General features: G+C 64.0%; 54 protein-coding genes, 1 tRNA gene and 1 pseudogene (1 of these 56 only partly in view). 22 read left to right on the top strand and 34 right to left on the bottom strand.

What is annotated here, in order from left to right; translation table 11 throughout:
* Positions 1-118: the 3' portion of an FMN-binding negative transcriptional regulator gene (locus FJ943_RS29260; protein ID WP_140727134.1), read on the top strand. It extends 503 nt beyond the left edge of the window; the window shows 118 of its 621 coding nt (coding positions 504-621); its start codon lies off the left edge, out of view; its stop codon occupies positions 116-118.
* Between the two features lie 12 nt (positions 119-130).
* Here FJ943_RS29260 and FJ943_RS29255 read toward each other — a convergent pair whose 3' ends face one another.
* Entirely contained in the window at positions 131-1,027 is an 897-nt protein-coding gene (locus FJ943_RS29255; protein WP_140727131.1) for a sigma-70 family RNA polymerase sigma factor, read from the bottom strand.
* Positions 1,024-1,783, bottom strand: a pseudogene (locus FJ943_RS29250) (SDR family oxidoreductase). The gene FJ943_RS29255 and the pseudogene FJ943_RS29250 overlap by 4 nt, the downstream one beginning before the upstream one ends.
* 208 nt (positions 1,784-1,991) lie before the next feature.
* Here FJ943_RS29250 and FJ943_RS29245 point away from each other — a divergent pair.
* Positions 1,992-3,047: an aminopeptidase gene (locus FJ943_RS29245; protein ID WP_140727128.1), complete on the top strand. Its 1,056-nt coding sequence runs from the start codon at positions 1,992-1,994 to the stop codon at positions 3,045-3,047.
* A 60-nt stretch (positions 3,048-3,107) separates the two neighbouring features.
* Here FJ943_RS29245 and FJ943_RS29240 read toward each other — a convergent pair whose 3' ends face one another.
* The gene (locus FJ943_RS29240) at positions 3,108-3,647 is read right to left on the bottom strand and encodes a GNAT family N-acetyltransferase (RefSeq protein ID WP_246671956.1); all 540 of its coding nucleotides are present in this window, start codon (positions 3,645-3,647) and stop codon (positions 3,108-3,110) included.
* 398 nt (positions 3,648-4,045) lie between these two features.
* Positions 4,046-5,104: an alpha-hydroxy acid oxidase gene (locus tag FJ943_RS29235; protein WP_140665969.1), complete on the bottom strand. Its 1,059-nt coding sequence runs from the start codon at positions 5,102-5,104 to the stop codon at positions 4,046-4,048.
* A gap of 897 nt (positions 5,105-6,001) precedes the next feature.
* On the opposite strand from FJ943_RS29235, the gene FJ943_RS29230 reads away from it, so the two are divergent.
* Both FJ943_RS29230 and FJ943_RS29225 read left to right on the top strand, forming a co-directional pair.
* Positions 6,002-8,116 (top strand): alpha/beta fold hydrolase, encoded by a 2,115-nt coding sequence (locus FJ943_RS29230; RefSeq protein WP_140727126.1) that lies wholly within the window; start codon positions 6,002-6,004, stop codon positions 8,114-8,116.
* A 435-nt stretch (positions 8,117-8,551) separates the two neighbouring features.
* Entirely contained in the window at positions 8,552-9,778 is a 1,227-nt protein-coding gene (locus tag FJ943_RS29225) for an alpha-D-ribose 1-methylphosphonate 5-triphosphate diphosphatase (protein WP_140727172.1), read from the top strand.
* Positions 9,779-9,819: 41 nt separating this feature from the next.
* Here FJ943_RS29225 and FJ943_RS29220 read toward each other — a convergent pair whose 3' ends face one another.
* Together FJ943_RS29220 and FJ943_RS29215 are read right to left on the bottom strand one after the other, a co-directional pair.
* Entirely contained in the window at positions 9,820-10,020 is a 201-nt protein-coding gene (locus FJ943_RS29220) for a hypothetical protein (RefSeq protein WP_140727123.1), read from the bottom strand.
* Positions 10,021-10,098: 78 nt separating this feature from the next.
* On the bottom strand, positions 10,099-10,329 hold the full coding sequence (locus FJ943_RS29215; protein ID WP_140727120.1) for a hypothetical protein: 231 nt from the start codon (positions 10,327-10,329) through the stop codon (positions 10,099-10,101).
* Positions 10,330-10,487: 158 nt separating this feature from the next.
* Here FJ943_RS29215 and FJ943_RS29210 point away from each other — a divergent pair, with 158 nt between their 5' ends.
* Positions 10,488-12,515, top strand: a complete 2,028-nt coding sequence (locus FJ943_RS29210; RefSeq protein ID WP_140727117.1) for an amidase — start codon at positions 10,488-10,490, stop codon at positions 12,513-12,515.
* Positions 12,516-12,573: 58 nt separating this feature from the next.
* Complete coding sequence (locus tag FJ943_RS29205) at positions 12,574-12,993, top strand: VOC family protein (RefSeq protein ID WP_140727114.1); 420 nt, start codon at positions 12,574-12,576, stop codon at positions 12,991-12,993.
* Position 12,994: 1 nt separating this feature from the next.
* On the opposite strand, the gene FJ943_RS29200 is transcribed toward FJ943_RS29205, so the two are convergent.
* Together FJ943_RS29200 and FJ943_RS29195 are read right to left on the bottom strand one after the other, a co-directional pair.
* On the bottom strand, positions 12,995-13,642 hold the full coding sequence (locus tag FJ943_RS29200; RefSeq protein WP_140727111.1) for a ThuA domain-containing protein: 648 nt from the start codon (positions 13,640-13,642) through the stop codon (positions 12,995-12,997).
* 49 nt (positions 13,643-13,691) lie between these two features.
* Positions 13,692-14,714 (bottom strand): LLM class flavin-dependent oxidoreductase, encoded by a 1,023-nt coding sequence (locus FJ943_RS29195; RefSeq protein WP_140727108.1) that lies wholly within the window; start codon positions 14,712-14,714, stop codon positions 13,692-13,694.
* Positions 14,715-14,819: 105 nt separating this feature from the next.
* Between FJ943_RS29195 and FJ943_RS29190 the strand changes: the two genes are divergently transcribed.
* Both FJ943_RS29190 and FJ943_RS29185 read left to right on the top strand, forming a co-directional pair.
* Positions 14,820-15,902, top strand: coding sequence for a CaiB/BaiF CoA-transferase family protein (locus tag FJ943_RS29190; protein WP_140727105.1), 1,083 nt, complete (start codon positions 14,820-14,822; stop codon positions 15,900-15,902).
* Between the two features lie 10 nt (positions 15,903-15,912).
* Entirely contained in the window at positions 15,913-16,413 is a 501-nt protein-coding gene (locus FJ943_RS29185; protein WP_140727103.1) for a peptide deformylase, read from the top strand.
* A gap of 105 nt (positions 16,414-16,518) precedes the next feature.
* Here FJ943_RS29185 and FJ943_RS29180 read toward each other — a convergent pair whose 3' ends face one another.
* The 11 genes from FJ943_RS29180 to FJ943_RS29130 form a co-directional block, all read right to left on the bottom strand.
* Positions 16,519-16,794 (bottom strand): hypothetical protein, encoded by a 276-nt coding sequence (locus FJ943_RS29180; RefSeq protein ID WP_140727169.1) that lies wholly within the window; start codon positions 16,792-16,794, stop codon positions 16,519-16,521.
* A 150-nt stretch (positions 16,795-16,944) separates the two neighbouring features.
* On the bottom strand, positions 16,945-18,441 hold the full coding sequence (locus tag FJ943_RS29175) for an aldehyde dehydrogenase family protein (protein WP_140727100.1): 1,497 nt from the start codon (positions 18,439-18,441) through the stop codon (positions 16,945-16,947).
* A gap of 156 nt (positions 18,442-18,597) precedes the next feature.
* Positions 18,598-20,013, bottom strand: a complete 1,416-nt coding sequence (locus FJ943_RS29170) for an FAD-dependent oxidoreductase (RefSeq protein WP_140727097.1) — start codon at positions 20,011-20,013, stop codon at positions 18,598-18,600.
* Position 20,014: 1 nt separating this feature from the next.
* Positions 20,015-20,881: a PfkB family carbohydrate kinase gene (locus FJ943_RS29165; protein WP_140727094.1), complete on the bottom strand. Its 867-nt coding sequence runs from the start codon at positions 20,879-20,881 to the stop codon at positions 20,015-20,017.
* The gene (locus FJ943_RS29160) at positions 20,878-21,732 is read right to left on the bottom strand and encodes a sugar phosphate isomerase/epimerase family protein (RefSeq protein WP_140727092.1); all 855 of its coding nucleotides are present in this window, start codon (positions 21,730-21,732) and stop codon (positions 20,878-20,880) included. Before FJ943_RS29160 ends, FJ943_RS29165 begins: the two co-directional genes overlap by 4 nt.
* Before the next feature lie 18 nt (positions 21,733-21,750).
* The gene (locus tag FJ943_RS29155) at positions 21,751-22,602 is read right to left on the bottom strand and encodes a carbohydrate ABC transporter permease (RefSeq protein ID WP_140727167.1); all 852 of its coding nucleotides are present in this window, start codon (positions 22,600-22,602) and stop codon (positions 21,751-21,753) included.
* A gap of 5 nt (positions 22,603-22,607) precedes the next feature.
* Positions 22,608-23,567: a sugar ABC transporter permease gene (locus tag FJ943_RS29150; protein WP_224527425.1), complete on the bottom strand. Its 960-nt coding sequence runs from the start codon at positions 23,565-23,567 to the stop codon at positions 22,608-22,610.
* Positions 23,568-23,571: 4 nt separating this feature from the next.
* Entirely contained in the window at positions 23,572-24,894 is a 1,323-nt protein-coding gene (locus FJ943_RS29145; RefSeq protein ID WP_140727089.1) for an ABC transporter substrate-binding protein, read from the bottom strand.
* 37 nt (positions 24,895-24,931) lie between these two features.
* Entirely contained in the window at positions 24,932-25,945 is a 1,014-nt protein-coding gene (locus FJ943_RS29140; protein WP_140727087.1) for an SIS domain-containing protein, read from the bottom strand.
* Between the two features lie 187 nt (positions 25,946-26,132).
* Entirely contained in the window at positions 26,133-27,155 is a 1,023-nt protein-coding gene (locus FJ943_RS29135; protein WP_210161500.1) for a LacI family DNA-binding transcriptional regulator, read from the bottom strand.
* 85 nt (positions 27,156-27,240) lie between these two features.
* Positions 27,241-27,316 (bottom strand) — tRNA-Ile (locus tag FJ943_RS29130).
* 135 nt (positions 27,317-27,451) lie between these two features.
* Between FJ943_RS29130 and FJ943_RS29125 the strand changes: the two genes are divergently transcribed.
* Positions 27,452-28,162 (top strand): SIMPL domain-containing protein, encoded by a 711-nt coding sequence (locus FJ943_RS29125; RefSeq protein ID WP_140617816.1) that lies wholly within the window; start codon positions 27,452-27,454, stop codon positions 28,160-28,162.
* A 167-nt stretch (positions 28,163-28,329) separates the two neighbouring features.
* On the opposite strand, the gene FJ943_RS29120 is transcribed toward FJ943_RS29125, so the two are convergent.
* On the bottom strand, positions 28,330-28,686 hold the full coding sequence (locus FJ943_RS29120) for a hypothetical protein (RefSeq protein WP_015316248.1): 357 nt from the start codon (positions 28,684-28,686) through the stop codon (positions 28,330-28,332).
* 247 nt (positions 28,687-28,933) lie between these two features.
* Positions 28,934-29,380 (bottom strand): YcgN family cysteine cluster protein, encoded by a 447-nt coding sequence (locus FJ943_RS29115; protein WP_140727165.1) that lies wholly within the window; start codon positions 29,378-29,380, stop codon positions 28,934-28,936.
* 198 nt (positions 29,381-29,578) lie between these two features.
* Between FJ943_RS29115 and FJ943_RS29110 the strand changes: the two genes are divergently transcribed.
* Complete coding sequence (locus FJ943_RS29110) at positions 29,579-31,597, top strand: OmpA family protein (RefSeq protein WP_140727084.1); 2,019 nt, start codon at positions 29,579-29,581, stop codon at positions 31,595-31,597.
* A 316-nt stretch (positions 31,598-31,913) separates the two neighbouring features.
* Entirely contained in the window at positions 31,914-32,057 is a 144-nt protein-coding gene (locus tag FJ943_RS30210) for a type II toxin-antitoxin system ParD family antitoxin (RefSeq protein WP_140727081.1), read from the top strand.
* On the opposite strand, the gene FJ943_RS29100 is transcribed toward FJ943_RS30210, so the two are convergent.
* On the bottom strand, positions 32,051-32,917 hold the full coding sequence (locus FJ943_RS29100; protein ID WP_140665917.1) for an NAD(P)-dependent oxidoreductase: 867 nt from the start codon (positions 32,915-32,917) through the stop codon (positions 32,051-32,053). The genes FJ943_RS30210 and FJ943_RS29100 overlap by 7 nt on opposite strands.
* 179 nt (positions 32,918-33,096) lie before the next feature.
* Here FJ943_RS29100 and FJ943_RS29095 point away from each other — a divergent pair, with 179 nt between their 5' ends.
* The gene (locus FJ943_RS29095; protein ID WP_181174670.1) at positions 33,097-33,363 is read left to right on the top strand and encodes a type II toxin-antitoxin system VapB family antitoxin; all 267 of its coding nucleotides are present in this window, start codon (positions 33,097-33,099) and stop codon (positions 33,361-33,363) included.
* Between the two features lie 242 nt (positions 33,364-33,605).
* Here FJ943_RS29095 and FJ943_RS29085 read toward each other — a convergent pair whose 3' ends face one another.
* Complete coding sequence (locus FJ943_RS29085) at positions 33,606-34,292, bottom strand: helix-turn-helix transcriptional regulator (RefSeq protein WP_140727078.1); 687 nt, start codon at positions 34,290-34,292, stop codon at positions 33,606-33,608.
* An 8-nt stretch (positions 34,293-34,300) separates the two neighbouring features.
* Positions 34,301-35,173: a S1C family serine protease gene (locus FJ943_RS29080; RefSeq protein WP_140665908.1), complete on the bottom strand. Its 873-nt coding sequence runs from the start codon at positions 35,171-35,173 to the stop codon at positions 34,301-34,303.
* 166 nt (positions 35,174-35,339) lie between these two features.
* Between FJ943_RS29080 and FJ943_RS29075 the strand changes: the two genes are divergently transcribed.
* Complete coding sequence (locus tag FJ943_RS29075) at positions 35,340-36,290, top strand: trypsin-like peptidase domain-containing protein (RefSeq protein ID WP_140727075.1); 951 nt, start codon at positions 35,340-35,342, stop codon at positions 36,288-36,290.
* Positions 36,291-36,299: 9 nt separating this feature from the next.
* On the opposite strand, the gene FJ943_RS29070 is transcribed toward FJ943_RS29075, so the two are convergent.
* On the bottom strand, positions 36,300-36,725 hold the full coding sequence (locus FJ943_RS29070; protein WP_140727072.1) for a VOC family protein: 426 nt from the start codon (positions 36,723-36,725) through the stop codon (positions 36,300-36,302).
* A 66-nt stretch (positions 36,726-36,791) separates the two neighbouring features.
* On the opposite strand from FJ943_RS29070, the gene FJ943_RS29065 reads away from it, so the two are divergent.
* Positions 36,792-37,385 (top strand): TetR/AcrR family transcriptional regulator, encoded by a 594-nt coding sequence (locus FJ943_RS29065; protein ID WP_140727069.1) that lies wholly within the window; start codon positions 36,792-36,794, stop codon positions 37,383-37,385.
* Positions 37,386-37,507: 122 nt separating this feature from the next.
* Here the strand turns inward: FJ943_RS29065 and fabF are convergent, their stop codons facing one another.
* Complete coding sequence (gene fabF / locus FJ943_RS29060; RefSeq protein WP_140727066.1) at positions 37,508-38,776, bottom strand: beta-ketoacyl-ACP synthase II; 1,269 nt, start codon at positions 38,774-38,776, stop codon at positions 37,508-37,510.
* Positions 38,777-38,811: 35 nt separating this feature from the next.
* Entirely contained in the window at positions 38,812-39,390 is a 579-nt protein-coding gene (locus tag FJ943_RS29055; RefSeq protein WP_140727159.1) for a TetR/AcrR family transcriptional regulator, read from the bottom strand.
* Between the two features lie 85 nt (positions 39,391-39,475).
* Here FJ943_RS29055 and FJ943_RS29050 point away from each other — a divergent pair, with 85 nt between their 5' ends.
* The 3 genes from FJ943_RS29050 (at position 39,476) to FJ943_RS29040 (ending at position 44,453) form a co-directional block, all read left to right on the top strand.
* Entirely contained in the window at positions 39,476-40,588 is a 1,113-nt protein-coding gene (locus FJ943_RS29050; protein WP_140727063.1) for an efflux RND transporter periplasmic adaptor subunit, read from the top strand.
* Positions 40,588-43,698: an efflux RND transporter permease subunit gene (locus FJ943_RS29045; protein ID WP_140727060.1), complete on the top strand. Its 3,111-nt coding sequence runs from the start codon at positions 40,588-40,590 to the stop codon at positions 43,696-43,698. Before FJ943_RS29050 ends, FJ943_RS29045 begins: the two co-directional genes overlap by 1 nt.
* A 140-nt stretch (positions 43,699-43,838) precedes the next feature.
* Positions 43,839-44,453, top strand: a complete 615-nt coding sequence (locus FJ943_RS29040; RefSeq protein ID WP_140727057.1) for a TetR/AcrR family transcriptional regulator — start codon at positions 43,839-43,841, stop codon at positions 44,451-44,453.
* A 383-nt stretch (positions 44,454-44,836) separates the two neighbouring features.
* Here the strand turns inward: FJ943_RS29040 and FJ943_RS29035 are convergent, their stop codons facing one another.
* Positions 44,837-45,799, bottom strand: a complete 963-nt coding sequence (locus FJ943_RS29035) for a LysR family transcriptional regulator (RefSeq protein WP_015316232.1) — start codon at positions 45,797-45,799, stop codon at positions 44,837-44,839.
* Positions 45,800-45,906: 107 nt separating this feature from the next.
* Between FJ943_RS29035 and FJ943_RS29030 the strand changes: the two genes are divergently transcribed.
* Positions 45,907-46,542, top strand: coding sequence for an FMN-dependent NADH-azoreductase (locus FJ943_RS29030; protein ID WP_015316231.1), 636 nt, complete (start codon positions 45,907-45,909; stop codon positions 46,540-46,542).
* A gap of 54 nt (positions 46,543-46,596) precedes the next feature.
* Here FJ943_RS29030 and FJ943_RS29025 read toward each other — a convergent pair whose 3' ends face one another.
* Positions 46,597-46,896 (bottom strand): AzlD family protein, encoded by a 300-nt coding sequence (locus FJ943_RS29025; protein WP_015316230.1) that lies wholly within the window; start codon positions 46,894-46,896, stop codon positions 46,597-46,599.
* On the bottom strand, positions 46,893-47,627 hold the full coding sequence (locus tag FJ943_RS29020) for an AzlC family ABC transporter permease (protein ID WP_140727054.1): 735 nt from the start codon (positions 47,625-47,627) through the stop codon (positions 46,893-46,895). Before FJ943_RS29020 ends, FJ943_RS29025 begins: the two co-directional genes overlap by 4 nt.
* 170 nt (positions 47,628-47,797) lie before the next feature.
* Here FJ943_RS29020 and FJ943_RS29015 point away from each other — a divergent pair, with 170 nt between their 5' ends.
* Together FJ943_RS29015 and FJ943_RS29010 are read left to right on the top strand one after the other, a co-directional pair.
* Positions 47,798-48,256, top strand: a complete 459-nt coding sequence (locus FJ943_RS29015; RefSeq protein WP_140727156.1) for an Lrp/AsnC family transcriptional regulator — start codon at positions 47,798-47,800, stop codon at positions 48,254-48,256.
* A 175-nt stretch (positions 48,257-48,431) separates the two neighbouring features.
* Positions 48,432-49,634, top strand: coding sequence for an MFS transporter (locus tag FJ943_RS29010; protein ID WP_140727052.1), 1,203 nt, complete (start codon positions 48,432-48,434; stop codon positions 49,632-49,634).
* 80 nt (positions 49,635-49,714) lie between these two features.
* Here FJ943_RS29010 and FJ943_RS29005 read toward each other — a convergent pair whose 3' ends face one another.
* Positions 49,715-51,715, bottom strand: a complete 2,001-nt coding sequence (locus FJ943_RS29005; protein ID WP_140727049.1) for an EAL domain-containing protein — start codon at positions 51,713-51,715, stop codon at positions 49,715-49,717.
* A 285-nt stretch (positions 51,716-52,000) separates the two neighbouring features.
* Between FJ943_RS29005 and FJ943_RS29000 the strand changes: the two genes are divergently transcribed.
* Positions 52,001-53,035 (top strand): class I SAM-dependent methyltransferase, encoded by a 1,035-nt coding sequence (locus FJ943_RS29000; RefSeq protein ID WP_140727046.1) that lies wholly within the window; start codon positions 52,001-52,003, stop codon positions 53,033-53,035.
* A gap of 113 nt (positions 53,036-53,148) precedes the next feature.
* On the opposite strand, the gene FJ943_RS28995 is transcribed toward FJ943_RS29000, so the two are convergent.
* Positions 53,149-53,439, bottom strand: coding sequence for an HlyU family transcriptional regulator (locus FJ943_RS28995; RefSeq protein ID WP_140617800.1), 291 nt, complete (start codon positions 53,437-53,439; stop codon positions 53,149-53,151).
* Between the two features lie 44 nt (positions 53,440-53,483).
* Positions 53,484-54,125 (bottom strand): TetR/AcrR family transcriptional regulator, encoded by a 642-nt coding sequence (locus FJ943_RS28990; RefSeq protein WP_140727043.1) that lies wholly within the window; start codon positions 54,123-54,125, stop codon positions 53,484-53,486.
* Between the two features lie 142 nt (positions 54,126-54,267).
* Here FJ943_RS28990 and FJ943_RS29800 point away from each other — a divergent pair, with 142 nt between their 5' ends.
* On the top strand, positions 54,268-54,405 hold the full coding sequence (locus FJ943_RS29800) for a hypothetical protein (RefSeq protein ID WP_181174669.1): 138 nt from the start codon (positions 54,268-54,270) through the stop codon (positions 54,403-54,405).
* Positions 54,406-54,494: 89 nt separating this feature from the next.
* Here FJ943_RS29800 and FJ943_RS28985 read toward each other — a convergent pair.
* Positions 54,495-55,080 (bottom strand): PadR family transcriptional regulator (locus tag FJ943_RS28985; protein WP_140727040.1); only part of this gene is annotated, 586 nt, incomplete at its 5' end.

Raw genomic sequence — 55,080 nt, 5'->3', positions numbered from 1 at the left:
CGAAGGCAAGCGCAAGATGAGCCAGAACCGCAACGCCGCCGACCGCGCCGGCGTGGCCTCCGGGCTGGCCGCGAGCGAGCGTCCGTCCGACCGCGAGGTCGCCGCCCTCATCCCGTGAAGGCACGGCGCCTCACCTTGCCAGCACCAGGTCGGCGTCCTCGAGAACGTACCGGACATAACGGTAGTCGCGAATGAAGCTGATCCGGCCGTCGCGCCATTCCAGCCACATGAAATGACTGGGTTTCGCGTCGGCCCGGTCTTCGAACACCGCGATCACCTCGCGGCCCTCGACCCATGCCGGCCTGAGCCACAAGCCGCCGCTCCTGGCGTAGATGGTGAAGAACATGCCGACGTCGGCGGCCCCCGCGCGCGGCTTGTGCGTGGACTGATGGAGCCTCACATCGTCGGCCAGCAGCGCGCGCAAGCCGTCCCAGTCGCGTCGGTTGAACAGATTGACGTAGCGCAGGATGGCCGCCGATGCGATGCGCGCATCGGGGAGCGGATTGGCCTCGGCGTTGATCCGCCGAAGCCGGGCGCGGCCGCGCGCCAGATGCGCCTTCACCGCATCGACCGTGATGCCGAGCAGGGCGGCGATGTCGGCCAGCGGCTCGTCGAGCACATCCCTGAGGACGACCACGCTGCGTTGCGTCACCGGAAGCTCGGCGAAGCGCGACACGGCGGTTTGCACGGCTTGCCTGCGCATCAGCACCTCCACCGGGTCGGCTTCGTCGGCTATGTCGAGCGCCGCCTCGATCGGCTCCGAGGCGCGGATCGCGCGGCTGCGCAACAGGTCAAGCGCGCGATTGTGGGCGATCCGGAACAGCCAGGGCCTGAGCCGAGGCGCCTCACACAACTCCTCCAGGGCAACGACGACGCGCGCGAACGTGTCCTGCACGACATCCTCGCCCTCGATGACCGAGCCCATCAGGCGCGAACAATAGCGATGCAGCTCGGGCCGCAAGCCGGCGGCAAGGGCAAGCAGCCCTTCCTGCCGGTCGCGCTCCACCGCTGGCTTTCCGTCGCTCAAGGACCGGCGCCCTCCATGATCGTCACCCCGGCGTCGCCGCTAAGGCCAAAGACGACGCCCTCGCCATATTGCGGGTCTTCCAGCAGCGAGACCACCCTGTCGCCGAACGCCCGGGGCGGCATCGGCGCGCCGAAGCGGGTGACGAATTGTTCCGGCGTGATGCCCATCGAGCCGGCATAGGCGCCGGCGGCCGCGTCGCCGATCCCGGTGTCGAGGATCATCTGCCGCGGCACGATCGCCTGGAAGCGTATGCCGAGGCCTTTCTCCTGCGCCACGCCATTGGCGTATTTGGCCATGAACCAGAGCATCCGCTTGGCGCCGCCATAGCCGCCCGACATCTGCGACCCGGTGACGGCCGCACCGCTCGACCCGACCAGCACCCGGCTGCCCGGCCCGAGCGGCAGGTTCAGCGACGCCTGCAGCCAGTAGAGCCCCGGCCTTGACATCGGTTTCCCATGCGATGGAGAAGTCCTCCCACTTCAACTGGTCCAGCCGCCCCATCCGGGGCGTGGCGCCGGCGTTGAGCACCAGTATGTCAGGGCGGACCTCGCCAAGAATGCGATAGGCGGCGTCCTCGTCCGTGACATCGGCGGCGATGGTGGCGACCCCAAGCCGGGCACCGACCGCCTGCAGCGCCTCGGCGCCCCGCGCGACCACGGTCACGCCGGCGCCTTGCTCGACCAGCGCTTCGACCAATCCGAGGCCAAGCCCACGGCTGCCTCCGGTGACCACGATTTTCTTATCCCTGAGGCTCATTTGACCCTGCTCCAGTGTTTCACTGTAGCTAAGACGTTTGAGGATCCGGAAAAGAGTCAGCCGTGGGGGAGATTTGTCGTCAGCCAGAAGCCGGGTCGACAGTCCGCGCCGCTGCTCGCTATGGATCTTGACGAAAATTGGTGCGCCGGTTTGGACATTGGGGCGCAACATGTGCTCCATGGGCAGGTGACGAAGCGGTGGGGAAGAAGTGAAGCGCGTTTTTCGATTGTTTGCGGTGGCGGCCGTGGCGTCCGCACTGAGCGGCTGCACCACCGTTTCCTACTACGCGCAATCGCTGGAGGGCCATGTCCGGATCATGGCCGCGCGCCAAGACGTTGGAAAACTGATCGAGGCCCCTTCGACGCCGGAGGCATTGCGCGCCAAGCTGACGTCGGCGAGCGCCATAAGGCAGTTCGCGACGGATGAGCTGGCACTGCCCGACAACAGCAGCTATCACAGCTATGTCGACATCCACCGGGATGCCGTGACCTGGGCCGTTTTTGCCGCCCCGCAATTCTCGCTCACGCCCAAGACATGGTGCTTTCCGGTTTTCGGCTGCGTTCCCTACCGGGGATACTTCGATCGGAAATCCGCGACCGAAAGCGCCATGGCACTTCATCGACAGGGGCTGGACGTCTATGTCACCGGCATCACCGCCTATTCCACGCTGGGCTGGTCCAGTGACCCGCTGCTCTCGACCATGCTGCGTCAGGACGACACCTATCTGGCGAGCCTTGTCTTTCATGAACTGGCACATCAGCGCCTCTATGTGAACGGCGATTCCGCATTCAATGAGGCTTTCGCGGTCGCCGTCGAAACCACCGGCACGAGAAAATGGCTCCGCGCCGCCGGCGATCGCGCCGGATTGCGCCGCTACGAGGCCGATCGCAAGCGCAGCGCCGATTTTCTCGCACTGGTGTCGAAAACGCGCGACGAGTTGCGGCAGGTCTATGAAAGCTCCCGGCCCCCCGAGATGGCGGCGGCCAAGGCAGCCACGCTCGACAGGTTGCGGACGCGCTACCGGCAAATGCGCAACGGAAGCTGGGCCGGATACCGGGGATACGACGCCTGGTTCAATGCGCCGATCAACAACGCAAAGCTCGCAGCGACGTCTGTCTATGGCGAACAGGTTCCGGCGTTTATTCGCTTGTTCGATTTATGCTCCGGCGATTATCCAAGGTTCTACGCATCCGTTCGACGGATCGCTGATCTGCCGCAATTGTCCCGTGCCGAAGCGCTCAAGGCGGCGACCACGTGCGATTGACTTGCAGAGCACGGTGGCCTTTGGCGTGCTCCGATGACTCTAAGCCTGGTTCGCCAAGACCTACGGTCCTATGTGCGCGCCGAGCACAAAACGCTCGCAGTGCTCGCCGTCGGACTCATCGATGAAGCTGTCGACATGTTTGAAGCCGAGCTTCGCCAGTATCCGCAGCGACGCGACATTGCGCGCCGCCGCCTCGGCCGTCACCTGTTCGAGCGCCAGGGTCTCGAAGGCGTAGCGAACCACTTCGCGTGCCGCCTCGCTGGCCAGTCCTTGCCCCCAATGCGCACGTCCCAGCACAAATCCCAATGCGGCTGCCTTAGCCTCGTTCGCGCCGAAGGACAGGGTTATCGTCCCGATCGCGTCCGCCACGCCTGGCTGGTCTATCGACCATTTGACCGCCCGGCCGTCGGCGAACCGCTGACGCGCAAGGGCGAGCCATCGCTCGCCCGCGCCGATGTCGTCGGCAACGAGATCGCCGGCAAGGGAGGTGGATTCGACATCGCTCGCGCGCGCGAACCACGCCGGGATATCCCGCTCGCCCGGCGCCCGAAGCACGAGCCTTGGTGTGGTGAGCCTGGGAACTGCTTTCATGGAGAGCATTTTCGCCCCGGGGTAGCGCCAATGCAACGGCGCTGAGAGCCGCGGCGGCTGACCGCCAGGACAGATTCGACCGCAAGCTACGCCCCAACCGCCTTCAGCCCCAGCGCCATGCACTTCAATCACTCCGGGGCCACCCGGCTACCGCCGGCCAGCGAGTGGCGTGAGATTTGGTGATGGCACCAGCCCACCACAGGGTGGGACTATGACAACGCGCGTTGGCGATTCGCCATGAACATAAACGGCTGTTGTGGGGCCGACAGCAGACCATCGGCTTCTCTGTCCAAATTCTCAGAATCGGCGACAATGCGACAATATAGTGGGCGCTCGGCTGGACAAAAAGCGGGACGGAGTAAAGCGTAGATCTGCAATACTGAACATGCCGAGGAATAGTTGGGGCTTCACCAGATTGCCGACCGGTCGATCTCGTCGATGCGCGCCCGGCCGGTTAGCGCCATTGCCGCCTCGAAGTCTCTGCGGAGCAGGTGGACACAATAGGCTACGCCGTCGGCACCATCCGTTGCAAGTGCGTAGACATAGGGGCGACCAATCATGACGGCGCTTGCCCCTAGGGCAATCGCCTTCAAAACGTCTGTGCCACGCCTCACGCCGCCGTCGAGGATGATGGGAATCCGCCCGGCTACCCGCTCCGAGATGGCGGGCAGGGCGTCGATGGTCGCTGGCAGGGTGTCGAGGTTGCGCGAACCGTGGTTCGAGACGACGATGGCATCGGCACCGGTTCTGATTGCCTGCTCGGCATCGTCAGGATCGAGAATGCCCTTCAGGATAAGCGGTAGGGTTGTCAGCGAACGCAGCCAGGCAATATCCGCCCAGGTCGGCATCGCCCGCCGCTGCGCAGTGCCAACTTTGAGCACGCCGGTGTTACGGTCCTTGAAGTATGGCGTTGCGAGGCTGTCGGGAATTTTGAATCCTGCCCGGAACTGCCTGTGGCGATCGCCTGGCGTTGGCAAGTCGACAGTCACGCTGATTGCCTTCGCGCCCAGTGCCGCCATGCGCGATACGAGTTCGCCATTGAAACCGCGATCGCTTTGCCAATAGAGCAGGAACCAGACTGGAGACTGGCTCACCGCCACGCAATCCTCGATCGCCGCCGTCGCCGTGGTACCCAGAGTGAACACCGCTTCCGCCACTCCGGCGCCGCGCGCCGCTGCCACCTCGCCTTCCGGATGCACCAGCCGCTGATATGCTATTGGGGCCAGGATGATCGGATGCGGCAGACTTTGTCCGAAGAGCGTGATCCCGGTATCAAGTCTTGTCACATCGCGTAGCACGCGCGGCCTTAATCTGATGCGGTCGAATGCGGCTTCATTGTCACGCTTGGTGATTTCGTCGCCAGCACCCCCAGCAATGAACTCGTAAACTGCGTGCGGCAATACCTCTCGTGCCGCCGGTTCAAGATCCGCTAGGCAGAGAAACCGGGTCTCGATGTCGAGCGGCATGGCCCACTCCGGTCAACGTGTCAAAAAAGTCGGCTAAGTCCAAAGACAACATTCGCGCATTTGGCCGCTGGCCGCAAGACGGCGGCACAGCGCGCAGGGCAACGAACGTCGATGACCGGGCGGCGGAAACGCGGCCAGAGGCAGACCAGGAGCTTTGAGGCTTGGATCTTCAAAAATGACTTTCAGGGCTTGTCGCTCGCATCGACTTGATCGGCCCCGAAATTGCCGACCAACCGAGCCTGCCTGCTCCCGGTTGTGGGAGAAGGGGTCATGGCGGGGTTCGGCCCTGTGGGTCGGAAGGTCAGTCCGTGGATAGGGCAGTATGTCACCGGTCTCGGGTGCCGCGCACGATGGGCCCAGAGCCTTGCTGAATCCCGAGTGGGCCCTCGACATTCTCAAGTCAATGTCGTCGACCAACTCAAGCATTCTTCGCAGGGTCCCCGCTACGCTGCAACGGGCGCAATCGCTGGAGGAAAGCGCGTCCGACACGCGCGATCGTTACGCATGCGCGGCCCATGACGGCTGAGAGATCAAGCCGGCGAACCACTGATCCGCGGTGGGCCTTTTGCCTTTCGAGATAGTTGGCAAGCGCAATGTCGTGACACAGTGGTGCAACCGCGCCGCGCCACGCCGGATTGTGCCAAGACTCTTCATGCAAGGGATCGTCATGCCAGATGGGCCAGTCGATCGAGCTTGGGCGTTGCACGGCGTCCTCCTGAGACACGCGGAGTGAGAAACAAGGGGCTCAGTGCGGCAATCTCCTCGACAGCCGTGAGAAACGCGCAGCAACCAGCGTGATGGAATCGTGAAAAGCGCGATTCTGGCAGAATCACGGTTGAAATAAGGAGGGCGACACGAAAGGATCGCCGGTGCGTGGTGGCTGTTGTGGCGGATCCGATGACCGGGCCTCATCTCTATCTACTGGGTGGTTTCGACTTTGCCGGCGTTGGGGCTGCGGTCCCCGCCTTCAGCCGCAAGGCGCGGGCGATGATGGCTTACCTCGCGCTGCAATCGGGACATGCGCAGTCGCGCGAAAAGCTCGCCGCCCTTTTGTGGGGTGGCAACAGCGAGACCCAGGCGCGGATGAACCTGCGACAAGCGGTTTCGGTTGTCGGCAAGGCTATGCAAGCTTCTGGCAGTGCTCGCTTCCTCAGGGATAGCGACAATGTCGCCCTTCATCTCGATGGCCTTGATTTCGATGTCGCGCGGTTCGAGGCGCTGGCAGCCAGCTCGGAGCCTGATAACCTCGAACAGGCGCTTGTCGTCTATCGCGGCGACCTGCTTGACGGTTTCGGCCTGAAGCAGGAGCCTTTCGAGGACTGGCTGCGGATCGAGCGCGAGCGTCTGAGGGGAACGGCTGTCGCGGCGCTGGACAGGCTGGTCGCGCATTATAGTGCAACCAAGGATCCGGCCTCCTGCGTCCGCGCTGCTACGCGCCTGCTCGCCATGGAGCCGCTGCGGGAGGACATCCACCGCGCCCTGATGCACGTCTATGCGGCGCAGGGCCGGATCAATCTGGCGCTCAAGCAATATGACAATTGCCGCGATGCGCTGCAGCGGGAGCTGAGGCTGCAGCCCGAGCCGGAGACAAGACATTTGCACGATACGCTGCGGGCCCGCCGCACGACATCGCCGCGTCCGGCCTCGGCCTCCGAGCCGCCGCGCGCCGAGGCGGGCGGCGAACCCCTGCGCCCCTCCACCCACTATGTCAAATCCTCCGGGGTCAGCATCGCCTATCAGGTGACCGGCGACGGGCCGATCGACCTGATCTATGTGCCTGGATGGGTCTCCAATCTCGACCTTGCCTGGGCCTCGCCACGGCTTTCGCATGTGTTCCAGCGGCTCGGCAGCTTCTGCCGCTTGATCCGCATGGACAAGCACGGCACAGGGCTATCCGACCGCAATGTCGGTTTGCCGACCATGGAAGAGCGGATGGAGGACATGCGAGCCGTGCTGGATGCGGTCGGCTCGAAGCGCACGGTTGTGTTCGGCGGTTCCGAGGGCGGCCCCATGTGCATGCTATTCGCGGCGACCTACCCCGAGCGCACGGCGGCACTTGTGCTCAACGGAACCTATGCCAGGGGCAGATGGTCGAAGGATTACCCTTGGGCAAGGACGGCCGAGCAGGTGGAAGAAGACCTGGCCACCATTGAGAGACAGTGGGGAGAGCCGGCGGACATGGGCAATGCGGCCCCCAGCCTGATGAACGACACGTCCGAAAGAGAATGGTTCGCCGCTTACCTCAGGAATTCAGCCTCGCCCGCAGACGCGATCTCGCTCTGGCGCTGGGGAACCGAAATCGATGTTCGCGACATCCTGCCTGTCATTCATGTTCCGACACTGATCGTTCAGACGTCGGGCGACCGCTGGGTCAAACGGGAAGAAGGACGCTACCTGGCAACGCATATCGAAGGCGCCAGATATGTCGAGCTCACCGGCCGGGATCACGTGATCTGGGGCGAGAATTCCGATCGCCTCGTCGACGAGATCGAGGTTTTCGTCACCAACGCTCTCCAGGCGACACCGGGCGAACGGCTCCTGGTGTCGGTGCTGTCGCTGGAGATAAGCGACCCGCATTCTGACTCCGGCGCAGATCTGATTGAGCGACACGCAGACGAGATCAGAAGCCAATTACTTCTCGCCGAAGGCAGGCAGATCAGGCGCTCGCCAAGCCGAATGCTCGCGGTGTTCCAACGACCGACGCGGTCGATCCAGTGCGCGATCGCGATCCGCCATCGCCTGAGACAATCCGGTCTGGATGTCCGCTCCGCGGTCCACACCGGCGAATGCGAGGAGCGCGGCGATGACTTCACCGGCATCGCGATCGAGCTGTCATCGCGATTGCTCGACCATGCCCGGCCGGGCGAGATCATCGCGTCGCGGACGGTGCGCGATCTCGTGGTTGGCTCCGGCCTGACATTCGAAGATTATGGCGAGATGGAAGCGAGCGGGATGCCCGGCGTGCTCGCGTTCTTTTCCGTCAGTGGGGCGCCGTCCGGCGCTGGCGGGTGACCAGCCACGGATAGCCATTTCGGCCACGCGTTTGCACTTTGTGGTGGCTCAAAGCACGATGGGCACGGTGAGGAGTCTTGGCGCGGCCGCGACCTCCGCAGTCCTCCTTGCAATGTCTGCTATCAGGACTTGGCGAAGACAATTTATACGTCCGAAATGCGGCGCATTCCTGACGTAGGTAGCCAACGTGCGTCTCGTATCACATCTTGCGATTGCCCACCCGGTGGCAGCACGGCGGCCCAACCCGCCTGTCCTACACAAAGCTGTCACCAACTGAGCTTATCCGATCCTCGGGAATGAACCATCCACATGACACGCCTTGAAACCGCCGGCCGGAGGGCGATCGGGACATGTGGAATGCTGTTTTCGGAGACGACCATGCTTGAACGGACGGACAGGGCCGCACCCCATCGGGATCAGCCGAAGAAACACGATCTGTGGTTGAGCGAATTCGAGATTGTGCTGCGCGACCGTGTCATTGCCAATGGCGCGGTCAGGATCGAAGACGGCCGGATCGCGGAGATCCGCGACCGGCCTGTCGAGAATGCCGACTTCGTCGGCGGCGGCCGCCTGCTGCTGCCTGGTTTCATCGACATGCATGGCGACATGGTGGAACGGGAAGTGGAGCCGCGTAGCGGGGTCCACGTGCCGATGGAGATCGGCATCGCCGAGCTCGACAAGCGGCTGGCCTCCTGCGGCGTGACCACAGCCTATGCCGCGCTCTCCTTCATCGGCAACAGCGCCACGGCCGCCTTGCTGCGCTCGGAAGAACACACATCGTCCATCATCGAGACCATCACCGGGCTGAAAGACCACCTTCTGGTCGATCACCGCATCCATGCCCGCTTCGAGGTGACGTTCAGCGCGGCTGTCGGCGTGCTGGAAAGATTGATGGATGCCGGCAAGCTGCATTTGATTTCGTTGATGGATCACACGCCCGGCCAGGGACAATACCGCGACGTCGAACTGTATATCGCCCGCCTGGCCAAGGAGCGCGGCATGTCCATTGCCGACGTATCCGAGGTCGTCGGCAAGCGCATGGCCGATCGGAACGGGCATGGCGGTGTGCTCGGCACGCTGCAAGGCCTGTCGGCGTTTGCCCGCGCCCGCGGCATCGTGCTCGCCTCGCACGATGACGACACGCTGGAAAAGGTGGAATTCGTCCACGGCCTGGGAACCGTGCTCAGCGAATTTCCGGTGACGCTGGAGGCGGCGCGGGAAGCCCGCCGGCTGGGCATGTATACGGCCATGGGCGCACCCAATGCGCTGCGCGGAGAATCCTATTCCGGCAATCTTTCCGCTCGCCAGGCCTATGAGGCCGGGTTGCTCGACATGCTGGCCAGCGACTATCACCCGGCCTCGATCCTGCCGGCCGTCCTCGGCCTGGCGAAACTGAGCGACGGTGGCCTGGCGAAGGCGGCGGCGCTGACGAGCGCCAACCCGGCCGCCGCACTCGGGCTCACCGATCGCGGAGCCATCGAAGCTGGGCTCCTGGCCGATCTCGTCGTGGCCGACCGCCAGCCGGTGCCACGTGTGCGAGCCACCTTCCGCGCCGGCCGCATGATCTACGGCGACGGTACGCTTGAACCGGCGCGGAACAGGGCGATCGAGGGAGGCCGCGACCGGCCGCTGCCAGCCGACCGAGGGCAATCCCAGGACTAGCGGTGCTCTGGGAAAAGCGCGTGGCGCTTCACCAGTAGTTGCTAAAGATCGAGCGCCACCATCATCCCGCGCACCTCCGCCATTTCCAGCAGCAGATCCTGCAGGCTTTCGGTGGTCAGCGGCGCACCCGATATCGCCGGCAGTTCAGCGATACTCTCCCTCATCGAAATCACGGGGACCCCGGTTTTCTCAGAAAGCAGCCGCGCGATGGCTGCGCGGACAAGCGCAATCTGGTCAGGCATGATTCCCCTTTCATGCTACGATAACGGCACCATTTTCTTCATGCTGTATGCCTTGCCGCAACTTATGCGAGCATTCATTCACGCTTGCAAGTCGTCTCGTTGATGTTCGTACGATCGACAGCCGCCCAACGGGGAGAGCGACGGCATCCCGCTGTCGTCGTCTTCCATGGCGCGGAGCAGGGCAAGCGGCACTTCGTGCCGGCAGAGCCCGATCAAAATCCTGCCTTGCACCGTCACCGGCAATTCGGTGTATCTGTCGAAAATGGAATACGTGCCTGTCGGCTCATTCAAAATCTCGAAACGGTCCAATGCAAACCTCAACCTTTCCCGGAACGCAGTAACGCACGCGTCCATCGGAGGTTGCCTAAAAAAACGATTTTTTCGGGGAGGCGCGAAAGAGTTCCAATTGGCTCTTGCCGAAGCCGGCGGCCTCGCTCATCCATGGCGTACAGACACTGGGGCCAATGATGACCGAGACCAGCCTTCACCTCGTCGAAGCGTCGATCGACCAATTGCGCCTAGCGCTCGACAAAGGCGCCGTCACCAGCGTCGAACTGGTCGCAGCCTATGTCAGGCGGATCGCGTATTTCGACCGGCACGGCATCGCGCTGAACGCCGTGCCCGTGCTCAACCCTGAAATGTTCGAGGATGCCGCCGCTTCCGACGAGCGGCGCCGGCAAGGAAAGACGCTTGGCCCGCTCGACGGCATCCCCTACACCGCCAAGGACAGCTACAAGGTCAAAGGCCTGACGGTGGCTGCCGGCTCGCCCGCCTTCGAGCATCTCGTCGCCAACGAGGACGCCTTCACCATCGCCCGGCTGCGCGCCGGCGGCGCGGTGCTGATCGGCCTTACCAACATGCCGCCCATGGCCAATGGCGGCATGCAGCGCGGCGTCTATGGCCGCGCCGAAAGCCCCTACAATGGCGACTATCTGACCGCCGCCTTCGCGTCGGGCTCCTCCAATGGCTCGGGCACCGCGACGGCGGCCAGCTTCTGCGCCTTCGGGCTTGGCGAAGAGACGTGGTCGTCCGGCCGTGCGCCGGCCACCAACAACGCGCTGGTCGCCTACACGCCCTCGCGCGGCGTCATTTCGGTGCGCGGCAACTGGCCCTTGGTGCCGACCATGGATGTCGTGGTGCCGCACACGCGCAGCGTGCCCGACATGCTGGAACTGCTCGACATCATCGTCGCCGACGATCCGGAAACGCGAGGCGATTTCTGGCGCGCCCAGCCTTGGGTGGCGCTGCCGAAAAGCTCCGCGATGCGGCCACGACGTTATACCGACCTGACGCTTGCGGGTTCGCTGAAGGGCAAGCGGCTCGGCGTACCCAGAATGTATATCGGCCGCGACACGGAAATAGATCGCCCGATCGAAACCCGCGCCTCGGTACTTGATCTCTGGGAACAGGGGGCCGCGGATCTGCGGCGGCTCGGCGCCGAAGTGGTCGAGGTCGACTTTCCCGTCGTCTCCAACTATGAGCGCGACCGCCCAGGCGCGCGGACCATGGTCGAGCGTGGGCTGGTGCCCGGGGACTTCGCCGACCGCGAAATCTGGGATCTCTGCATCTGGGGCTGGGACGATTTCCTGCGGGCCAACGCCGACCCTGCTCTGCCCGATCTCGCCTCGGTCGACGGCCCAAAAATCTTCCCGCAGCCACCGGGCACGCTGCCCGACCGCTATGAAGGCGGCTTCGATCTGGCCGAGTATGTCGAGCGGGCAAAGCTCGGCGTCGCGCCCTTGACCCACATTCCCACGATCGCGGATGGCATCAAGGGACTCGAAGCAACAAGACGCATCGACTTCGAGGACTGGCTGGACGCACAAGGCCTCGATGCCGTGGTCCTGCCGGCCGCCGCCGATGTCGGCCCGGCCGACGCCGACGTCAACGAGGCGTCAGCCGATCTGGCCTGGCGCAACGGCACCTGGGTCGCCAACGGCAATCTGGTCTGGCGCCATTTCGGCATCCCGACCGTCAGCGTGCCGATGGGCACAATGGCCGATATCGGCATGCCGGTCGGCCTGACCTTCGCAGGCAAGGCCTATGACGATGAAAGGCTGCTTTGCATGGCCGGCGATTTCGAGCGTTCCACGCAGCGCCGCACCCAGCCGCCGCGCACGCCTGAATTGCCTGATGATGTCTTTTCGCGCCAGCGTACTCAAGCCGGCAATGGCAAGGGGCCGATTGTGGAAATCGCGCTAACAGCTGAAACGCGCGCGTCCGGTGATCACGACGAGATCACGGTCACAATCGACCTGGCTGTCGAGGCAAGCGAAGCGGAGCACGCCAGCCTCAAGGTGCATGTCAACGGCCAGGCGATTGACATGCACCAAGCCGGCCCGCGGCTCAGCGGGTGGACGCTCGTCCCTGCCGTCGAGCATCGACGCCTGCACAGCGTCTGGCGCGGCTCATACGGTTCGATCGTCACGGCGGTGGTGCGGCTACAGGATGGACGCAGCGCCGGCGCCTATGTGGTCACCGGCGGAATCGAGTGATGATGCGCCGTACGGGCCGCCTTACCATGCACAACGGGCCAAGCCACGGAACCCAGCCATGATCAAAGTCAAGCAACTCGCCCATGTCTGCATTTTCGCCAACGACCTGGAAGAAACACGGCGCTTCTACGAAAATGTCCTTGCCATGGACATCCAGTTCAATTTCCTGCGCGATGGCGCGGTTTTCGGTTTCTACCTCAATTGCGGCGGCCGCAGCCATGTCGAGGTCTTCCAGAAAGAGGGCGCGCGGTTCAGCGAGACGGATCAGATCAACCATTTCTGCCTGGAAGTCGAAGACATCGACGCCGCGATCGCGCACATCGCATCCATGGGCGTTGACGTCACCGCCAAGAAACACGCCTGCGACGACACGTACCAGGCCTGGCTGCGCGACCCCAACGGGGTGAAGATCGAACTCTTCGAATACACCGGCAAAAGCGCGCAATTCACCGGCGGCGACCGCGTCGCGGACTGGTAGGCTAGTCGCGCGCCGCCCACAGCAAACCGCGCTCCATGATTAGCGCCATTTCCGGCACCGCGAACTCATCCGCCGTATGGCCAAGGGAACTGTAAAAAACCTTGCCCGCGCCATAGCGGCGCTTCCAGACGACCGGCATGACGACGCCGTCGATGCCGGGAAAATGCGCGTCGGTAAAGGTGGTTGTCGCCAGCACCTCGTTGCCCGGGTCGACATGCATGTAATATTGCTCCGACCGGTAGGCGAAATCGCTGACGCCTTTCGTGACCGGATCGTCCGGCCGGGTGATGACGACATGGTAGTCGATGATGTTGCCGGGATGCGCGACCCACTGGCCGCCGGTCATGAACTGGTAGTCAGGCTCCGCGCGAAAACTGTCGCCCATCGTGCCGTGAAAGCCGCCGAGCCCGCTCCCCAGGCGAACCGCCTGCGTCAGGTTGTTCAGCTCGGCCTTTTCGATCGTCGACATGGTGATGACAGGCACGATGAGATCGAATGAGGCAAGGTTCGGATCGGCGAACATCGCTGTCCCCTCGCCGAGCGTGACCGCGAAGCCGTTACGCTCCAGCATGTCGCGGATGATGTTGGCGCTGCGCTCTGGCGTGTGGCCTTCCCAGCCTCCCCAGGCAATCAGGGCTTTCCTGGACATGCGGCAACCTCCCTCGATCCATTAGACCGACGACCGCTCTCCGCACCGGTCAGCGCCAGCCGAGCGCCGGCGCGACATGGGTGAGGATCGCCTCGATGACATGGGCGTTGTAGTCGACGCCGAGCTGGTTGGGAACCGTGAGCAAAAGCGTGTCGGCCTCGGCGATCGCTTCGTCCTGCGCCAATTCCTTGATCAGCACGTCCGGCTCGGCGGCGTAGCTGCGGCCGAAGATCGCCCTGGTATTTTCCTCGATAAAGCCGATCTGGTCGCGGCTCTCATTGCCGCGCCCGAAATAGGCGCGGTCGCGGTCGTCGACCAGCGCGAAGATGCTGCGGCTGACCGAGACGCGCGGTTCGCGTTCATGCCCGGCCGCCTTCCAGGCCTCGCGATAGATGCGGATCTGCTCGGCCTGCTGGACATGGAACGGCTTGCCGCTCTCGTCGAATTTCAGCGTCGAGCTCTGCAGATTCATGCCGAGCTTCGCCGCCCATTCAGAGGTGGCGTTGGTCGCCGCGCCCCACCAGATGCGCTCGCGCAGGCCCGGCGAATGCGGCTCGAGCCTGAGCAAGCCCGGCGGGTTGGGGAACATCGGCCGTGGGTTGGGCTGGGCGAAGCCTTCGCCGCGCAGCGTATCGAGGAACACCTCGGCGTGATGCCGCGCCATGTCGGCGTCGCTTTTGCCTTCCTGCGGCACATAGCCGAAATAGCGCCAGCCATCGATCACCTGCTCGGGCGAGCCGCGGCTGATGCCGAGCTGCAGCCGGCCGCCGGCGATGATGTCGGCCGCACCCGCATCCTCGGCCATGTAGAGCGGATTCTCGTAGCGCATGTCGATGACGGCCGTGCCGATCTCGATGCGGCTGGTCTTGGCGCCGACGGCCGCCAGCAGCGGGAATGGCGAGGCGAGCTGGCGGGCGAAGTGATGCACGCGGAAATAGGCTCCGTCGGCGCCGAGCTGCTCGGCGGCGACGGCGAGATCGATCGATTGCAACAGCGCGTCGGATGCCGAACGCACCTGCGATTGCGAAGAGGGCGACCAGTGCCCGAATGACAGGAAACCAATTTTTTTCATGGTCCTGAAGTATATGCGGGCGGCACATGCTTCAATGGCGAAAGAACAGGGTTACACACCGTCGCCCTCCGCAATAGCTTAAACGCGCAACACCAGAGAGGATGGATGCTCAGGGGAATCCGCATCGTCGAGATCGAGGCGCTGGGACCGGCGCCCTTCGCCGGCATGCTTTTCGCCGACCTCGGCGCCGATGTCATCGTCGTCCACCGCAGGGAGCCGTCCGTGCCGGGCGCGCCCCAGCGCTCGCTGCTCGATCGCGGCAAGCGCTCCATCGCGCTCGACCTGAAGAATTTGGATGACATGGCCGTGCTGACGCGCCTCATCGCCACCGCCGACGGGCTGATCGAGGGTTTCCGGCCCGGCGTCATGGAGCGTCTCGGGCTTGGCCCGGAGGCCTGCCTCGCGGCCAATCCGCGCCTGGTCTACGGCCGCATGACCGGCTGGGGCCAGCACGGTCCGCTGGCCGCCACCGCCGGCCACGACATGAACTATATCGGCCTGTCCGGCGCGCTCTGGTACGGCTCCTTGCCGGGAGAGCCGCCCATGGCACCGCCGACGCTCGTCGGCGACGTAGGCGGCGGGGCGCTCTATCTGGTGATCGGCATGCTGGCCGCCATGATGAACGTGCGCGCCGGCGGCCAGGGCATCGTCGTCGACGCGGCGATCGTCGACGGCTCGGCCCATATGATGAACCTGCTGATGTCGCTCGCACAGTCCGGCGCGCTTGCCGCCGGCCGCGGCCGGAGCCTTCTCGACGGACCGCATTGGTGCCGCGTCTACCGGACATCGGATGCCGGCTTCATCAGCGTCCAGTGCGTCGAGCCGAAATTCTACGCGCTCTTCCTCGACAGGCTTGGCTTGACCGCCGATCCGCAATTCGCCAACCAGCTTGATCGCGACCTCTGGCCCGGGCTTTGCGAACGGCTGGCGGCGATCTTCGCCACGCGACCTCGCGACGCATGGGTCAAGTTGTTCGCGGGCTCGGACGCCTGTGTCGGCCCAGTCTTCAGCCCCCATGAAGCGGCCCAGCATCCGCACATGGCCGCACGCGGCACATGGCTGACCGTGGACGGCATCCTGCAGGCGGCGGCCGCGCCGCGCTTTTCCGGATGGGAACAAAAGACACCGGCCAAGAGCCCCATGCGCGGCGAACATGACGCAGAAATCCGCGCAGGCTTGCCGAGTTGAGGCGAGGTCCATGACAGTTCGGTCGATCGTAAAATTCCCCAATCCCCTCCTTCGCGCCGTGGCCGAACCCGTGGAGCTGTTCGACGACGATCTGCAGGCCTTGGCCAGCGACCTCATCGACACCATGCGCGCGGCCCCCGGAATCGGTATCACCGCCCCGCACATCGGCATTCTGAAACGCCTGGTCGTCATCCAGCTCCCTTCCGCGGCAAAACCGGCGATCTATGTAAATCCGGCCGTCGTCCAGGCCTCGACCGAAATGATCCGTCATGAGGAAGGCAGCGTTTCGATGCCCGGTGTCACCGAGGACATCGAACGGCACGCCCGCATCCGCGTTCGCTATCAGGATCTGGATGGCGGTGAGCGGTTCGAGGACGCCGAGGGCCTGCTGGCGGTTTGCCATCAGCATGAGATCGATCAGCTCGACGGGCTGTTCTGGACGCACAGGCTGACCCGCCTCAAGCGCGACCGGCTGATCAAGCGCTATGGCAAGCTGATACGAGCCTCGTAGACGCCACGGGGCGGATCGCAATGTTACGCCGGGCGCGTGGCCGCGCCGGCGGACCGTGTCACGTTCGCAACGTGCTAACCTGATCGCGGACGAAACGTCCGCCGGTCATTTTCCGCAGTGGTGATCGTTGATCTTGTTTATCGCAAAACCGTCCGGACCAGTCCGGTGGTAGGAGCAGGCTCCAGCGGCCGTTGTGAACAACTGCTGGTCATAGTAGCGCGGGCCGCCGAAGAGGAAGTCGATGAGATCGTCATTGGCGGGAACGTAGCGCTCCTGTTCGTCCTGGTGACGACGGTGCTTGGCGCCCGCGAAAGCCAACGAGGACATGCCGAAGCCCATCGCGAGAGCAAGAGCGCAGATCGCCAATCGTTTCGTCGTCATCGCAAACACCCTTCTGTTCGGGATTCGATCTTATATCGAAAATCGCCAGATGACGAAAAGTTCCTGAACAAGGGCCTTGCTCCGGCCGATGCGCGGCAGTCGGCGACGGGCCCGGACCGCGGGCGCCCTCACCTGAACATCGCCACGCCCTCAATCCGTCTGGATCCAGACGGATTTGGTCTCCAGATACTCGTGCAGATGCTCGATGCCGCCCTCGCGGCCATGGCCGGACATCTTCATCCCGCCGAAAGGCACGGCCGGATCGATGGCGTGGTACATGTTGACCCAGACCGAGCCGGCCTTGATGCGGCGGGCTAGCTTGTGCGCGGTGCCGAGGTGGGTGGTGAAGACGCCGGCTGCAAGCCCGTAGGGCGTCGCGTTGGCGCGCGCGACGGCCTCGTCCAGCGTGTCGAACGGCATCGCCGAAATAACGGGTCCGAAAATCTCCTCCCGCGCGATGGTCATGGTGTCCGACACCGCACCGAACACGGTCGGCGCGATGAAGTTGCCGCCGTCATAGAGTTCGCCTGTCAGCCGCGCCCCGCCGGCGACCAGTTGAGCGCCTTCGTCGCTGCCGGCCTTGATGTAGCCTTCCACCTTGCCGGCCTGCCTGGCATTGATGAGCGGCCCGATTTCGGTCTCCGCCTCGATGCCGTGGCCGATGCGCAGTTTTCCGGCGAACTCCGCCAGCCGGCGCACGAATTCGTCATGGATCTCGTGCGCCACGAACAGGCGCGAGCCGGCAATGCAGATCTGGCCCGAATGCACGAACACCGCCATCGCCGCGATTGGGACAGCCTTGTCGATGTCGGCGTCGCGGCAGACAATGATCGGTGACTTGCCGCCGAGCTCAAGCGAGACGCGCTTGAGGTTGGTGACAGCGGCCCGCGCGATCGCTTGACCTGTCAGCGTCGAGCCGGTGAAGACGATCTTGTTGACGTCGGAATGTTCGGCGAGCCGCGCGCCCGCTTCGGCCCCGGTTCCGGTGACGATGTTGACGACGCCGTCGGGCACGCCGGCTTCCTGCATCAGCCGGCCGATCAGCAGCGGCGTCAGCGATGCCTCCTCGGACGGTTTCAGCACGATGGCACAGCCCGTGGCGAGCGCCGGCGCGACCTTCCAGATCGAAGCCGCGGTCGGCGCGTTCCAGGGAATGATCGCGCCAACGACGCCAACCGGCTCGCGCCTTGTGAAGGTGACGATTTCGCCCGGAATGGAATTGTCGATCGCCTCGCCATGTAGCGCCGTCGCCATGCCTGCATAGAAGCGCAGCATGCCGATGACGCGGCGTCGGTTGGCCAGCGTGCGTGTGATCGGCAGCCCCATGTCGAGCGTGTCGGAAACGCTGAGCTCTTCCCAATGTGTTTCGAACAGGTCGGCGATCCTGAGCAGCACGCATTGCCGCTCATAGGGCGAGAATTTCGACCAGGGTCCTTCGAAAGCCGCGCGCGCCGCCGCGACCGCTGCATCGACATCGGCGGCTCCGCCACGCGGCACCGTCGCCAGCACCTCGCCGGTCGCCGGATTCAGCGCCTGCATCACCTCGCCGGACTGCGCTGCGACCCACTTGCCGTCGATGAACATCGGCCGGAATTCGCCATGGTAGAGCGACGTGACCTTCGCCCTCGGGTCGAAATTCACCGTCATCCCTTCCTCCTCGCGAATTCCCGGGCAACTATTACTCCCGGCGCGGGCGACCTCAACAAGGAAAGCTGAAGGGCGTTCGGATAATCGGACCGCCAGCGTCCGCGCCCGTGTTCACCAGAAAGGCGCAACAACAGGTCCGTGCGGGTTTAAAGATGCCTAGCCCCCGCCGCCCGGCGTGCGTTCCGACAGGAATCGCGTCAGCGCGCCTGGCTTCCCGTTGCGGATCTCGACGTCGTTCCGGCGCGCGATCGCGGCGCGCACAAGCTTGGCGCCGAGATAGCGGAACGGTTCCGGAGGCATCGTCTTGCGCCGATCGAGCCCCACCAGCCCACTGCTGCTCCAGCGATCCTTCCGTTCCAGAACAAGGCTGGCGAGGACGCGGCCGCCGATTGGGGTCTGGGCAATGCCGGTCCCGTTGTAGCCCATGCCAAAGACAATGTTAGGATGACCCTTCAAGTGATCGAAGACGGGGACATGCTCCGGCACGCAGTCGATCGGGCCCGCCCAATCATAGTCGATCGGCACTCCTCGCAGTTCGGGGTAGACGCGGGCCAGTTCGCGGATATTGTCCCGTCCGTGTTCGGGGCTGCGGTTGAAGCTTTGGCCGAAATTGCCCGCATAGGCGATGTTGCCGCTGCCGCGGCCGAAGACCACCCGGCCTTTCGGGGTGCGCTGGTAATAGAGGACCTGGCGCTGCGCGTCGCAGATGGAGGCTCCGTCTCGCCAGCCGATCCGGTCGAGCAAGTCAGGGATTTCCGCGGTCGCGACCACCTGGCTCGCGACCACGTAAAGATGCCGTCGCAGTTCGGGCAGCGCCGACAGCCAGGCATTGGCCGCCAGCACGACCTTCCCGGCCCGCACCTCGCCTTGCGCGGTCCGGACCACACAGGTCCTGCCGGGCACGATTTCGGTGACGGGACTGCGCTCATGGACGACCACGCCGCGAGCGATCGCCAGGTCGCGCAGGCCGGTGGCCAGCTTGGCTGGATGGACGGTTCCGGCATTCGCCTCGACGACGCCGGCATAGGAGGCGGAAGACCCGGTCCGCTGCTTGATCTCCTCGCCGGTCAGCTGCCGGAAGCGGTTGGCCCCGGCTGCCTCGGTCATCGCGACAGCGCGGTTCCAGGCTCCCTCCTGGGCCGTGGAACTGGCCGTCCACAGCCAGCCGTCGAGACGAAGATCCATATCGATCGTGCCGTCGCGCTGAAGTTTCTCCAGCTCCGTGATGGCATCGACGCTATCGGCGCAAAGCGCCCGCCCCTCCTCCTCGCCGACGACGGCGCTGATCTGATCGAGCTCGGCGAACCAGGAATGCACCTGTCCACCATTGCGCCCCGAAGCGCCGGAGCCGCACTGATCGGCCTCGATCACCATGACGCGGGTTTCGGGAGCCAGATCGCGGATCCGCAACGCCGTCCACAGCCCGGTATAGCCGCCGCCGACGATCACCACGTCGGCCTGCTCGCCGCCGACCAAGGGTTGGGTCGCCGGGGCAGCGGCAATGTCCTGCAGCCAGAACGACCGATCGGCTGTCGCCGCGACCGCCGGCTGTCTCATCCGTAAAGTGGCCATGTCAGACCCTCGTCTCGCGATTGATCACGTCGGCATATTTCAGCGGCAGCCAGTCGGGGATGGGGCGCGGTTCCTGCGGGAAGCCGCCGAGATGCGTGCAGGTCCTGCTGGCGTCGAGAGAGGCTTTTCGCATGGCATCGTCGGCATCGAGACCCGCGAAGCAGAACGCGGTGATGAAGGTGGCGATAAAGCTGTCTCCCGCACCGCACGTGTCCACGACGGCGGTCGGCGACGCCTCGACATGGCGAACGCCTTGGCTGTCGCCGAAATAGGCGCCGCGGCTGCCGCAGGTGAGCACGACCTGGCGCGCCCCGGCCGACCGCAGCGCGGTCATGAGGGGCTCGACCGGCACGCTCGGCTCGTCTGGACCGGACGCGAAGACCAGAGGCACGCCCTCCAGCGGCAAGGCCAGATGCGCGGTCGAGACGTCGAGACTGAACGGCACGCGCTCGCGAACCAGGCGGCGCACGAGGTCCTCGTTGGCATTGGTGCCCAGATGCACCCAGTCGGCTTTCGAAATGACCTGCCAGTTGCGCGGCGCGGGCATGTAATTCTCGCCGACGCCGAAGGATTCGAACAGGAAAGTACGGTCGCCCGACTGATCGCGCAGCAAGGTCACCGCAGTATCGCCGGAGATCATCTCGACATCTTTGCGGGACAGCCCGGCGGTCTCGATCTCGCGGAGCGTTATCTCACCTTCAGGATCATCGCCAACGGCGCCGAAATAGCGTGCGCTCCAGCCATTGCGGCGCCATTGAACGGCAACGTTGAGGGCGTTCCCGCCGACGGTCAGGAGGTCCTTGTTGAGATAGACGTCGAGGCAGTTGTCACCGACGGCGACCAGATTGGGCGATACTCCTCCGGTCATGCTGCTGTCGGCGCCCGCGTCATGTGGGGCTCGATCGCCTTGAGATTGCGTGTCCACGCCGCGACCGGGTCCAGAGTATAGGAGCCATTTCCGAACGGCTCGAAGGTCAGTTTCCCCCGATAGCCCGACGCGGCGAGGTCGTCGAGATACTGGCCGATCGGAAGCTTGCCGTCGCCCCAGACAAGATGCCCCGCCGGCAGCCCGTCGACGATCTGAACATGCGCGAGGCGCGGCCCGAACAGCCTGACATAGTCGGCCACGGTATCGCCGGCAGTGGCCATGCCGACGGTGTCCAGGACCACGTCCATGGTGTCGGCGCCGATCTGGTCGAGCATTTCGCGCAGGCCCGCCGCATTGGTGACGACGTTGGTTTCGACGCGTTGCAGCGGCTCGAGCAGGCAGCGCACGCCGACCGAGGACGCATGGGCGGCGATCTCCGCGAGCGACTGGGCCGACCGTGCCCACGCCTCTTGCGGCGGGTCGTGTTCATATCCACGCCCGGACGTCAGGAACAAATATCGGGCGCCCAGTTCGGCGCATATGTCCGCCGCGCGGCAGAACCGCCTGACGCTGTCGCGGCGATATGCGCCGTCGCCCGACGCGATGTTGATCGGATAGATCACCTGCTCGGGCGTGAAGCACCAGACCGTCAGTCCGTTCTGCGCAAGTATCTCGCGAACCGATCGAACATGCGCGTCTGTCGCATGAAACAGGTCGAGATGCGGCGCGATGCCCCAAAGCTCGATCTCCTTGAAGCCGAAGCCGCGAAGGATCTCGGCAACGCGCTCGAATGCGTAATGCTGGAAGGCGAAGTTGGCCCCAATCAGCTGGTCGACCTTGAATTGCGGCATGGATGTCCTTCCCGTGATTTATTTGCCGATGCCTTCGGAGAGGCCGCGGATGAAGTACCGCTGTGCGGCGAAGAAAAGCAGGACGATCGGCAGGGCCGAGATCGTCATCGCCGCGAAGACGACGCCGTAATTGGTGCCGTTCTTGGACATCAGCGATGTCAGGCCGACGGGCAGCGTCTGCACAGCCGATCCATTGGTGAAGACCATCGCGAACAAATACTCGTTCCAGGCAAACAGCACGTGCAGGATGATGCAGGAGATGATGATCGGCTGGCACAGCGGCAGGATGATGCGCCAGAAGATCTGCCCCTCGCTGGCGCCGTCGATGCGGGCCGCCTCGTCGAGATCCTTCGGCAGCCCAAGCATGTAGGCGCGGATCAGGAAGGTGCTGAACGGAATCCGGAACGCCGTGTAGAGGATGATCAGCGCCCAGTAGGTGTTGTAGAGGCCGATGGCCTGCAGCATCCGCACCAGCGGGATCAGCGCCACGGTCGGACTGAGCATGAGGCCGCCAAGAACCAGACCGACGATAAGCGGCTTGCCGGGCATTGGCGTTCGCGTCAGCCCGTAGGCGGTCCAGGCGCTGATCAGCACCGTGCAGATCGCTGAAGCGACGGTCACCAGCAGGCTTGAGACCAAATAGTCGCGGACGCCCCGGTTCCAGGCCTGCACATAATTGGCCCAGGTCCACCGCGACGGCAGCGCGAAGGGGTCGCCGAAGATCTGCCCATTATCCTTGAAGCCGTTGAGCGCCATCCAGACCAGCGGATAAAGCACGACGATGCCGAGACAGATCAGGAACGAGTATAGAAAGGCTTTCGCAAGAGCGCTCTCGAAGGTCGGGCGCGCGGTCCGCTCGCTGGCCGCCATCACCGTCACAGCTCGACCCTCCGGCGCCTGGTGTACCAAAGCTGGGCCGCTCCGGTGATCATGGTCACGGCGAAGATCACGGCCGCGATCGCGGCGCCGTAGCCGAAATTGTTCTGGATGAAGCCCTGCTGGTAAAGCCATGTGCCAAGCACCTGGCTGCGGTTGTTGGGGCCGCCGGCGGTCATGACCATGACTTCGTTGAACACCTGGAACGCGCCGGTGATGGTGACGATGATCATCAGGCCGGTCATCTCGCGGGTCAGTGGCAGCGTCACGCTCCACAGCCTGCGCAGCGGCCCGGCTCCGTCCATGACCGCGGCATCATAGAGATCACGCGGAATCTTCTGGATCGCGATCGCGAACAGGAGCGTCGAATAGCCGAAGCCCTGCCACTGGCTCATCGCGATGATCGCGTAGATCGCCGTGTGCTCGCCGCCGAGCCAGGGCTGGATGAGTTGTTCCAGGCCAATGCGCCTGAGCCCGGCGTTCAAGAGCCCGATATCCGGCTGGTAGATGAAATAAAACAGCAGGCCGGTCACGGTGATCGAGATCGCGGACGGAATGAAATAAATCGCCCGCCAGAAGCGCCTTTGCCGCTCGCTGCCCAGCCCCTCGATCAGCGCCGCCAGCACGAAGGCGCCGCCGACCTGGAAGACGATGGAGATCAACGCGTAGAGCGTGTTGTTCCACAACGCCACCCAGACGACCGGGTCGTGTAGCAGCCGCTCATAGTTGGCGAGGCCGATATTCGTGGTCTCGCCGGTAAAAATATCCTCGTCGGTGGTGCTGACGATGAAGTTGTCGACGATCGGGTAATACACGAACCAGCCGACCAGGATCACCGCAACGGCGACCCACCGGAGCGAGCCCCAGTGGCGGAACCGGCGGCCGGCTTTCGCCGCCGGCTCGCCCTTGGCGTTGCTCAAGGCAGCGCCTTCCATTCTGGCCAGACCGGGATTCGCCATTGGCCTATTTCGATGCCGCGGCCGCCTGCTTGACCTGCTCCATGACCTGTTCCGGCGTCATCGAGCCGCCGGTGAGGGCCTGGAGGCTGGACAGCCAGGCGGAGGCCACGCGCGGCGGGTTCACCGTGTCCAGCCACGGCATCAGGTAGGAAGCGGAGGCGATCTCCTTGAGGCCGGCCACGACGGAAGGGTTCATGTTGGCTTCCGACGCCCCGCCGATGGTCGCGCTGGGCTGCCCGTAGGGCGGAGCCGAGAGCACCTGGCCATTCTGCTTGGACGTGACGAATTTCATGAAGTCGATCGCCAGCGGGATGTTGGTGGAGGCGGAACTGATCATGTAGCCTTCCGGCGCGCCTTCGATCGCTTTCGCGTCGCCCTTCGCGCCGTTCGGCACAGGCAGGGTGAAGAAGCCCAGATCGGATACTTTCAAAGCGGAATCCGCCGAAGCGCTCTGATCGAACTCGATGATTTCCTGGTAGTACATGGCCGATTTCGTGTTGCTGAAGGTCTGGATGGCCGACGAATAGGAGGTGCCGTTCACCGAGGCGCCGCCATCCGTGCAACTGTCGATGAGCTGCTTGTACTGGGTGAGCGCGGCGACATAGCCCGGGTCGCTATAGTCCGCCGTGCCGGGGTCGAAATCCTTCTCGAGTACCGCCTGCGGAACGTCGTAGGCGAGCAGCTGCCCCACATAGTGGATTGCCGGCCAGGCTTCCTTGTTGCCGAAAGAGATCGGCGTCATGCCCGATTTCCGGATCGTCTCGCAGGACGACAGGAGCTCCTCGAAGGTCTTGGGCGCGCTCAGGCCGAGTTTGGAGAACGCCTGCTTGTTGTAGCCCATGAATTTTGCGTCGAGATAGAGCGGAATGCCGTAGTATTTGCCATTGTACATGAAGGCCTGAACGGCCGCCGGCGTCAGTGTCTTGCCCCACTCGGTATCGGGCCCGATGACCGGGGTCAGGTCGACGGCGCGATGGCCGCGCACGAAATTTCCGCCCCAGCTGCCGGTCCAGGAAAAGTAGATGTCCGGGAGCGAGTTCGACGCGACCAGCGTTTTGGTCTTGTCCTTGACGCTGTCGTCGCTTTCCTGGATGAGTTCGACCTTCACGCCGGGATGAAGCTTCTCATAGTCCTGGGCGACGCCGACAAAATACGGCGCGAGCTGCTGCGCGCCGAATTTCGTCAGGACCGACAGCGTTCCCTGGTAATCGACCTTAGCGTTCGGATCGGCCTGGACCGCCTCGGCGCCGATACCCTGTCCCATTGTCAGACCCAGTGCCGATGCCGCGGCAAGCGCGGCGATTGCCGCCTGTGTTGAATATTTCATGATCAGTTCCCTTCTTCGTTTTTATGAGGTGAGGTGATCAGTATTCGACGCGCTTGTAGTAGCGGCGCGTCGTCAGCGGGTGATTGCGCAACACTTCCAGATGCGCGCTCACCCGTTCCAGCAACGTCGCAAGCACGATCGGCGAGATCAGCTTGCGGACAGCAGGCGAGATACCGGGCAGTTCGACCGATGCGGCATCGAGAACGTGCACCTTGTCGGTGTATCGTTTGATGAAATTTTCGACGCGATCACCCAGCGGACGGCTGGCATCTTCCCCCTTGAATAGGAATACGCTCACACCCGGTTCGACCAGCTCCAGCGTGCCGTGGAAGAAGTCGGCGGCATGGACCGGTCTGGTCCTGATCCACTGCATCTCTTCCAGAATGCACATACCGTAATAGTAGGCTTGCGGCCAGACGGAGCCGGCGCCGGTGAAGATGTGATAGGTTTCGTTCTTGATCGTGTCGGCGAGTTTCGCCGCGCTGTCTTCGTAGGCCGCCTTTGCCCCAACCAGCAGTTCCGGCAGTCTCTTGAGCTCGGCCACGGTGGCGTCGAAGTCCTCGTATTCGCCGCGCTCCGCCAGCAGTGCCAGCACAATCAGCAGCGACTGCAGATAGAAGGACTCCGAAGAGGTGTCGTCCTCCGCGAAGTTCGTGAAGGTGAAATCGGCTTCCCTGGCAAGCGGCGTGTCGGAATGGCCGGTGAGCGAGAGCGTGCGCACGCCTCTCTGCTTCAGGAAGGAAAGCAGCTGCACGCTTTCCCTGGTCGTGCCCGACAGCGAGGGAATGACGACGAGCGACTTCCGGTCCAGCCCGGCGGGCGGATCAAGCACGACTTGCGCCGGATATTCTCCCCGCACCGGGAAGCTCGTACGGCGCTCGGCCAGCTCGATCGCTGGAAGGGTCAGAAGCTGCACGCCACCGGTCCCCATGAAATAGAGCCGCTCGACGCCATCCGCGAGCAGCCGGTGCATGAGCGCCCTCGCCTCTCCGGCGAAGGAGACGGCTCCGCTCTGGATCTTGATGAAGCGGTCTTTGTCAAAATTGAGCATGCAGGTCTTCCTCGTATTTCGCTGCGGCAGGGCGTCCGCTCGTTGCAGGCACCGCCGGCGATCGCCGCGGCCACCATCGATCAGGCTGATTGTGAGATCGATCTCACATATTTAACGCACGCATTTCAGAGGTTGGCAAGCCCCCTCGCATGACCAATTCGCGGAAGAGCCTATTTGGATCGGGCGATCAGCGCCCGTGCAGTCGCGAGACCGAGCCGCGAACGATGAGACGGGTCGGGAAGCGCGTGTGGCGCGGGGCCAGCTTCTTGCCGGCCAGGCGGTCGAGCAGCATTTTGGCGGCAAGCGGCCCTATTTCGGCTGTCGGCTGCGCAATGACGGTGATCTGGGGATCGGTGAAGGTGGCGAGGTTGAAATCGTCGAACCCGACCAGCGAAACATCATGCGGGATGGACAGTCCCATCGAGCGCAGGCCGAGCAACGCGCCTTGGGTCATCAGGCTGTCCACGGTGAACAGGGCGGTCGGACGATCGCGGCGGCTGAACAGTCGAATGGTGGCTTCGACAGCATGTTCCACGGTCGAGCGTGACACGCTGACCAGCGACGGGTCGAGGGCAATGCCATGCGCCGCAAGCGAGTTCTGGTAACCGGCAAGGCGCTCCTGCGCGGTGAAGATGCGCGATTCGTCCCGCAACAGGCCGATGCGCTCATGGCCATTGGCAACCAGGTAGTCCACGGCCGCGCGCGCACCGCCTTCATTGTCGACGACGACGCTGTCGCAGTGCACTTCCTTGACGACACGGTCGATCAGCACGACCGGCGTGCCCTCACGGGCGAGCTGCACGATATGCTGGCTGTCCGTCGCCGAGGTCGGCGCAAGAATGAAGCCACGGATGCTGAGCGAACGCAGGCTTTCGAGCAGTTCCTTTTCCTGTTCGACATTCTCTTCGCTGCTGGCGATCAGAAGATTGTGGCGGTGCCTGCGCAGTTCCGCCTCGATATCATGGGCAATGCGCGCGAAGAACGGATTCTGGATGTCGCCGGGAATGAAGCCGACGATCGGCAGCTGCCCGCTGCGCAGGGCCTGCGCGACGAGGTTGGCGCGATAGCCCAGTCGCTCGGCGGCTTCCAGCACCCGCAAAGCCGTCCCGTCGCCGACGTAACCGTAACTGTTGAGCGCCCGCGCCGCCGTGGCGCGCGAAACGTTGGCCGCGGCGGCCACGTCTTTCAGGGTGATCCCTTTCTGCGTCACGATCATTGTGCTCCCGGGACGGCAATATCCCGTTTGGCGAACCCGCGGGCGAACTTGCCCCTACGCTATTGGTAAATAACAACAATGGTGGGCCCGGAGGGACTCGAACCCCCAACCAAGCGGTTATGAGCCGCCGGCTCTAACCATTGAGCTACAGGCCCCACGCGGGCTGGATTAATGTTTTTCGCATCGCGGCACAAGGCTTTCCCGGCGGGCTTTCGCAGATCGCCCAAATCAACCCATAATCGCGCTCTACGCGCCCCCCTGCGACTTGATCGCAGACCAAGGAGATTTTCATGACCAGACATCTTTTGCCCCTCGCGCTCGCCGCTGCAATCGCTTTTCCGGCGATGGCTGGAGCCACCGATCTGCCGACGCCGCCCCGCATCATCGTGTCCGGCGAGGGCGAAGCAACCGTGGCCCCCGATCTGGCGGTGCTGACGCTCAGCGTCATGCGCGAAGCCAAGACGGCGCGTGCCGCACTCGACGCCAACAATGATGCCATGGCCGCCGTGATTGCCGCGATGAAGGCCGCCGGCATCAAGGATCGCGACCTGCAGACCGCGGGCATCCAGATCAACCCCCGCTACAACTACACCAACAAGCCGGACGGCAGCCAGGAGGCCGAACTCGTCGCCTATCAGGTGACCAACACGCTCTCGGTGCGCGTGCGCGACGTCGACAAGACAGGTGAGATCCTCGACAAGGCGGTGTCGCTCGGCGTCAACCAAGGCGGCGGCATCGCCTTCACCAATGACAATCCGGCGGCCACCGTCACAGAGGCCCGAAAGAAAGCTGTCGCCGACGCCATGGCCAAGGCCAGGACGCTGGCCGAGGCGGCCGGGGTCAGCCTGGGCCGGGTGCTCGAGATCACCGATCAGAACATCAGGCCGGCGCCGATGCCGATCAACGCCAAGGCATTCGACGCCGCGGCCGGCGCGGCGCCGGTACAGGCCGGCGAGAACGCCTACAATGTCCAGGTCACCGTTACCTTCGAACTGAAGTAGGCGGCGCTGGACGCCGTGGCTGAGCATTGCTTGGCCACGGACCTGCTCAAGAGAGACCGCCGCGGGCATTAAAAACCCCGCGGAATCGCTCCCGCGGGGTTTCGGGCCACTTCTTTCCCTAGGGAAAGGGGCTCCAGACCTTCACAGAAGGTCCACGCCTGAGATTCTCAGCGGTTGATGACCGGGCAACCGCGCTCGTTGGCGAACACGATGACGACGCGGTCGCCGTACTGACGGCCCATCACCTTGACCACGCGGCGGTTGACATCGACGATGCGGGCACGGTGCAGCCCCATGCGCTCCGCCTTGTCGAGGGCGCGATCCGGCGAGCAGCCACGGCGCCAATCGTCGCGGCGCTCGTCCCGGCGGTGGCGATAGCCGTCGTCGCCGGCATAGACGCCGAAGCGCGGGTCCTGGTTGTTGCCGAAGCCAAGATAGAGGCTGTCGGCATGGGCGGGGATGGCCGCCAGCGTGCCGAGGCCGACCAGAGCCGAAAGCGCTGCCGTCTTGATGGTGGTGTACATGGTTCTCTCTCCTTGTTGCGGGCTTGCGCCCTCCTCGTGAAACCCATGGCGGGAGAATGCACCGGCCTGTCTGAACTATTTACGAACTGCCCGTTCATCCGCGGTTCATGTGGCGCCACACGGCAAAGCGCCGACCTTTCAAATCTCTCGCCGGCCAAATCCCTCGCCGGCACTCAACAATATCGCGCCAGGCGCCTCGCCCTCGCAGGGTTCCCGACAGGCAACTCCTGACGGTCTACCGCGCGCGTCAGGGCTCGTCGTCGAGCATAAAGTCAAAATAGTCTTCCGGCTCGGCCAGGTCGGTCTCGCTCGCCTTGACCCGGCCGCGCATGGAAATGCCGGCATCGTGCACGGTCTCGGCACTGCCGGAAACCAACCGATGCCACCAGTAGAGGTCGCGGCCCTCGGCCACCAGCCGGTAGGCGCAGGTGCTGGGCAGCCAGCTGATGGTGCGCACATTCTGCGGCGTCAGGCCGACGCAGTCGGGAACGCGCGCCAGCCGGTTGGCATAGTCCGCACAGCGGCAGCTCTCGGCGTCGAACAGCCGGCAGCCGACGCTGGTCCAGTAGATTTCACCGGTGTCCTCGTCCTCGAGCTTGGACAGGCAGCACTTGCCGCAGCCGTCGCAGAGCGATTCCCACTCGGTGGGGCTCATCTCTTCCAGCGTCTTGGTCTTCCAGAACGGGGTTTCCATTTCCGGCATGTGGCCCCAGCCGCCGCCAAGGTCAAGCGCGGCGACAGCCGGAATGAGGCTGCAAAGGGGGCTGAATGACATGAAGTTGCCTTCAAAAGGTCGGCCAATAGCCCTGTACAGCCCCTAACGATGGGCAACTGGAACCAATTTCGTTAAAAGCGGTTTCGGCAAGGATGGGACCCCACAAGGAGAATTTCGATGAAACGCCAACCACGGATTCTGGCAGGCACAGCCCTTGGCCTGTTGATGGCATCCGCGCCGTTAGGCGCGTCCCCGCTTCAGGGGACAGCCGCGTTCGGCCCCATGCAATGCGGGGGGACACCGCTGATCATCCTGGCGCAGGACACCCCCACCGACCAGGGACAGGGCGACGAGGAACAGCCGCGCAAGAAGAAGCGCGAGCAGCAACAGCAGACCGAGACCGCTCCGGCCGCGCAGCAGCCCGCCCCCGCGGCTGAAGAGCAGCAGCCGCGCAGGAAGAAGCGCGACCAGCAGCAGCAGGCCGAGCAGGCGCCCGCCGGCGAGGCCGCGCCCGCAACCGACGAGCAGCAGCCGCGCAGGAAGAAGCGCGACCAGCAGCAGCAGACCGAGCAGGCGCCCGCCGGCGAGGCCGCGCCTGCCAACGACAACCAGCCGACCAAGCCTGGCAGGAAACACAAGCTGGACCAGCAGAAAGAGGCGCCGGCCGCCGTGCTGGAGACCGCTCCGACACCGAAGCAGGCTCCTGCCGGCGAAGCGACGCCGAAGGTTGAATCCCCTCCCGCCGGCGAGCAGGTTCCCGCCCAGGGCGAGCAATCCCAAGATAAGACGAAGAAGCACGGCAGGAAACCGGCTGGCGAACAGCCGGCGAATGGCGAGCAGCCCGCGACCGGCGAACAGCCGCAGACCGGTAGGCATCCCACCACCGGCGAACAGCCGGCGACGGGAGAGCAGCCCGCCACCGGTGGGGCCGCTACCAATGGGAAGGCCGCGCCTGTCCAGGGCGAAAACCCGGTTCAGGGCGAAGCCCCCGCCGACAAGAATGCCGCCCCCATCCTCGACAGCCAGAAGGATGCCAGGCGCAAGGGTCGCGGCGAGAACGGCCAGGGCGGCGGGAACCCAGCCACCCAGCCCGCCAACCAGAATGGCGAACAGCAGAACGGCGGGCAGCAGAATGGTGGGCAGAATGCCCAGCAGGGCGGTGACCAGGGCCGGAAGCCGGTAGTGGCGCCGGTGGATCAGGGTCCGCCTCCAACCGACGACAGAGCCGCCCAGGAGGCGATCAAGACGGAAAAAATCGTCCCGGTGACGCAGGAGAAGGGCAAGCGGCTCGAGCGCGCGCCTGACGAGGACATCCGTGACCGCCGCCGGCCCAAGGGCGTCGACGTGCTCAAGGAAATCGGCGACCGGGTGATCGTCCAGTTCAACGACCAGACGTTCGTCCAAAGCAACGATCGCCCGCGCCTGACCCGCGGCGCCAAGGATGTCTACTACGAGGACCTGCCGCAAGGCCGCACGCGCGAGACGGTCGAGCGCGACAATGGCTTCCGGATCGTCACCATACGCAACCGCTACGGCGACATCCTGCAGCGGTCGCGCATCGCGCCCGACGGTCGCGAATATGTGCTGAGCTATGTCGACGAGCGCAGCTACCAGGACGAAGATGACTGGCGCGATCCCGGCGATGACCTGCCGCCGATGCGGCTGACCATCCCGCGCCGGGACTACATCCTCGATTCCGAGGATGTCGAAAGCCCCGACGACTATTACACTTTCCTCGAACAGCCGCCGGTGGAGAAAGTGCAGCGTCTGTATTCGATCAACGAGGTCAAGCGTTCGGCCCGCGTGCGTGACATTGCACGGCGGATCGACCTCGACACCCTGAATTTCGAATTCGGCTCGTCCTCGATCTCCGACACCGAGGTACAGAAGCTCCAGGGTGTCGCCGACGCCATGGAGAAGCTGTTGAAAAAGAACCCGGCCGAGACCTTCCTGATCGAGGGCCACACCGACGCCGTCGGCACGCCCGAGGCAAATCTTGCTCTGTCGGACCGTCGCGCCGAAGCGGTCGCCGAAGCGCTGACCAACGCCTTCGGCATCCCGCCCGAGAACCTGACGACACAGGGCTATGGCGAGGAGTACCTGAAGGTCGACACCTCGGCGCCCAACCGCGAGAACCGGCGCGTCGCCATCCGCCGCATCACCTCGCTCGTGGCGCCGGTGGCGAGCAACAACTGACCTGCTTTTCCAGCCACTTGCAGTGGTTTTGGAATCAGGTCGGCAACAAGGTCCCATCCCGGTCAACCGGGATGGGATAGACCGCGGACGGCACGGCCCGGGTCAACAAGAATTGTACAGACCCCTAGAGCCGGGTCATTGAATCACCGGGCTTCGCACCCCAGATTCCTGACTGGGCGTTCCCTGCCCCGTCCCGACTCCAGCGGGACGCATTGAACCCCGCCGGCCCTCTCCGGCGGGGTTTTTTGCTTCAGGTCCACCTAGCAAACGGTGGCCTGCCGGCCGAAATACGCGCTCAACGGGACGAGGCGAATTGATGCCTACGGAAGAAACCGGCGATCAGAGGCTTGAGCGGCTTCGTCGGGCAATCGACGAGGGCGGCCAGTCAGGTGAACCGGAGCCGTTCGATGTCGAGTCCTTTTTTGAAAGCAAGCGGCGGCGGCAGAATCCCCTTCAGTAGATGTTCCTGATCTTGCTGTCCGTCCTGGCAAACACCTCATCCGGCACAAAAAAGTCTCCGGCCAGCGGTCCGGTTGCGTCAGGCGCATAGACCGAGAAATCGCTGACGCCCTCGGCGCGCAGCACCTCTTCGTCGATGTAGAAATTGCCTGATGCCTCGCGCGACGGCCGCATGAAGATCGCGTGCGCGGCATCGGCCATGATGTCCGGCGACCGGCTCATCGCCGCGACCGTGGCTCCGCCCAGAAGGTTGCGTACCGCGGCCGTGTCGATGGTCGAGATCGGCCACAGCGAATTGACCGCGATGCCATCCCTGGCGAATTCCGCGCTCATGCCCAGCGTGCACATCGACATGCCGAACTTGGCCATGGTGTAGGCGACATGGTTCTTGAACCATTTGGCCTTCATGTCGAGCGGCGGCGCCAGATTCAGGATGTGAGGGTTTTTCGCCAACTTCAGGTGTGGAATGCACATTTTGGACACGAGGAAGGTGCCGCGCGTGTTGATCTGATGCATCAGATCGTAGCGCTTCATGTCGGTTTCCAGCGTGCCGGTAAGCTGGATGGCGCTGGCATTGTTGACACAGATATCGATGCCGCCGAATTTCTCGACGGTTCTGCCGACCGCCTCGGCAACCTGCGCCTCCTCGCGGATGTCGCATAGCACCGGCAGTGCCTTGCCGCCGGCCTGCTCGATCTCTTCAGCGGCGCTGTAGATCGTTCCCGGCAGCTTCGGATGCGGCTCCGCCGTCTTGGCGGCGATCGTCACATTGGCGCCGTCGCGCGCGGCGCGCAGCGCGATCGCCAGCCCGATGCCACGTGACCCGCCGGAGATGAACAGCGTCTTTCCCTTGAGCGACATTTTTCCTCCGCCTGGATTGTCTTGTGTCGCGATCCTTGCGCGCGCCAGAGCGGGATACAAGAGCTTGTGGTGCGACGCGATGGTGACGTAGCGGAGGGTACCGTGCCTTGTCGGCTGCAAACGACGTGGCGCCGAAACCGATTTGGCGTATGATTCCATACCGGATGGCAGATCACCAAATGGCTTTGTTCATCAAGAATGTCGAAGTGGAGCGGTTGGCCCGAGAACTTGCCAAGAGCCGTGGTGTGCCGGTGACCGAAGCGATCCGGCAGAGCCTCGAAAACGAAACTGCTCGCGAAAACCTGACTTCTCAGCAAAACGAGTCTGACCTGATCGCGAGGCTGATGGAAATTTCAGAGCAAGCAGGCCGGATACCTGATCGGGACCGCCCAATGGCCGAAGACGAAGTACTCGGTTACGGTGAACTCGAAATACCGAGCAGATGATGGATACTTCGTCCGCACCGTCGCGCCGCCCCTCATTGCCCTGCCGGGCATTCCTTCCCGTATAGTGACGGGGAGAAAGACGCTCTCATCGCGGCCTTCGCCAATCATCACCTTTGCAAGGGGAGCGCCGAGGTCGCGGCAACTCCCTGCTCCCTGTCACTATACGGGGAGAAGGTGCCGGTAGGCGGATGAGGGGCAGCGCCAATCTCTGAAGATAATCGTCAGACTGCCCGACATCACTCCTAAACCAGAACCAGCCCCTGCCGCATCGCGATCGCGATGGCGTCCGTACGATTGGCGGCACCGAGCTTGATGAGGATCGCGGCGACATGAAACTTCGCCGTGTGGACGGAGATGTTGAGCCGCCGCGCGATCACCTTGTTGGGCGCCCCTTCGGCCAGCAGCGCCAGCACTTCCGCCTCGCGCGGCGACAGCGCTGGCCGGGTGGCGGCGCCATCGTCGACCGTTTCCTCGCCGAACAACCCGCTATGGCTTCCATCCCCATTGGCCGCATCACCGCGGTCGAAATCCTCATGCCTATCCGGCATCGAACGCCCTTCGCCGGACACCCGGTAGCCGGCGGCGGCCAGCCTGACGGCAGCGGCGATCAAAGCTGCATCCGCAGCCAACGGCAGCACCGCAAAAACCTGGCCTTGCGGCCGGCCCGCGCGGTCCGAAAGCAGTACTTTTGGGGTCGTGCTGCCGCCGACGCCGGCTCGATCGACAGAGGCCGTGCCGTTGGCGACAGCGTCATCGACGATGGCGACATCGGCGACCCCGCCACCGGCCACGACCGGCAGCAGATCGTCGGCCATGGCGAGCGAAGCCGACAAGCGCTCGGCGCGCACGGCATCGCGCAGTGCGATCAGCACCACGAGCTGGCGTTCGCCGCGCGCCACGTCAGGCCTTGTCAGCGTGTCGCTTTCCATCCGTCCTCTCAGCTCAGCGGCTTTTCGCCGATCGTCAGCACGACGTCGCGCTGTTCGCCGCCGCGCACGACACCCAGCTTCACCGAAGCACCGGCGCTGTCGGGCCCGAGCCGGCGGATCAGATCTCGCGGACCATGCACGGCCTCGCTGTTCCACGCCACGATGATGTCGCCGAGCGAGAGGCCAGCGGCCTTGGCCGGGCCATTGTCGTCGAGGCTCATCACCATTGCGCCACGCGCGTCGCGGTCGCGCACCGGATGCAGGCCGGCGCCGAGGTAACCACGTGCGACATGCCCCTTTTCGCGAAGCGTCGCCACCGCGCGTTCGATCGTCTCATAGGGCATGACCAGCGCGCGGCCACGCGGGCCGAACAGAAGCATGCCGATCAGCGCGCCCTTGGCGTCCAGCACCGGGCCACCCTCGAAGCGGCCGCCGGCACCGACAGCCAGGTTGATGCGCCGGTCGATGGTGCCGCCGCGCATCGAGCGCCAGGCCGGGCCGACTTCGCCGACCGAGCCCGACACGGCCAGCACGGAGCCCTGGCTGCTGCCGATGGCTATGGCGATATTGCCTGGCCGAACGGGGCTGGCTCTATCGAGGACAGGCGCGCTGGCCGCATCCGCGGGCTTCAGCAGGGCGACGCCCGTCGAAGGATCGCGGCCGACCAGTTCGGCCTTCGCCGTCTCGCCGGAGGCCAGTGTCAGCTCGATCTCCTCGCCGGCCTCGACGGCTTCCTCGGCGGTGACGAAATAGCCGTCGCCCCAATGGAAGGCGCTCGCCGTGCGGTGATGATGCGTGGCGAAGCTTGCCGTTGCCGGCGTCGCCTTGTCGGCAATATCGGCGATGGCATCGGACAATGCATTCAGATTGAAGTCGCTCATGATGATCTCCTGGGTTTTCTCATGCCCCAGATATCGCTCGGCAGTACGCCAGGAGGTACTCGCCTGACGGCTAGTTGCGGGTTCGACTGGCCATCTGGTCAGGTCGCGGCGGTTCCGGCCGCTCCGCACATATAGTCACGATCAAGCCTGAAAACACGGAGCCCCCATGGCCCTCGCCGCGCCAAAATTCCAACCGGACGAGACATTGCTCGACGCCTATTCGACGACGGTTGCCGACGCGGTCGACCGCATCGGCCCGGCTGTCTGCCGCATCGAGCGCATCGGGGGGCCGGGCGGCCACGGCTCGGGCTTCGTCATCGCGCCTGACGGGTTGGTCGTCACCAATTTCCATGTCGTGGGTGACGCCAGGACGGTACGCGTCTCGATGCCGGACGGCGCCTCCAGCGAAGGCCGCGTGCTCGGCCGCGACCCCGACACCGACATCGCCCTGGTGCGCGCTGACGGCAGCTTCGCCGACGTGGCGCCGCTGGGCGATTCCAAGCGGCTGCGGCGCGGCCAGATCGCGATTGCCATCGGCAATCCGCTGGGCTTCGAATGGACCGTCACCTCCGGCGTCGTCTCGGCGCTCGGCCGCTCGATGCGAGCTTCGACCGGCAGGCTGATCGACGACGTCATCCAGACCGACGCCGCGCTCAACCCCGGCAATTCAGGTGGTCCGCTGGTCTCGTCGGCCGGCGAGGTGATCGGCGTCAACACCGCCATGATCCATGGCGCGCAAGGCATCGCCTTCGCCGTCGCCTCCAACACCGCGAACTTTGTCATTTCGGAGATCATCCGCTTCGGCCGCGTGCGCCGCGCCTTCATTGGCGTCTCCGCCGACACGGTAAACCTGCCCCGGCGCGCGGCACTCTTGTCGCAGGTCTCGACCAGCACGGCGGTACGGCTGCGCAGCGTCGAGAAGGACGGCCCGGCGGCCAGGGCGGGTCTCAGGGAAGGCGACATCATCGCCGCCATCGACGCCCGCCCGGTGACCGGCGTCGACGACCTCGTGCGCATGCTCGACGCCGAGCGCATCGGCCGCGAGACGCTGTGCACCGTGGTGCGCCGCACCGGCGTCAGCCAGGTGACGGTGACCCCGGTGGCACGGGCGGGCTGAGGCTGCCGTTCAAGCCCCCGCGGCGCCTTGCGCATACTGCGCCAGGAACTCTTTGCTGGGCGGGATCGGCTTGATGACGTCGATCAGCACGCCGTTGGGATCCTTGGTGATGAAATGGCGCTGGCCGAAAGGCTCGTCACGCAGCGTTCGCAGGATAGGCAGGCCGGCAGCAAGGATCCGGTCATGGATCGCATCGGGATCGCGGACCTCGAAATTGATCAGCAGCCCGGAAGTCCGCCCCCGCCCCTCCTCGGGGATCGTCTCGTGGTCGCCCTGAACGATGCCGAGATTGACGCGCTTGTTGCCCACCGACCGCAGATGCACGTACCAGTCGCTCTCAAACAACGGCCGGAAACCGAAATGCCTGACATAGAAGGCCGCCGTGCCGGCGACATCGCCGGTCATCAGCACCGGATAGTAGCTCGTCGTCTTCATCTTTCCTTCTCCCGTCAACTAACATACAGTCTGCATGTAAATTGAATTAACATACAGGCTGCATGTATGCAACAGGAATCCGCGCGTCGTTCCAACCGCGATCGCACCGAGACAACGCGCGCCGACCTGATCGCGGCGGCGCGCAAACTGTTCACGGAAAAATCCTATGCCGAGACCGGCACACCGGAGATCGTTGCCGCCGCTGGCGTGACGCGCGGCGCGCTCTACCACCATTTCGCCGACAAGCAGGCGCTTTTCGCCGCCGTGGTCGAACAGGAAGCCGCGGCGGTGGCGCGAGAGATTGACCGCGCCTCCCCGCCTTCGCTCAGCGCTCGCGATGCGCTGATTGCCGGTTCCGATGCCTATCTCACGGCCATGCGCGCGCCCGGCCGCACGAGGCTCTTGCTGCTCGACGGCCCCGCCGTGCTCGGCCGCACCGCCATGGACACGATCGACAACCGCCACGGCAACCGCTCGCTGCGCGAGGGTCTTGTCGCGGCGATGCGGACGCAGTCGATGAAAAGATTGCCGCCCGAAGCGCTGACCGCGCTGCTTGCCGCCGCCTTCGACCGCGCGGCGCTCGCCATCGAGGCCGGTGCGTCGGGCGAGGATTACCGCGCCGTGCTGACGGCGCTGATAGACGGACTGTCGCGCGCCTGAAGTGCCCCCGCGAATGTATCGTGCAGTCATCGCCCGGGTGCGGGGCGACGATGTCGCCATGCGTAAACTTGTCGCCGGCTGCCACTGCCCGACCAGGACATCACGATTGCCGCAAGCCGCGGCTAGTCCGTCCAGCGCCGGAACAATGCGCTGGCGTTCACGCCGCCAAAGCCGAAGCCATTGGAAATCGCGTAATCCATCTCCATCGGCCGGGCGTGGTTTGCGACGAAGTCGATCCCGTCGCTTGCCGGATCGGGGGCGCTCAGATTGAGGGTTGGCGGTGCGACCTGGTCCCTGAGCGCCAGGACCGTGAAGATCGCCCCAAGCCCGCCGGCGGCGCCAAGCAGGTGGCCGGTCGCCGACTTCGTAGCGCTGACGGCTATGCCGAAATCTTCTCCGAAGACCCTTTTGATCGCGGCGATTTCCCCCAAGTCGCCGACTGGCGTGGAGGTCGCGTGCGCGTTGAGGTGGCGGACCTCCCGTGCCGAAATACCGGCTTGGGCAATCGCGATCTCCATGGCCCGGCGCGCACCGTCGCCATCCTCGGGGCCGGAGGTGATGTGATAAGCGTCCGCCGTCGTGCCGTAGCCGACCAGTTCGGCGAGCGGTTTGGCGCCGCGCGCAAGCGCGTGGCTCAATGCCTCGATGACCAGGATGCCGGCGCCTTCGCCCATGACGAAGCCGTCGCGCGACATGTCGAACGGGCGGGAGGCCTCCTCAGGACGATGATTGAAGGATGTAGAAAGAGAGCGTGCCGCGGCAAAGCCGCCGAGGCTGACCGTATTGATGCAGGCTTCCGTTCCGCCGCAGACCGCGATGTCAGCCTCGTTGGCGCGGATAAGACGCGCCGCATCGCCGATCGCCTGAATGCCGGCCGCGCAGGCCGTCACCGGAGCGCCGAGCGGACCCTTGAGCCCATATCGGATCGAAATCTGTCCCGCCGCCATGTTCACCAGGAACGACGGCACCGTGAACGGTGAGAGACGCCGAACACCGCGCAGGTCGACGGTTCGCACCGCTTCGGTTATCGCGGGAAATCCTCCGACACCCGACGCGATGATCGTCGCGGTGCGGGTCCTGTCATCGTCCGAGACCGGGTTCCACCTGGCCTGGGCAACCGCCTCTTCCGCAGCCGCCAGCGCAAAAACAATGAAGCGGTCGGCCTTGCGCTGGTCCTTCGGCGCCAGGACGGTGTCTGGATCGAAGCCACCTTCGGGGTCTTCCAGCAAGGAAGGAACCATTCCGCCGACCTTCGCCGGCAGGTCCCCCACCATGTCATCCGGAAGCTTTCCAAGCCCCGAACGACCGGCCAGCAGGCGCGACCAGGACCCTTCGACGTTGGCCGCGAGCGGCGTGACCGCTCCCATGCCCGTAACAACGATCCGTCGCATCTATTCTCCTATCACTTGGCCAGCGCGTGCGGCTTTCAAGCCGCGACGGCTTTGCGAACCTGATCGGTCGCGGCACCCAGAAAAGCCTTCGCGAGGTCGGGATCATTGACGGCGCGCGAGAGGACGACCGCACCGACCATTGTCGAGAGAACGGCCATGGCCTTACCGCCAGCCTCCTCGCCGCCGGCTTTGCCAACCCAGGAGCCCAGCATCTCGAGGTATTCTCGGATGCCGGCCTCAAATGATGCCTTCACCTCGGCGCCTTGCCTGGCGGCATCCGAGCCAAGCGCAACCACCGGGCAGCCGTCCATCTTTTCCTCGCGATGCCCCGTGCTGAGATAGAAGTCGATCACGGCGCCAAGCGGATCCTCAGGGCTCGCCGCGGCCGCCGTCGACCATCGGTTCGCAGCGCTTTCCAATGCCCGTCTGGACGCCTGCGCGACCAAGTCGTCCTTAGACGCGAACTGCTTGTAGAACCCGCCTTGGGTCAGCCCGGCGCCCTCCATCAAATCCTTGACGCCGATGCCATCGAATCCACGCTCCCGAAAAAGCCGGCTCGCTACATCGATCACGGTTTGCCGGTTCTGCTCAGCTTGGCTGCGAGTCACACGCATCATTCGTCTCCTTTTTTGATTGCGTTCATAATCTATATCAGTTATAGAGTACGAATGCAATCTATTTTCACAGAAGGCGATGGGCATGAAAAAGAAACTCATTATTGGGCTGGGGAGCGTTCTGGTCGCGGGGTTTGGGGTGGCTGCATTCGTCACGCTTCCCATTCGCACACAGGCAGCCGCCGTCGTGGCTGACCCGAGGCAGGAAGCACCGATCGTCAGACTGGTGACGGCAGTGGCGGTGACAGGATCCGAACGCGGCTTCACGGGTACAATTGCCGCGAGGGTGCAGAGCAATCTTGGGTTTCGCGTACCCGGCAAGATCATCGAGCGCCTTGTAAATGTCGGCGAACAGGTCAAGGCGGGCCAACCGCTGCTGCGGATCGATGATACCGATCTTGCCCTTGCCCTCACCGCCAAGCGCAACGCTGTCGCGGCTGCGCGCGCTGTCCTGGTTCAGACCAGTGCGGACGAGAAGCGCTATGCGGTTCTGGTCAAGAAGGAGTTGGCCGCAACCCCGCAGCGTTACGAGCAGGCGAAGGCAGCACTCGATACCGCGACTGCACAGCTTGCCGCCACCGAAGCGGAAGCGAAGGTCGCGGAAAACGAGGCGGCCTATTCCGTCCTGGACGCGAACGCCGACGGAACCGTCGTCGAAACGCTTGGCGAGCCAGGACAGGTTGTCGCCGCGGGACAGACCGTGGTTCGGATCGCGAACGCCGGCCCCCGTGAGGCGGTGGTCACGCTTCCCGAAACGATCCGGCCGGCGATCGGCTCGGTAGCCGAGGCGGGCTTGTATGGGGGCGATGGGCGGCATTTTACGGCGCATCTCCGGCAGTTGTCGGACGCTGCCGATCCCCAGACTCGTACCTATGAGGCCCGTTATGTGCTCGATGGTGAGGCCGCGGCAGCACCGCTTGGCGCGACGGTAACCATCCGGCTTGCAAGCCAGGCAAGTCAAACGGAAGTCCAGGTGCCGCTCGGAGCCGTGCTGGACGATGGTCAGAAGACCGGCGTTTGGAGTTTGGACGGCTCAACCTCGACCGTACACTTTCGGCCCGTCAAGCTTGTTCGTGTAACCAGCGAAACCGCCGTGATCTCCGGGCTGAGCTCGGGCGATTCGATCGTTTCGCTCGGTGCTCATCTCCTGCAGGAAGGCGCTCGCGTCAGGACTGCCTCTGAAAACAGGAGCAACTGATGAGCCTCAATTTTTCCGCGATCGCCGTTCGCGAGCGAGCCGTCACCCTTTTCTTCATCATTCTGCTCGTCGCCGCCGGCGCCTACGCTTTCCTCATGCTTGGACGTGCGGAGGATCCCAACTTCACCATCAAGACCCTGACGGTCACGACCGTATGGCCGGGCGCGACGGCGCGCGAGATGCAGGACCTCGTCGCCGAACCGTTGGAGAAGCGACTTCAGGAGTTGACCTGGTACGACCGTGTGGAGACGACGACACGGCCAGGCTATGCCTATTTGACGGTCACACTGAAGGACAGCACACCGCCATCCAGCGTGCAGGAGGAATTTTACCAGGCCCGCAAGAAGCTCGGGGATGAAGCCCGCAACCTGCCGCCCGGCGTGCTCGGCCCCTTTGTCAACGACGAATATTCCGATGTGAGTTTCGCTCTTTACGCCCTTAAGGCGAAGGGCTTGCCCATGCGGGAACTCGCCAGGCAGGCCGAGACCATTCGCCAGGACCTTCTGCATGTGCCCGGCGTCAAGAAGATCAACATCCTCGGCGAACGTCCCGAACAGATATTCGTCGAGTTTTCCTATGCCAAGCTGGCAACCCTCGGCGTGTCGGCGCAGGATATCGTCGCTGCCCTGCAGCGGCAGAACACCGTCACACCGGCGGGCTCGATCGACACAGAGGGGCCGCAGGTCTTCATCCGCGTCGACGGCGCCTATGACAGTGTCCAGACGATCGCCGACACGCCGATCGTCGCCGCGGGACGGACGTTGAAGCTCTCCGACATCGCCGTGGTCCGGCGCGGCTACGAGGATCCTGCCACCTACGTCATCCGTCACCAGGGTGAGCCGACCATCATGCTCGCGGCGGTGATGCAGGAGGGCTGGAATGGTCTTGAACTCGGCAAGGCACTGGAGGAGAGGTCAGCAGCGATCGCACAGACGCTGCCTCTCGGAATGACGCTGGCCAAAGTGAGCGATCAGGCCGTCAACATCGGCTCGTCGGTCAACGAGTTCATGATCAAATTCGCGATGGCGCTTGGCGTGGTGCTGCTGGTGAGCCTGCTCAGCCTCGGCTGGCGCGTCGGCATCGTCGTGGCGGCCGCCGTCCCGCTGACGCTCGCCGTCGTCTTTCTCATCATGCTGGAAACCGGCCGGTTCTTCGACCGCATCACGCTTGGTGCCCTCATCCTGGCGCTGGGCCTCCTCGTCGACGACGCCATCATCGCCATCGAGGTGATGGTGGTGAAAATGGAAGAGGGCATGGATCGCATCAAGGCGGCGGCCTATGCATGGAGCCACACCGCGGCGCCGATGCTGTCGGGCACGCTGGTGACGATCGCGGGGTTCCTGCCGGTGGGCTTCGCGCGCTCGACGGCCGGCGAATACGCCGGCAACATCTTCTGGGTCGTGGGGTTCGCCCTCATCGTCTCCTGGGTCGTCGCGGTTTTCTTCACCCCTTATATGGGCGTCAAGATGCTGCCCGCGATCAAACCGGTCGAAGGCGGCGTTCAAGCCATATACGACACACCGAACTATCGGCGCCTCCGCCGGCTCATCACCTTTGCCGTGCGCCACAAGTTCGTGACCTGCGCTGCCGTCGGCATCGTCTTCGCGCTTTCGGTTGTCGGCATGAGCGGTCTCAAGCAGCAGTTCTTCCCGACATCCGACCGTCCCGAAGTGCTGGTCGAGGTTCGCCTGCCGGAGGGCACCAGCATCGAGACGACGACCGCCACGGTCGAGAAACTGGAACACTGGCTTGGCGGCCAGCCCGAGGCCAAGATCGTCACGAGCTATGTCGGTCAGGGCGCTCCCCGCTTCTTCTTCGCCATGGCGCCCGAATTGCCTGATCCCGCCTTCGCCAAGATCGTCGTCCTGACACCGGACGCGGACGCGCGCGAGGCCTTGAAGCACAGGCTCCGTGAAGCGGTTGCGACAGGGCTTGCCCCTGAAGCGAACATCCGCGTTACGCAACTCGTGTTCGGACCTTACACGCCGTTCCCGGTCGAGTTCCGGGTCATGGGGCCAGACCCGCGGCAATTGTACATCATCTCCGAAAAAGCTCTCGACATCATGCGCGGCGTACCGGACGTGCGGCAGGCCAATCGCGACTGGGGCAATCGCACGCCGGTACTGCGCTTCATCCCGGATCAGGACCGATTGAACCTTATCGGCCTGTCGCCGGCGGAAGTGGCCCAGCAGCTCCAGTTCCTCCTCACCGGCATCCCGGTCACGCAGGTCCGCGAGGACATCCGCAACGTCCCCATCGTGGCCCGCAGCGCCGGCGGCGAGCGACTGGATCCATCGCGTCTGGCGGATTTCTCGCTGATGAGCCGGGAGGGCCGCCAGATTCCACTCGACCAGATCGGTCACTCCGAAGTTCGTCTGGAAGAACCGATCCTGAAACGCCGCGATCGCACACCCGTCATCACGATCCGCTCGGACATCAATGAGGCGACCCAGCCTCCAGAGGTTTCCAAGCAGATCATGACGGCCCTTCAGCCGCTGATTCAATCCCTGCCTGCCGGCTATCGCATCGAAATGGGTGGATCGATCGAGGAGGCAACCAAGGCCAACACAGCGCTGGGCAAGGTCTTTCCGGCCATGCTCGCCGCCATGCTGATCGTCATCATACTGCAGGTGCGATCCTTCTCGACGATGGCGATGGTCATGCTGACGGCACCTCTCGGTCTCGTTGGCGTCGTACCGATGTTGCTGGCCTTCAACCAGCCTTTCGGATTCAACGCCATCCTGGGCCTGATAGGCCTGGCGGGTATCCTGATGCGCAATACGCTGATCCTGACCGAACAGATCAAGGAGAACCGTGCCGCCGGTCTTGACGACTTTCAGGCGGTCATCGAGGCCACGGTGCAACGCACAAGGCCGGTGATCCTGACCGCACTTGCCGCCGTTCTGGCTTTCATCCCCCTCACGCACTCCGTCTTCTGGGGATCGATGGCGTTCACGCTGATCGGCGGCACGGCTGCCGGCACGGTGCTGATCCTGCTGTTCCTCCCTGCACTCTACGTCGCGTGGTTCCGGATCAAGCCGGCCACGGATGAGGTCCAGGAGAATTCAACGGAGGAACCGGAAGTGCCGGCAGCAATGGCGGCCGAGTAGGGCTCCGTTGTCGCAGGAGACGGTTCGAATTCTTGCCCGTTGGCTCTGCCTGGACACAGGCCAACGGCACGAACCTGCCGCTTACAGACGATCGTCCACGCGAGTCCGGCCGGTTCGCTTCATCAATTCTGGAGACATGCATGAACCGTCCAGTTCGAACACGAACTGATCCCGACGAGATGCGCGCGCGCATCCTGGCTGTGGCGGACGAGCAGTTTCGCCGCCTCGGCACCCATAAGACATCGGTGGCTGATATCGCCTCCGAACTCGGCATGAGCACGGCAAACGTCTATCGTTTCTTCCCCTCCAAGGGTGCGATCATCGAGTCCGTCTGCGGGCGGGTCGTCAACGAGGTCGCCGGGATCGCCTCTGCGATCGCATGCACGAGCGCGCCGGCCCCGGAGAAACTCGACCAACTCCTGACCGCGATGCACCATCACAGCAAGACCACACTGGTCAAGGAAAGGCGCATGCACGAGATGATTGTCGCCGCCATGCAAAACAACTGCGCGATCATCAAGGCGCATACCGAGCGGGTGGTAACGATCCTCGAAGCGATTATCCGCGAGGGCATCCAAACACGGGAATTCAAGGTCGAAGATCCAGTGGAAGCAGCGCGCGCGGTCAAGACCGCCTTCACGCCGTTTTTCCACCCGATTCTGATCGAGCACCGCCTTCGACACGGCGAAGATGACGAAGCTGGCCTGCGCGAGCAGATTCGCTTTATCCTGAAAGGTCTGGGAAAGTCCGACTGAGGCGCGTGCCGTTGGTCCGGCAGGGCTTAGCGATGGGAGGCGACCAGAAGATGGAGGTCGACACATTGGTTTCGCGACGCCCAGCAAAGTGGAAGGACATTATCGCGACCGGCTGTGAAGCGTGGAGTTCCCCAACAGTCTCCGAAAGGCAGGTGATCGTGTCCTTGTACGCAGCGGAGAATGCAATGGCGAGGCAACCGAAACCGTCCAATCCCGTTATGGCTGGCTCACCCACCTTGCGGGCTCACATTTGGGATGGACACATGAAAAGGACCTATGAAAAACCGACACTGCGCAAATGCGGAAAATTGACCGCCCGTACGGCGCAGCTCGTGGTTTCCGGGGTGACGCAGATCGAATGATTTTCGGCTGAGTTCCAGGATTCAGCCGCCGGCGTTCGCATCACCGTCGGTGTCCGGCTCCTCTTCGGGCACCTCGCCCGGCTCGAACTCGTTGAAGCAGCCGAGCCCGCGCTTGAACCGGTCGATCAGCCAGGCCGCCGCCGGCTTTGGACTGCGATCGTTGCGGTGCATGGCAAACAGGGGCGAACTCACTTCCTTGTAGGGTTCGAGGTCGAGTTCCACCAGGCGGCCGCTGGCCAGGTCGTCGGCGATCAGCCAGCGCGGCAGCCCGCCCCAGCCGAGCCCCTCGCGCATCAGTATGTGCTTGGTGCGCATGTCGGTCAGTCGCCACGTGCGGTAGGCGAAGACGCCGTAATCGCGTCCCTTGGTGCGCTCGGACTGGTCGATCACGACAAGCTGCGTATGCTCGCGCACATCCTCGAGCGCCACCGGCTTCGGCAGCAGGGCCAGCGGATGATTGGGCGCTGCCGCCGGCACCAGCGACATGAAGCCGATGCGCACGAGATGCACGTCGACATCGCCTAGCAGGCCGCCAATGCCGAGATCGGCCTGTCCGCTGACGACAAGATCGGGGATGAGACCGAGCGTGCCGATATACAGGCGCAGCATCACGGTCGGAAACCGCGCCTCGAATGCCTTGAGCACCCGCACCAGCACGGGGGAAGGCAATGATACGTCCACCGCCAGCGCCACCTCGGCCTCCAGCCCGTGATGGTGCCCGTCGACGCGCGAGCGCATGCGCTGCAGCACGCCAATCATGCGCCGCGCGTCTTCCAGCATCGCCCGGCCGATCTCGGTCAGTTGCGGCTCGCGCGTGCCCTCGCGCTCGAAAAGCTTCAGCCCGAGCTGCGCCTCGAGATTGGCGATACCGTAGCTGATGACGGATTGCGCGCGGTTGAGCTTGCGGCCGGCTGCCGAGAAACTGCCGGTATCGGCAACGGCGACAAGGATTTGGAGCTGGTCGAGGGTCGGGTTGGGCTGCATCGTTGTATCTACTTAATGGATGGATCGTATCGAAAATATACCAGTTTATCTGATTGGTCGATGCCCCATATATGGCGGGACAATTCATCCCACTGGAGAGACCCGCTATGTCCATTCTTCTCGTCACCTCAAGCCCGCGCGGCGCTGCCTCGCACTCGACCCGCATCGCCACCGAGTTCGCCCAGAAGCTTCTCGCCGCTGACCCGTCGAACACGCTGGTCGTGCGCGACCTCGTCGCCAACCCGCTGCCGCATATCGATGCCGACTATGCGACCGGCATCTACACGCCGGCCGATGCCCGCACCCCGCGCCAGGCCGAAGTGGTCGGCGTTTCCGATGTCGTGCTTGACGAGCTGTTCGCCGCCGACACGGTGATCCTGGCCACCGGCTTCATCAACTTCAACATCTCCTCGACGTTGAAGTCCTGGGTCGATCACGTCGCCCGCTCCGGCAAGAGCTTTGCCTATGGCGAGAACGGCCCCAAGGGTCTCGTCACCGGCAAGAAGGTCTACATCGTGCTGGCCTCCGGCGGCATCTATTCCGAAGGTGCGGCCGTGCAGTTCGATCACGCCGTCCCCTACCTGCGCAGCGTGCTCGGTTTTATCGGCATGACCGATGTCGACGTCATCCGCATCGAGGGCGTCTCCAAGGGACCTGACGCGGTGGATGCCGCGCTCGCCAAGGCTACGGCCACGGTCGATGCATTGGTTGCCGCCAGCCGTGATGTCGCGGCTGCAGCGTAAGACTCTCGGTCCATGGTTTGTCAAAGGCAGGCGTTCGCGCCTGCTTTTTTCGTTCTAGCCGATCAGATGCCTCAACAGGCTGGCCGAAGCGACCCCGATCAGCACGGTTGGCAGCATGGAAAGCCGTGTCGCGGCGACCAAGGTGATGGCCAATGCCGCGAGATCGGCGGGATTGCGCGACACGAAGGCCGGCGCGATGACAGAGATCAGCACGCAGCCGGGTGCTGCCTCCATCACCGCCGTGGCGCGGGGACTGAGCACGCGGTTGCGCAGCACGACATAGCCGCCGATCCGCGTCAGATAGGTGACGCCGGCCATCAGCACGATGGTGAGAAGGGTCGCTGCGTCGATCATGCATCACCCGCCATCAGCCAGGCCGCGGCCAGCCCCGACACCGCGCCCGCCGCGACATACCAGGCGCCGGGAACGAAGAGATAGACCAGCGCCGCGACGGCCAGGCTGACAAGCCAGGGCCGTGCCGCCGCGACGCCCTTCCACATGCCGCGCATCAGCACCAGGAAGACGGCCGGAAACGCCATGTCGAAACCGTAGGTCTCGACATGGCCCAGCATCGGGCCGAGCAAGGCGCCCAGCGTGGTGAAGGCTACCCAGGTCAGATACATCGCCAGCGCGGCACCCATGTAATAGCGCGGGCTGAAGGCCGGTGCGACACCGGCGGGGGCGCGCTGTTTGGCGTCGGCCAGGCCCAGCGCCCAGCTTTCGTCGCATAGGAAGAACAGCGCCGGAAACACCTTGCGCCGCGGCAGGTCGCGCAGGAACGGCGCGAGCGCCGCTCCCATCAACAGATGGCGGCTGTTGACCAGGAAGGTGATGGCGACGATGAGCAGGATGTGCGGCGGCGACGTCCACAGCTGGACCGCCGCGAATTCCGAGCCGCCGGCGAAGTTCAGCCCCGTCATCACGGACAGCTCGACCGTGCTCAGCCCTTTCTGCACGGCCTGGGCGCCAAGCACCAGCGCATAGGGGATCGTGCCGAGCAGCACCGGCGCGCAGGACGCCACGCCACGGCGAAACTCCGATCCCGAACCATTGCCGACCGTCTCGACTGCCTGTGAAATGCTCATACCCTGCCATTGGGCGGCCCCACAGCCGCCCTGCCCTGCGTTTGAAATCCCGTGATGTCAGGGGCAAAACATACCTACAGCTCTCCGCAATTTGGTTGCGAAGATTGTTGTCTTTCGTCAGATTTTGGCATTCACTGTTACGAAGCCGCAGGAAAATGGAACTCAACGCCATGAAGCTCGACGACATCGACAAACGCATCCTGCGGGCGTTGCAGCGAGACGGCCGCATGGCCAACAATGATCTGGCCAATGAGGTCGGCCTGTCGCCCTCGCCTTGCCTGCGGCGCGTCAAGCTCCTGGAGGAAGCCGGTATCATCGACCGCTATGTCGCCGTGATCAATCCGGCCAGCATCGGCAAGGGCCTCACCTTCTTCACCCGCATCTGGCTGAGGGCACAGGACGAGGACACGATCGAACATTTCGCCACCGAGGTCGCCAAGCTGCCGCAAGTGATGGAGTGCTATCTCATGCTCGGCGACTGCGACGCCATGGTGCGCGTCGTGGCCGCCGGCATCGATGACTACCGGCGCTTCCAGTCGGAGCATCTCAGCCGCATCAAGGGCGTGCAGAACGTCAAGACCGACGTACCGAGCCAGACGATCAAATACACATCGGAACTGCCGATCTAGGACAAGCCAGCGCAAATCCAAGGGTCTGTATCCGTCAAAGCCCTAACGTCCAGACTGGATAAAAAATGCAACCGGATTGTAGGATGGGCGCTGGTGCCGGCGTCCTTCGGACGCAAGGGCACGGCGAAGCTGGACCGTGCCACCACAAGACCGCGTTCCGGCATGGGAGAAAACCATGAACCATTCCTACCGTTGGGTCATCGTCGCGGCTGGCGCGCTGATGTCCTGTGTCGCCATCGGCACGATGTTTTCGCTGGCGATCTTTCTCGAACCCATGGCGCTCGATACCAATTGGTCGCGCGCGGGCATTTCGAGCGCCATGACACTCAATTTCCTGGTGATGGGCCTTGGCGGTTTCGCCTGGGGTGCCCTGTCCGACCGGTTCGGCGCCCGTATCGTCGTCACGATCGGCGCCGTGCTGCTCGGGCTGGCGTTGGTGCTGGCAAGCCGCGCCGGTTCGCTTCTCACCTTCCAGATCACCTATGGCGTGCTCGTCGGGCTCGCGGCCAGCGCCTTCTTCGCGCCGATGATCGCGCTGACGTCAGGCTGGTTCGACACCAATCGCGGACTGGCCGTATCGCTGGTCTCGGCCGGCATGGGCGTGGCGCCGATGACGATCTCGCCGCTCGCCCGCTGGCTGATCTCCGCCTACGAATGGCGTAGCGCCATGTTCGACATCGGCATCCTGGCCTGGGTGCTTCTGCTGCCCGCCGTGCTTCTGGTGCGCCAACCGCCGAAGCCTGTCGCCTCGGGTGCCGCCGCATCACAAGCCGCCGAAGGCGCTGGCCTCACGGTCGGCCAGGCGCTGCGCTCGCCGCAATTCATCGTGCTGGGGCTGACCTTCTTCGCCTGCTGCGCGGCTCATTCCGGCCCGATCTTCCACATGGTCAGCTACGCCATGCTGTGCGGCGTCGCCCCGATGGCCGCTGTCTCGATCTACAGTGTCGAGGGTCTGGCAGGCCTCGGCGGCAGGCTGCTCTACGGCGTGCTGGCCGACCGGCTCGGGGTGAAGCCGGTGCTGATCGCCGGGCTGGCGATCCAGGCGATCGTCATTGCCGCCTATCTCTCGATCAGCCAGCTCGACCAGTTCTATATGCTGGCCGTCATCTTTGGCGCCACCTATGGCGGCGTCATGCCGCTCTACGCGGTGCTGGCGCGCGAATATTTCGGCCAGCGCATCCTCGGCACCGTATTCGGCGCCGCCACCATGCTCTCCAGCCTCGGCATGGCGCTAGGGCCGCTTGCCGGCGGCATGATCTTCGACGCCTATGCCAGCTACCATTGGCTGTTCATCGGCTCGGCGCTTATCGGCCTGGGTGCCGCGGGCATAGCGATCGCCTTCCCGCCGCTGCCACGCAGGGCGTTGCAGACGGCATAGGCATCGCCGCACTGCAATCGTCGCCAGAGGGCAGACGGGCTTGACGGGCCAATGGCCGGTCAAGCCATGCTACCTCGCGGTCACGCCGACTTGAGAACCGTGAACGGCCGCTTTTGAATGGCCCGCTTGGTCTGGAAATTCGCGGCCGGAGCGGGACGGCCGACGTGAAAGCCCTGGACCTTGTCTATGCCGAACTGGCGCATGAGGACCATCTGCTCTTCGGTCTCCACCCCTTCGACCAGGATCTTGTGGCCGCGATTTCGGACCAGCGCGATGATGTCCTGCAGCATTGCCATGCCCTTGGGGGTGCCGCAGTCGTGAAGGAACGAGCGGTCGATCTTGACCGTATCGAAGTCGATGAGACGAAGCCATGAAAGGCCGGCGAAGCCCGTCCCGAAATCATCGAGCCAGATCCTGATCCCGAGCAGCTTCAGGTCGCTGATGCAGCGCAGGATGTCGGAATGCATCTCCATCTCCAGCCCCTCGGTGATCTCGAAGGCCAGCCTGTTTCCGGTTACGCCGGTCTCGCCCAGAATGGTCGCGACCGACGTCGCGAAGCCGGGCGTCTTGAGCTGGATCGGCGAGACGTTGACGCTGACGACGCGCACGTGATCCTGCGCCAGGAGTTCGGCGCACACCGTCCTTATTGCCCAGCGCCCGAGCTCGAGGATGGCGCCGGTTCGTTCCGCGACGGGAATGAACAGGCTCGGCGGAACCAGGGTGCCGTCGAGCATCTTGAGGCGCATCAGCGCCTCCACGGCCTCGAACCCGCCCGACGCGACATCCTGGATGGGTTGGTAGACGAGCGAAACGAGGTCCTGGCCAATGGCGATCTTCAGCAAGGCCGCCAGGTTCTCGCTCTCGTCGCTGCTCTGGGGATCGGTCGGATCGAACAGCCGGGCACAGTTTCGGCCGCTGGCTTTTGCAAGATAGAGCGCTCGATCGGCCTCGTGGATGATCTTCTCCAGCTTGGCGGCGGTCTGCTTCCTGGTGAACGCCGCGCCCACGCTCGCCGTCACGATCGAGATGCCATCCCGGCGCAACTCATGCGCGATCGCCAGGTTCTCGATCGTGCGGCAAATGGCTTCCGCCAGATCCGCGACCTCGCCCTTCTTGTCCATGCGGGCCAGGACGATGAATTCCTCGCCGCCATAACGGCCGATGGAGCCATCATGTTGCTTGATCAGGTCGCTGAGCGCATCGGCGACCTGGATCAGGCAACGGTCGCCTTCCTGATGGCCATAGCAATCGTTGAACTTCTTGAAGAAGTCGACATCGATGAGGATCGCCGCGAAACCGTGGCCAAGCTTTTGCCAGTCGTTCCAATAGTCGCGCAGTTTTTCGTCGATCGCGCGCCGGTTCTCCAGCCCGGTCAGCGGATCCGTCCGCGACAGCCTGAGCAGGGCCTTGCCGCGCTCGGTCGCCTCCTTGTGCTGGATCTTGGCTTCCAGCGCGTTCAGGAAGACGTTGTAGCGTTCTTCGTTCAGCTTCCAGTTCACATAGGACGTGAATGTGAAGCACGAAACGTAGAAGGTGCCGAAGACCATCTTGTATATCAGCGTAGCCGGTAAAAAGTAGTTCACCACATACAAGATACACAAAATTATCGTCGACGTTATGATCGAGACCTTGAAGCGGAATGTGAAGAAGAGATTGGCACTCATCATGAAAATGGTGCCAAAGACCATATAATAGGCGACGCTTTCCTTGTTCGCGCCCATGGACGCGGGGCAAAGCCAGCCGATATAGCCAAAGATGATGGCCGCGGCGCAGGTTACGTCAAGCCAGTCGGTGGCGGCTCCCCTGCGAAGCTGTGCTTCCAGGACCAACAGTGCAGTCAGTCCGACAGCGAAGCGGGCCGTGATCGTAAGGGCGGCCACGTCGGGTATCAGCAGCAGATCCGATGCCGAAAACAAGACGTAGATGACGACGGCGATCCAGAGGCCTGGCCTGGCTTCCTTCCTTCGCTTCGCCTGGGCTTCCGTGCGGTAAAGGGTTCGAAGTTCGGCCGCCCCCAGCTCCTGACGCGGCGGTTCCGTATCCACCGCATCGGCCACTGCCGATGACGCGCGTTCGTTCACGACAAATCCCGACTGAAGGACATTTCGCGTTCCGAACTCTTTTCCAGCTTCTGCCCCCAACGCAGACCGACTCCTTGGCGCGACACGACTTGCCGCGCGATCAAATGCAATGACGCAGGACAAGTTTCCGTTAACTCGAACCCGGAATCCCGCCCTCAAAAACCCCAAAGAATTGATATGGTTAGCGGGAAATTAATCATATCGATAGAATGCAACGGAGCCGCCGTTGGCAAATCGAGTATTCTACGCAATAAGTTAACTGACTGTTAACTATGGAGCCTTGGTGTGCAAACTGTCTTTGACGGCCAGAGTCTGATTACTGCTGAAGCAATCGCCGGTGGTCTCCGTCGAGGAAAGCCCGAGCATCATGGCGAAGCGTTCGAAACCGCTCGCGCGGAGCTGGCGCTCATCCTCCACGCCACACAGCAACAGGTCGAGCAGCAAAAATTTCCCGCCGAGATCGTCCGCCGCCTGCTGTCGCTTCTCAACGCGCTGCGCGCCAAGGTCCATCCCGACGTTTGGCAGGCCCTGATACCGGTGGCGCAGAACCACCCGATCCAGAAGTACTTTCTGGAGGATCCGCTGACACATTGGTCCTTCACCAAGCCCAGGGGTTATTCCGGCGACGCGCAGTTGCTCGACTACATCTATTGCGACCCGCATGTTGCCGAGAGCGTCGCAAGCGCCTCGGAGGTCGGCAAGGCGCTTTACAGCCACACCCAGAACGTTCCGTCATGCGTCGCCGCACGCGAGCGCCGCGATCTGCTGACCCGCTATGTCGATGAAACCGCGGCCAGGAACGGGCCCGAAACGGAAGTCCTGGCGATCGCCGCCGGCCATCTGCGCGAGGCGAACCGTTCGGCCGCATTGGCCGAGGGCGGCCTCAAGCGCTGGGTCGCGCTCGACCAGGATCCCCAGAGCGTCGGACTGATCGCGCGCGACTTCCAGGGCTCCGCGGTCGAGGCCATCGACGGCTCGGTGCGCACTGTGCTCACCAGAAGCCACAAGCTCGGCAAGTTCGACCTCATCTATGCCTCCGGCCTTTACGACTACCTCCAGCACAATGTCGCCGTGAAACTCACCAAGACCTGCCTGCAGATGCTGAAGCCGAACGGGACCTTCCTGTTCGCCAACTACGCCGAGGGCACTCCTGACGCCGGCTACCGGGAAACGTTCATGGACTGGGTGCTGCTGCTGCGGTCGGAGGTCGACATGTGGAACATCATCAACGCCAGCGTCGACCGCAACGCAGTCGACGCGCAGGTCTACTTCGGCGAGAACCGCAACGTGCTTTACGGCGTCATCCACAAGCGTGGATAATACCCGTCTGGATGCAAACCGGCTGACGTAGGACCTCGAGCGCTTCGACCGCGGTGCTCGAGGGTTTCGGTCCTCTTACGCGCACCCCAGGCTCGCTTCGGGAACGGCATGCCCTAGCCGAAAATCCGCTCGCCCTGTTCGTCGACGAGCTGGATGCCTTTCTTGATCGAGATGTCGACGGCGTCGTCCAGCCCGGCGAAACGGTCGGCGCGGATGAATTTGTGCTCCTTCACCACGCCGTCGACTTCCTTGGAGACGACGCCGCAGGTCTGGTACTGGCCATCAGCCTTGTAGGGCGTGGCGCTGATCGTGAAGCCCTTGTGCTCGACCTGCTTGGCCGGTGCGGCACTGCCGGGCTCGGCCGCTTCGCCGCCACCGCCGAAAAGACGCTTCAGAAAAGACATCGCTCAAATCTCCCTGTCGCCGGCGATCGCGGTTCGCGTGCGATTCACGACGTTGTTCCTCCAGCATGCGCGAATGTGCCGCCGCGTTCCAGTCCCCTGATGAAGACGGAGACCAGGAGCTCGATCTGCTGGCCGATCTCATCGGCCTGGCGGCGGTCGGACCTGGCCGTATAACCGCTGGTGACGATGCCATGTACGCTTGACCAGAGGGTTCGCGCGGCGATCCGGCGCGTGTCCTCGTCGAGATCGAAGCCGCCATCGGCAAGCACGCTGGCGATGATCTCGAACAGCCGGTCGAGCCGCGCCTCGTAGACGTCGGGCTCGGTCAGCACCGGACGCCGCCTGTTGAAGGCAAGCAGCGCCGGCCAGCTGCCGGGATGCGCCTCGACGAAGCGAACATAGGCGCCTGCCAGTGCCATCAGTCGTTGGCGCACGTCGGTGATGCCACGCCTGGCAAGCTCGGCCATCGCCGCGGCGCCCGCGATCCCCAGCCGGTCGAGCAGGCGCATGTTGACGGCGCGGTGCACCCCGTCCAGATCGGAAAACAGGTTGTAGACCGAGCCGACTGAGATGCCCGCCTGTTCGGCAATGGTCCTGGCCTTCAGATTGTCCATGCCGCCCTCGTTGAGCAGCGCTTCGGCAATGGCCAGCACCCGCTCGCCCGTCTCTTCCTTGTCGAGTGCCATGCTTTTCCTTCTGAATGAGCGCGCCTTGCAAATGACCTGCTGTTTTCGACCCGACGCCGCTTCGTTTACCACATCCAAGGTATCGTGAACAGTGTTCAAAAGGTCTTGAACGAGGTTCATTCCTGCTATCGGCTACTGGGCCATGGGCATCCTGCTGCTCACCGGCAGCCTCATGAACCTGGTCAAGTACCGCACCGACGAGCGCATCTCCGCCGGGACCGCCAAGATCGAGAAGGCGCGCAACGAGAAGCTGATCAGTGAATATGTCGGCAAGGAATGATGCCGACCTGCCCTGACGAGAAAAGCCCGGATCTCCCCGGGCTTTTATGTTGAGCTTTCGCGCTTCAGGAGACGCGCCGCAACATGGGTTTAGCGATGTGTCAGCGCTTCCAGCGCTTCGGCGGCGGCTTCCAGAATGGCGATCGCCTCGGCCTGCTTTTCGGCCGGGGCATCGACGATCTCGCCGAGTGCCGCGCGCAGCCGGTGGCGGATGGCGCGGAATTCGTCGCGCGTTTCGGAGCGCTCGCCACGGCCACCGCGGCCGCCGCGACGGTCCTCGCCGTCGTCGTTCCAGCCGAACCAGTCGCGCGCCTTGGCCATCTTGCGGCCGAAGCGCTCGAGATGATCGAGCACGCCGTCGATCATCTCGCGATTGTCGGCCAGATGCGCCTGCCCGGCCTCGGTGATCGAGAACACCTTCTTGTTGCCTTCGCTCGACGACACGGCATAGCCAGCCTCTTCCAGGAAGGTCAGCGTCGGGTAGACCACGCCCGGGCTCGGGGTGTAGATGCCGCTGGTGCGCTCTTCCAGCGCCTTGATGATGTCGTAGCCGTGACGCGGCGCCTCGGCCAGCAGCGACAGCGTGATCAGCTTGAGGTCGCCGTCGGCCAGCATGCGCCCGGCGCGAAAGAAGTCCCCCGGGCCGCCGCGACCGCCGCCGCCCCTGCCCCCGAAC

The organism is Mesorhizobium sp. B2-3-10 (assembly GCF_006442275.1).
Lineage (GTDB): Bacteria > Pseudomonadota > Alphaproteobacteria > Rhizobiales > Rhizobiaceae > Mesorhizobium > Mesorhizobium australicum.
Note: the sequence above shows the minus strand (reverse complement) of the source record. Positions and strands in the feature narration are given on the sequence as shown.

What these genes read in the sequence shown, in the direction of transcription:
- FJ943_RS29240 (WP_246671956.1), bottom strand. Translation starts at nt 3,647, where the DNA reads ATGCTCTCCATGAAAGCAGTTCCCAGGCTCACCACACCAAGGCTCGTG.
- FJ943_RS29235 (WP_140665969.1), bottom strand. Translation starts at nt 5,104, where the DNA reads ATGCCGCTCGACATCGAGACCCGGTTTCTCTGCCTAGCGGATCTTGAA.
- FJ943_RS29230 (WP_140727126.1), top strand. Translation starts at nt 6,002, where the DNA reads ATGACCGGGCCTCATCTCTATCTACTGGGTGGTTTCGACTTTGCCGGC.
- FJ943_RS29220 (WP_140727123.1), bottom strand. Translation starts at nt 10,020, where the DNA reads ATGCCTGACCAGATTGCGCTTGTCCGCGCAGCCATCGCGCGGCTGCTT.
- FJ943_RS29210 (WP_140727117.1), top strand. Translation starts at nt 10,488, where the DNA reads ATGACCGAGACCAGCCTTCACCTCGTCGAAGCGTCGATCGACCAATTG.
- FJ943_RS29205 (WP_140727114.1), top strand. Translation starts at nt 12,574, where the DNA reads ATGATCAAAGTCAAGCAACTCGCCCATGTCTGCATTTTCGCCAACGAC.
- FJ943_RS29200 (WP_140727111.1), bottom strand. Translation starts at nt 13,642, where the DNA reads ATGTCCAGGAAAGCCCTGATTGCCTGGGGAGGCTGGGAAGGCCACACG.
- FJ943_RS29195 (WP_140727108.1), bottom strand. Translation starts at nt 14,714, where the DNA reads ATGAAAAAAATTGGTTTCCTGTCATTCGGGCACTGGTCGCCCTCTTCG.
- FJ943_RS29190 (WP_140727105.1), top strand. Translation starts at nt 14,820, where the DNA reads ATGCTCAGGGGAATCCGCATCGTCGAGATCGAGGCGCTGGGACCGGCG.
- FJ943_RS29185 (WP_140727103.1), top strand. Translation starts at nt 15,913, where the DNA reads ATGACAGTTCGGTCGATCGTAAAATTCCCCAATCCCCTCCTTCGCGCC.
- FJ943_RS29180 (WP_140727169.1), bottom strand. Translation starts at nt 16,794, where the DNA reads ATGACGACGAAACGATTGGCGATCTGCGCTCTTGCTCTCGCGATGGGC.
- FJ943_RS29175 (WP_140727100.1), bottom strand. Translation starts at nt 18,441, where the DNA reads ATGACGGTGAATTTCGACCCGAGGGCGAAGGTCACGTCGCTCTACCAT.
- FJ943_RS29170 (WP_140727097.1), bottom strand. Translation starts at nt 20,013, where the DNA reads ATGGCCACTTTACGGATGAGACAGCCGGCGGTCGCGGCGACAGCCGAT.
- FJ943_RS29165 (WP_140727094.1), bottom strand. Translation starts at nt 20,881, where the DNA reads ATGACCGGAGGAGTATCGCCCAATCTGGTCGCCGTCGGTGACAACTGC.
- FJ943_RS29160 (WP_140727092.1), bottom strand. Translation starts at nt 21,732, where the DNA reads ATGCCGCAATTCAAGGTCGACCAGCTGATTGGGGCCAACTTCGCCTTC.
- FJ943_RS29155 (WP_140727167.1), bottom strand. Translation starts at nt 22,602, where the DNA reads ATGGCGGCCAGCGAGCGGACCGCGCGCCCGACCTTCGAGAGCGCTCTT.
- FJ943_RS29150 (WP_224527425.1), bottom strand. Translation starts at nt 23,567, where the DNA reads ATGGCGAATCCCGGTCTGGCCAGAATGGAAGGCGCTGCCTTGAGCAAC.
- FJ943_RS29145 (WP_140727089.1), bottom strand. Translation starts at nt 24,894, where the DNA reads ATGAAATATTCAACACAGGCGGCAATCGCCGCGCTTGCCGCGGCATCG.
- FJ943_RS29140 (WP_140727087.1), bottom strand. Translation starts at nt 25,945, where the DNA reads ATGCTCAATTTTGACAAAGACCGCTTCATCAAGATCCAGAGCGGAGCC.
- FJ943_RS29125 (WP_140617816.1), top strand. Translation starts at nt 27,452, where the DNA reads ATGACCAGACATCTTTTGCCCCTCGCGCTCGCCGCTGCAATCGCTTTT.
- FJ943_RS29120 (WP_015316248.1), bottom strand. Translation starts at nt 28,686, where the DNA reads ATGTACACCACCATCAAGACGGCAGCGCTTTCGGCTCTGGTCGGCCTC.
- FJ943_RS29115 (WP_140727165.1), bottom strand. Translation starts at nt 29,380, where the DNA reads ATGGAAACCCCGTTCTGGAAGACCAAGACGCTGGAAGAGATGAGCCCC.
- FJ943_RS29110 (WP_140727084.1), top strand. Translation starts at nt 29,579, where the DNA reads ATGAAACGCCAACCACGGATTCTGGCAGGCACAGCCCTTGGCCTGTTG.
- FJ943_RS30210 (WP_140727081.1), top strand. Translation starts at nt 31,914, where the DNA reads ATGCCTACGGAAGAAACCGGCGATCAGAGGCTTGAGCGGCTTCGTCGG.
- FJ943_RS29100 (WP_140665917.1), bottom strand. Translation starts at nt 32,917, where the DNA reads ATGTCGCTCAAGGGAAAGACGCTGTTCATCTCCGGCGGGTCACGTGGC.
- FJ943_RS29095 (WP_181174670.1), top strand. Translation starts at nt 33,097, where the DNA reads ATGGCTTTGTTCATCAAGAATGTCGAAGTGGAGCGGTTGGCCCGAGAA.
- FJ943_RS29085 (WP_140727078.1), bottom strand. Translation starts at nt 34,292, where the DNA reads ATGGAAAGCGACACGCTGACAAGGCCTGACGTGGCGCGCGGCGAACGC.
- FJ943_RS29080 (WP_140665908.1), bottom strand. Translation starts at nt 35,173, where the DNA reads ATGAGCGACTTCAATCTGAATGCATTGTCCGATGCCATCGCCGATATT.
- FJ943_RS29075 (WP_140727075.1), top strand. Translation starts at nt 35,340, where the DNA reads ATGGCCCTCGCCGCGCCAAAATTCCAACCGGACGAGACATTGCTCGAC.
- FJ943_RS29070 (WP_140727072.1), bottom strand. Translation starts at nt 36,725, where the DNA reads ATGAAGACGACGAGCTACTATCCGGTGCTGATGACCGGCGATGTCGCC.
- FJ943_RS29065 (WP_140727069.1), top strand. Translation starts at nt 36,792, where the DNA reads ATGCAACAGGAATCCGCGCGTCGTTCCAACCGCGATCGCACCGAGACA.
- fabF (WP_140727066.1), bottom strand. Translation starts at nt 38,776, where the DNA reads ATGCGACGGATCGTTGTTACGGGCATGGGAGCGGTCACGCCGCTCGCG.
- FJ943_RS29055 (WP_140727159.1), bottom strand. Translation starts at nt 39,390, where the DNA reads ATGCGTGTGACTCGCAGCCAAGCTGAGCAGAACCGGCAAACCGTGATC.
- FJ943_RS29050 (WP_140727063.1), top strand. Translation starts at nt 39,476, where the DNA reads ATGAAAAAGAAACTCATTATTGGGCTGGGGAGCGTTCTGGTCGCGGGG.
- FJ943_RS29045 (WP_140727060.1), top strand. Translation starts at nt 40,588, where the DNA reads ATGAGCCTCAATTTTTCCGCGATCGCCGTTCGCGAGCGAGCCGTCACC.
- FJ943_RS29040 (WP_140727057.1), top strand. Translation starts at nt 43,839, where the DNA reads ATGAACCGTCCAGTTCGAACACGAACTGATCCCGACGAGATGCGCGCG.
- FJ943_RS29035 (WP_015316232.1), bottom strand. Translation starts at nt 45,799, where the DNA reads ATGCAGCCCAACCCGACCCTCGACCAGCTCCAAATCCTTGTCGCCGTT.
- FJ943_RS29030 (WP_015316231.1), top strand. Translation starts at nt 45,907, where the DNA reads ATGTCCATTCTTCTCGTCACCTCAAGCCCGCGCGGCGCTGCCTCGCAC.
- FJ943_RS29025 (WP_015316230.1), bottom strand. Translation starts at nt 46,896, where the DNA reads ATGATCGACGCAGCGACCCTTCTCACCATCGTGCTGATGGCCGGCGTC.
- FJ943_RS29020 (WP_140727054.1), bottom strand. Translation starts at nt 47,627, where the DNA reads ATGAGCATTTCACAGGCAGTCGAGACGGTCGGCAATGGTTCGGGATCG.
- FJ943_RS29015 (WP_140727156.1), top strand. Translation starts at nt 47,798, where the DNA reads ATGAAGCTCGACGACATCGACAAACGCATCCTGCGGGCGTTGCAGCGA.
- FJ943_RS29010 (WP_140727052.1), top strand. Translation starts at nt 48,432, where the DNA reads ATGAACCATTCCTACCGTTGGGTCATCGTCGCGGCTGGCGCGCTGATG.
- FJ943_RS28995 (WP_140617800.1), bottom strand. Translation starts at nt 53,439, where the DNA reads ATGTCTTTTCTGAAGCGTCTTTTCGGCGGTGGCGGCGAAGCGGCCGAG.
- FJ943_RS28990 (WP_140727043.1), bottom strand. Translation starts at nt 54,125, where the DNA reads ATGGCACTCGACAAGGAAGAGACGGGCGAGCGGGTGCTGGCCATTGCC.
- FJ943_RS29800 (WP_181174669.1), top strand. Translation starts at nt 54,268, where the DNA reads ATGGGCATCCTGCTGCTCACCGGCAGCCTCATGAACCTGGTCAAGTAC.